Source organism: Nostoc sp. PA-18-2419 (genome assembly GCF_005869855.1).
Classification (GTDB): domain Bacteria; phylum Cyanobacteriota; class Cyanobacteriia; order Cyanobacteriales; family Nostocaceae; genus Nostoc.
On sequence record NZ_SZNH01000026.1, the window covers coordinates 57,672 to 102,761 of the forward strand.

44 protein-coding genes and 6 pseudogenes (1 of these 50 cut by a window edge) are annotated in these 45,090 nt (G+C 43.4%); 32 read left to right on the forward strand and 18 right to left on the reverse strand.

Annotated elements, in window-relative coordinates:
* The 9 genes and pseudogenes from FCR06_RS22860 to FCR06_RS22900 all read left to right on the forward strand — a co-directional run.
* Positions 1-5,230, forward strand: partial view of an AAA family ATPase gene (locus FCR06_RS22860; RefSeq protein WP_223280249.1) — the 3' portion only. Its footprint begins 839 nt before the window's first position; the window shows 5,230 of its 6,069 coding nt (coding positions 840-6,069); its start codon lies off the left edge, out of view; the stop codon is at positions 5,228-5,230.
* A gap of 8 nt (positions 5,231-5,238) precedes the next feature.
* Positions 5,239-5,868 carry a response regulator gene (locus FCR06_RS22865; RefSeq protein ID WP_138503812.1) on the forward strand — a complete coding sequence of 210 codons (630 nt, stop codon included), beginning with the start codon at positions 5,239-5,241 and terminating at the stop codon, positions 5,866-5,868.
* Between the two features lie 206 nt (positions 5,869-6,074).
* Positions 6,075-6,632 carry a DsbA family protein gene (locus FCR06_RS22870; RefSeq protein ID WP_138503814.1) on the forward strand — a complete coding sequence of 186 codons (558 nt, stop codon included), beginning with the start codon at positions 6,075-6,077 and terminating at the stop codon, positions 6,630-6,632.
* A gap of 114 nt (positions 6,633-6,746) precedes the next feature.
* The gene (locus FCR06_RS22875) at positions 6,747-7,559 is read left to right on the forward strand and encodes an alpha/beta fold hydrolase (RefSeq protein WP_223280250.1); all 813 of its coding nucleotides are present in this window, start codon (positions 6,747-6,749) and stop codon (positions 7,557-7,559) included.
* Positions 7,560-7,714: 155 nt separating this feature from the next.
* Entirely contained in the window at positions 7,715-7,921 is a 207-nt protein-coding gene (locus FCR06_RS34875) for a GMC family oxidoreductase N-terminal domain-containing protein (protein WP_223280256.1), read from the forward strand.
* Positions 7,867-8,145 (forward strand): annotated as a pseudogene (locus FCR06_RS22885) (GMC oxidoreductase); the annotation flags it as partial. The gene FCR06_RS34875 and the pseudogene FCR06_RS22885, both read left to right, overlap by 55 nt.
* Positions 8,146-8,226: 81 nt before the next feature.
* Positions 8,227-8,658 carry a cupin domain-containing protein gene (locus FCR06_RS22890; protein WP_138503818.1) on the forward strand — a complete coding sequence of 144 codons (432 nt, stop codon included), beginning with the start codon at positions 8,227-8,229 and terminating at the stop codon, positions 8,656-8,658.
* Between the two features lie 124 nt (positions 8,659-8,782).
* Entirely contained in the window at positions 8,783-8,968 is a 186-nt protein-coding gene (locus tag FCR06_RS33765) for a hypothetical protein (protein WP_223280251.1), read from the forward strand.
* A gap of 80 nt (positions 8,969-9,048) precedes the next feature.
* Complete coding sequence (locus FCR06_RS22900) at positions 9,049-9,483, forward strand: ester cyclase (protein ID WP_138503820.1); 435 nt, start codon at positions 9,049-9,051, stop codon at positions 9,481-9,483.
* A 74-nt stretch (positions 9,484-9,557) separates the two neighbouring features.
* Here FCR06_RS22900 and FCR06_RS22905 read toward each other — a convergent pair.
* A pseudogene (locus FCR06_RS22905) lies at positions 9,558-9,728 on the reverse strand (IS1 family transposase); the annotation flags it as partial.
* A 178-nt stretch (positions 9,729-9,906) separates the two neighbouring features.
* Between FCR06_RS22905 and FCR06_RS22910 the strand changes: the two are divergent.
* From FCR06_RS22910 to FCR06_RS22970, 14 genes are all read left to right on the forward strand, one after another.
* Positions 9,907-10,656 (forward strand): SDR family oxidoreductase, encoded by a 750-nt coding sequence (locus FCR06_RS22910; RefSeq protein ID WP_138503821.1) that lies wholly within the window; start codon positions 9,907-9,909, stop codon positions 10,654-10,656.
* A 121-nt stretch (positions 10,657-10,777) separates the two neighbouring features.
* On the forward strand, positions 10,778-11,155 hold the full coding sequence (locus FCR06_RS33770) for an MOSC domain-containing protein (RefSeq protein ID WP_223280252.1): 378 nt from the start codon (positions 10,778-10,780) through the stop codon (positions 11,153-11,155).
* Between the two features lie 5 nt (positions 11,156-11,160).
* Complete coding sequence (locus FCR06_RS33775; protein ID WP_223280253.1) at positions 11,161-11,325, forward strand: 3-alpha domain-containing protein; 165 nt, start codon at positions 11,161-11,163, stop codon at positions 11,323-11,325.
* Positions 11,326-11,382: 57 nt separating this feature from the next.
* Positions 11,383-12,255, forward strand: coding sequence for an alpha/beta fold hydrolase (locus tag FCR06_RS22920; protein WP_138503823.1), 873 nt, complete (start codon positions 11,383-11,385; stop codon positions 12,253-12,255).
* Between the two features lie 63 nt (positions 12,256-12,318).
* Positions 12,319-12,450: a hypothetical protein gene (locus FCR06_RS34380; protein WP_262984705.1), complete on the forward strand. Its 132-nt coding sequence runs from the start codon at positions 12,319-12,321 to the stop codon at positions 12,448-12,450.
* Between the two features lie 134 nt (positions 12,451-12,584).
* Positions 12,585-13,580, forward strand: coding sequence for an alpha/beta hydrolase (locus FCR06_RS22925; RefSeq protein ID WP_138503825.1), 996 nt, complete (start codon positions 12,585-12,587; stop codon positions 13,578-13,580).
* Between the two features lie 272 nt (positions 13,581-13,852).
* Positions 13,853-14,377, forward strand: a complete 525-nt coding sequence (locus FCR06_RS22930) for a cytochrome P460 family protein (RefSeq protein WP_138503826.1) — start codon at positions 13,853-13,855, stop codon at positions 14,375-14,377.
* 155 nt (positions 14,378-14,532) lie between these two features.
* The gene (locus FCR06_RS22935; RefSeq protein ID WP_138503828.1) at positions 14,533-15,585 is read left to right on the forward strand and encodes an alpha/beta fold hydrolase; all 1,053 of its coding nucleotides are present in this window, start codon (positions 14,533-14,535) and stop codon (positions 15,583-15,585) included.
* Between the two features lie 165 nt (positions 15,586-15,750).
* Complete coding sequence (locus tag FCR06_RS22940; RefSeq protein ID WP_138503831.1) at positions 15,751-16,143, forward strand: DUF6130 family protein; 393 nt, start codon at positions 15,751-15,753, stop codon at positions 16,141-16,143.
* Between the two features lie 259 nt (positions 16,144-16,402).
* Positions 16,403-16,882 (forward strand): DUF1348 family protein, encoded by a 480-nt coding sequence (locus FCR06_RS22945; RefSeq protein WP_138503835.1) that lies wholly within the window; start codon positions 16,403-16,405, stop codon positions 16,880-16,882.
* 547 nt (positions 16,883-17,429) lie between these two features.
* Complete coding sequence (locus FCR06_RS22955) at positions 17,430-18,380, forward strand: L-lactate dehydrogenase (protein ID WP_138503836.1); 951 nt, start codon at positions 17,430-17,432, stop codon at positions 18,378-18,380.
* Positions 18,381-18,493: 113 nt separating this feature from the next.
* Positions 18,494-18,634 carry a hypothetical protein gene (locus FCR06_RS32920; RefSeq protein ID WP_189523538.1) on the forward strand — a complete coding sequence of 47 codons (141 nt, stop codon included), beginning with the start codon at positions 18,494-18,496 and terminating at the stop codon, positions 18,632-18,634.
* Positions 18,635-18,742: 108 nt separating this feature from the next.
* On the forward strand, positions 18,743-19,108 hold the full coding sequence (locus tag FCR06_RS22965) for a hypothetical protein (RefSeq protein ID WP_138503838.1): 366 nt from the start codon (positions 18,743-18,745) through the stop codon (positions 19,106-19,108).
* 161 nt (positions 19,109-19,269) lie between these two features.
* Positions 19,270-20,709, forward strand: a complete 1,440-nt coding sequence (locus FCR06_RS22970) for a mercuric reductase (protein WP_138503840.1) — start codon at positions 19,270-19,272, stop codon at positions 20,707-20,709.
* Positions 20,710-20,897: 188 nt separating this feature from the next.
* Here FCR06_RS22970 and FCR06_RS22975 read toward each other — a convergent pair whose 3' ends face one another.
* The gene (locus tag FCR06_RS22975) at positions 20,898-21,143 is read right to left on the reverse strand and encodes a hypothetical protein (protein WP_138503841.1); all 246 of its coding nucleotides are present in this window, start codon (positions 21,141-21,143) and stop codon (positions 20,898-20,900) included.
* Between the two features lie 396 nt (positions 21,144-21,539).
* Between FCR06_RS22975 and FCR06_RS22980 the strand changes: the two genes are divergently transcribed.
* The 4 genes from FCR06_RS22980 to FCR06_RS22995 all read left to right on the forward strand — a co-directional run bounded on the left by FCR06_RS22980 (position 21,540) and on the right by FCR06_RS22995 (position 24,883).
* On the forward strand, positions 21,540-22,487 hold the full coding sequence (locus tag FCR06_RS22980) for a zinc-binding dehydrogenase (protein WP_138503842.1): 948 nt from the start codon (positions 21,540-21,542) through the stop codon (positions 22,485-22,487).
* 97 nt (positions 22,488-22,584) lie between these two features.
* Positions 22,585-22,971: an inorganic pyrophosphatase gene (locus tag FCR06_RS22985; protein WP_138503843.1), complete on the forward strand. Its 387-nt coding sequence runs from the start codon at positions 22,585-22,587 to the stop codon at positions 22,969-22,971.
* 43 nt (positions 22,972-23,014) lie between these two features.
* Positions 23,015-23,815 carry an SDR family oxidoreductase gene (locus FCR06_RS22990; protein WP_138503845.1) on the forward strand — a complete coding sequence of 267 codons (801 nt, stop codon included), beginning with the start codon at positions 23,015-23,017 and terminating at the stop codon, positions 23,813-23,815.
* A 150-nt stretch (positions 23,816-23,965) separates the two neighbouring features.
* Positions 23,966-24,883, forward strand: a complete 918-nt coding sequence (locus FCR06_RS22995; protein ID WP_138503851.1) for a TauD/TfdA dioxygenase family protein — start codon at positions 23,966-23,968, stop codon at positions 24,881-24,883.
* A gap of 573 nt (positions 24,884-25,456) precedes the next feature.
* On the opposite strand, the gene FCR06_RS23000 is transcribed toward FCR06_RS22995, so the two are convergent.
* The 5 genes and pseudogenes from FCR06_RS23000 to FCR06_RS23015 all read right to left on the reverse strand — a co-directional run bounded on the left by FCR06_RS23000 (position 25,457) and on the right by FCR06_RS23015 (position 31,014).
* Positions 25,457-25,921 carry a CYTH domain-containing protein gene (locus tag FCR06_RS23000; RefSeq protein ID WP_138503853.1) on the reverse strand — a complete coding sequence of 155 codons (465 nt, stop codon included), beginning with the start codon at positions 25,919-25,921 and terminating at the stop codon, positions 25,457-25,459.
* A gap of 344 nt (positions 25,922-26,265) precedes the next feature.
* Positions 26,266-26,547: pseudogene (locus FCR06_RS34880) on the reverse strand (IS1 family transposase); the annotation flags it as partial.
* Between the two features lie 111 nt (positions 26,548-26,658).
* Positions 26,659-27,107, reverse strand: a pseudogene (locus FCR06_RS34885) (IS1 family transposase); the annotation flags it as partial.
* Positions 27,108-27,187: 80 nt separating this feature from the next.
* A complete protein-coding gene (locus FCR06_RS23010) occupies positions 27,188-29,404 on the reverse strand; it encodes an NHLP family bacteriocin export ABC transporter peptidase/permease/ATPase subunit (RefSeq protein ID WP_138503855.1) in 2,217 nt (738 codons plus the stop codon).
* A 155-nt stretch (positions 29,405-29,559) separates the two neighbouring features.
* Positions 29,560-31,014, reverse strand: coding sequence for an NHLP bacteriocin system secretion protein (locus FCR06_RS23015; RefSeq protein ID WP_138503857.1), 1,455 nt, complete (start codon positions 31,012-31,014; stop codon positions 29,560-29,562).
* Positions 31,015-31,548: 534 nt separating this feature from the next.
* On the opposite strand from FCR06_RS23015, the gene FCR06_RS23020 reads away from it, so the two are divergent.
* From FCR06_RS23020 to FCR06_RS23035, 3 genes and pseudogenes are all read left to right on the forward strand, one after another.
* Positions 31,549-31,851: a Nif11-like leader peptide family natural product precursor gene (locus FCR06_RS23020; RefSeq protein ID WP_138503859.1), complete on the forward strand. Its 303-nt coding sequence runs from the start codon at positions 31,549-31,551 to the stop codon at positions 31,849-31,851.
* Positions 31,852-32,427: 576 nt separating this feature from the next.
* Entirely contained in the window at positions 32,428-35,826 is a 3,399-nt protein-coding gene (locus FCR06_RS23030) for a type 2 lanthipeptide synthetase LanM family protein (RefSeq protein ID WP_223280254.1), read from the forward strand.
* A 212-nt stretch (positions 35,827-36,038) separates the two neighbouring features.
* Positions 36,039-36,585 (forward strand): annotated as a pseudogene (locus FCR06_RS23035) (hypothetical protein).
* Between the two features lie 173 nt (positions 36,586-36,758).
* Here the strand turns inward: FCR06_RS23035 and FCR06_RS23040 are convergent.
* Positions 36,759-37,796: a peptidoglycan-binding domain-containing protein gene (locus FCR06_RS23040; RefSeq protein WP_138503864.1), complete on the reverse strand. Its 1,038-nt coding sequence runs from the start codon at positions 37,794-37,796 to the stop codon at positions 36,759-36,761.
* Positions 37,797-37,991: 195 nt separating this feature from the next.
* On the opposite strand from FCR06_RS23040, the gene FCR06_RS23045 reads away from it, so the two are divergent.
* Positions 37,992-38,546: a DUF4232 domain-containing protein gene (locus FCR06_RS23045; RefSeq protein ID WP_138503865.1), complete on the forward strand. Its 555-nt coding sequence runs from the start codon at positions 37,992-37,994 to the stop codon at positions 38,544-38,546.
* A 364-nt stretch (positions 38,547-38,910) separates the two neighbouring features.
* Here FCR06_RS23045 and FCR06_RS23050 read toward each other — a convergent pair whose 3' ends face one another.
* From FCR06_RS23050 to arfB, 4 genes are all read right to left on the reverse strand, one after another.
* Complete coding sequence (locus FCR06_RS23050; RefSeq protein WP_138503867.1) at positions 38,911-39,114, reverse strand: hypothetical protein; 204 nt, start codon at positions 39,112-39,114, stop codon at positions 38,911-38,913.
* Positions 39,115-39,126: 12 nt separating this feature from the next.
* Positions 39,127-39,972 carry a tyrosine-type recombinase/integrase gene (locus FCR06_RS23055; protein ID WP_138503869.1) on the reverse strand — a complete coding sequence of 282 codons (846 nt, stop codon included), beginning with the start codon at positions 39,970-39,972 and terminating at the stop codon, positions 39,127-39,129.
* 58 nt (positions 39,973-40,030) lie between these two features.
* Positions 40,031-40,546: a hypothetical protein gene (locus tag FCR06_RS23060; protein ID WP_138503871.1), complete on the reverse strand. Its 516-nt coding sequence runs from the start codon at positions 40,544-40,546 to the stop codon at positions 40,031-40,033.
* Between the two features lie 127 nt (positions 40,547-40,673).
* Entirely contained in the window at positions 40,674-41,087 is a 414-nt protein-coding gene (gene arfB / locus FCR06_RS23065) for an alternative ribosome rescue aminoacyl-tRNA hydrolase ArfB (protein WP_138503873.1), read from the reverse strand.
* Between the two features lie 59 nt (positions 41,088-41,146).
* Here arfB and FCR06_RS34385 point away from each other — a divergent pair, with 59 nt between their 5' ends.
* Positions 41,147-41,281 (forward strand): hypothetical protein, encoded by a 135-nt coding sequence (locus FCR06_RS34385; RefSeq protein ID WP_262984706.1) that lies wholly within the window; start codon positions 41,147-41,149, stop codon positions 41,279-41,281.
* Here the strand turns inward: FCR06_RS34385 and FCR06_RS23070 are convergent.
* The 6 genes and pseudogenes from FCR06_RS23070 to FCR06_RS23090 form a co-directional block, all read right to left on the reverse strand.
* The gene (locus FCR06_RS23070; RefSeq protein WP_138503875.1) at positions 41,267-41,659 is read right to left on the reverse strand and encodes an MAPEG family protein; all 393 of its coding nucleotides are present in this window, start codon (positions 41,657-41,659) and stop codon (positions 41,267-41,269) included. The two genes, FCR06_RS34385 and FCR06_RS23070, sit on opposite strands and share 15 nt — an antisense overlap.
* Before the next feature lie 133 nt (positions 41,660-41,792).
* Complete coding sequence (locus tag FCR06_RS33780; RefSeq protein ID WP_223280255.1) at positions 41,793-41,948, reverse strand: hypothetical protein; 156 nt, start codon at positions 41,946-41,948, stop codon at positions 41,793-41,795.
* A gap of 98 nt (positions 41,949-42,046) precedes the next feature.
* Positions 42,047-42,199 (reverse strand): hypothetical protein, encoded by a 153-nt coding sequence (locus FCR06_RS32925; protein ID WP_189523541.1) that lies wholly within the window; start codon positions 42,197-42,199, stop codon positions 42,047-42,049.
* A 20-nt stretch (positions 42,200-42,219) separates the two neighbouring features.
* A complete protein-coding gene (locus tag FCR06_RS23080; RefSeq protein ID WP_138503879.1) occupies positions 42,220-42,681 on the reverse strand; it encodes a hypothetical protein in 462 nt (153 codons plus the stop codon).
* Positions 42,682-42,958: 277 nt separating this feature from the next.
* Positions 42,959-43,381, reverse strand: coding sequence for a hypothetical protein (locus FCR06_RS23085; protein ID WP_138503881.1), 423 nt, complete (start codon positions 43,379-43,381; stop codon positions 42,959-42,961).
* Positions 43,382-43,804: 423 nt separating this feature from the next.
* Positions 43,805-44,987: pseudogene (locus FCR06_RS23090) on the reverse strand (ISAzo13 family transposase).
* Positions 44,988-45,090: the final 103 nt, after the last annotated feature.

Sequence of the window (45,090 nt, forward strand, 5' to 3'; positions counted from 1 at the left end):
TTCATCACCAATTAACAGTGCAATTCCTAAAGATATTTCAGACATTGTGATGAAATTGATGGCGAAAAATGCAGAAGATCGCTATCAAAGTGCCTGGGGCATCAAAGCAGATTTAGAACGTTGTGCAGCCCAACTTACACAAACAGGGCAAATTGGCAGTATCCAACTGGGTCTACAAGATGTTTGCGATCGCTTTCACATTCCCCAAAAGTTGTATGGACGAGAAGCAGAGATTGCAGTATTATTAGCAGCATTTGAGAGAGTAGCAGGAATAGGAAATAAAAAAAATGCTCAATGCAATATTGAGATGATGTTGGTGTCTGGTTATGCTGGCATCGGTAAATCAGCTTTAGTACAGGAACTCTACAAACCGATCACAGCAAAGCGCGGTTATTTCACGTCGGGTAAGTTTGAGCAATTTGGGCGCAATGTTCCCTACAGCGCGATTGTGGATGCTCTACGAAAACTGGTTCAACAATTGCTAAGTGAACCTGAGGAGCAACTGCAACAATGGCGATCGCGCTTGCTTACAGCTTTACGAAGTAATGGACAACTGATCATTGATGTCATTCCAGAAGTTGAGTGGATCATTGGCAAGCAACCACCCGTAGCAGAAGTTGGAGCAAGTGAGGCACAAAATCGGTTTAACCTTGTCTTTCAGAAGTTCATTCGAGCCTGCTGTTGTGTTGAGCATCCTCTGGTGATCTTTCTAGATGATTTGCAATGGGTAGACTCTGCTACGCTTAAGCTCATTGAGTTAATTATGAGCGACCGTGGCATACAAGCCCTGCTTTTAATTGGAGCTTATCGCGATCGCGAAGTCACTCAAACACATTCGTTGATTGCAACCTTAGAGAAGCTAAAGCAGGAAACTGTTACTATTAGTCAGATAATGTTAGCTCCGCTAGAACTAGGGGCGGTGACTCAACTGATTGCTGAAACCTTGCACACGCATACTGAGTCGATTGCCCCTTTAGCAGAACTGATATGGCGGAAAGCGAACGGCAATCCCTACTTCACTAATCAATTTATCAAAGCGCTGTACATTGAAGGTCTCATCGTCTTCGACATTAATCAACAACGCTGGCAATGGGACATTACTCATATTAATGCCAAAAATATTACCGACAATGTAGTGGAGTTAATCATCGGAAAGCTGAAACAATTTCCAAAGCAAACTCAACAGATTTTATCCTTAGCTGCTTGTGTTGGTGCTGAGTTTGATTTAGCGACACTCTCAGTCATCTGTGAACGATCAGTAGTTGAAATTTTTGCAGAACTCGTAACCGTAATTCAGTCAGAGTTGCTTGTAGTAACCTCAGAGTTAGATGAGAATCTGCTAATTCAGAATTACAAGTTTTCGCACGATCGCGTTCAGCAAGCAGCTTACGATCTAATTGATCAGTCAAATAAACAAATAGTTCATCTTCAAATTGGTCGCAATTTGCTTAAACAAGCGTTGGCAGCTTGTCTATCAGATCGACTGTTTGAAATTGTGGATCATCTCAATCATGGAATTGAACTGATTACTAATCAAGCAGAACGAGATGAAATTGCCAAATTGAACTTGATAGCAGGGCAGAAAGCAAAAGCAGCGATCGCTTATGGTACGGCACAAAACTATTTGGCGATGGGTAGAGCATGGCTGGCAGATTCTAGCTGGCAAACCAACTATGACCTGGCTTTAGAGTTATATACTGAAACAACGGAAGTCGCATATTTGTGTGGTGAGTTTGAAAATGTAGAACATTGGGCAGAGGCTGTTTTGCCGGACGCTAAAACAATTCTTGATCGCGTAAAAGTTTACGAAGTCAAAATTCAGGCTTATATCGCACAGGGTCAGCCATTAAAGGCAATCAATACAGCATTACAGGTTTTGCCACAATTTGGGATTCATTTGCCCGAACAACCAAGCCAGTCGGATATTCAGCTTGAACTAGACGCAATCTCACACATCTTGAGTGACAAATTGATCGAAGACTTGACTTATTTGCCAGAAATGAGTGAGCAGGATAAGTTAGTGGCGATGCGAATTCTATCTAGAATTACGATTTCGTCCTGGATTGCTGCTCCCGATCTGATGGTGCTACTGGTAGCTAAACAGGTCTGCTTATCAATAAAGCATGGGAATACCCTTGTGTCTCCCTTTGCGTATGCCAACTTTGGACTAATCCTTTGTGGAAAGGTCGGAGATATTGAGACGGGCTACGAATTTGGACAGCTCGCTTTAAGGCTATTGTCACACTCCAATACTCATTCACTTAGCACTAGAACATTGCTGATTGTGAATTCTTTCATCATTCATTGGAAAGAGCATCTTAGAAACACGTTTCAGCCATTTCTAAAAGCATACCACAATGGATTAGAAACCGGAGATTTGGAGTTTGTCGCCTATACTGCACACGCTTATTGCTTCAATTTCTATGCAGTCGGAAATGAACTCATAGAAGTTGAGCGCGAGATGAGAATATACAATGAGGCAATCGGTCAGATTAAACAGGAAACAGCGCTGACCTGGAATCAAATATTCCACCAGGTAGTCGCAAATTTGATGGGCTGCTCAGACCATCCAATCCATCTTGCTGGTGAATTTTATAATGAGGAAAATAGATTACCACAACATGAAGTAGCAAATGATGGAACTGCGATTTTTGATGTCTATGCTAATAAACTTTTCCTCTGCTACCTCTTTTGTGAGTACGCTCAGGCGGTCGAGAATGCAATGATAGCAGAGCGCTATTTGACTCAAATAGTTGGTACAGCTTTTGTTCCCTTCTACTACCTCTATGCTGCTTTGGCAAGACTTGCCATATACCCTGACAGGGTTGAGGTACAAGCAGAAATTCTAGAAAAAATTGCTGTTAGTCAGGAGAAAATGAAGCAATGGGCGCAATATGCACCCATGAATCATTTGCATAAATATCATCTCATACAAGCAGAGAGGGCGAGAGTTTCAGGTCAGTTGCTTGAGGCAGAGGATTTCTACGAACAAGCTATTCAAGGAGCGAAAGAAAATGGCTATTTGCGAGAAGAAGCCTTAGCCTACGAGTTAGCTGCTAAATTTTATCTGGGTCGTGGTAGAGAAAAGTTTGCCCAGCTTTATATGAGAGAAGCGCACTACTGCTATAAACGCTGGGGAGCCACAGCAAAGGTTAAAGATTTAGAAACTCGTTATCCTCAGTTCTTTCCTCAGTCATCCGGTATGGCTGATACAACAAGCTTTAAAGCATCTAAAACGACCTCAAATACCTTACATGTGGCTTTCGATTTAGCAACAATCATGAAAGCATCACAAGCAATTTCTAGTGAGATTGAACTAGATCAGTTGCTTCACTCATTGATGCGGATCTTAATCGAGAACGCTGGCGCACAAACCGGATATCTGATTTTAGAAAATTCAGGAGAATGGATAATTGAGGCTGCTTGTGAACTCCATGAGGGTGAGCAGGTTTGTGCTACACAAGTGTTGCAATCGATGCTAATGGTAAATCGTTTACCCGAATCAATTATTCAGTATGTTATTCGGACTCATGAATCCGTCATCTTAAATGATGCAGCTCATGAAGGTAATTTTGTTCATGATTCATATATTCAGCACCACGAAATCAGATCGCTGCTGTGTTTGCCACTATTAAACCAAAGTAAGCTTGTCGGTGTATTGTATCTAGAAAATCAATTAGCAACTGGGGCATTTACACCTGAGCGATCGCAACTTCTGAATCTTCTATCTACTCAAGCAGCGATCGCGATTGAAAATGCCAAGCTCTACTCAAACCTACAAAAGAGTGAAAGTAGAATAGCTCAATTTCTAGAAGCAGTTCCGGTAGCCATTGCAGTATTAGATGCAAGGGGGCACCCTTATTACGCCAATCAACGCAGAATTCAGCTAGTGGGCAAAGGTGTCGATCCTGCAATAACACCAGAGCGGTTTGCAGAGGTTTATCAGTTTTATCGGGCGGGAACAAATGAAATATATCCAAGTGACCAACTGCCAATTGTCCGTGCATTAAGTGGTGAGCGCATCACGGTTGATGACATGGAAATTCGCCGAAACGACAAAAATATTCCAATTGAAGCATGGGGAACTCCAGTTTTTGACGAGCAGGGTGACGTGGCTTATGCAATCGTAGCTTTTCAAGACATTACAGAGCGCAGACGAGCAGAGAAAGTGTTAACCGAATACAACCTTACCCTGGAACTTCAGGTGGCAGAACGAACGGCAGCTTTACAGCAAAGCGAAGCAGAGCTGCGTAACCGAGAACAGGAATTACGACTGATTGCCAATGCTCTACCAGTTCTGATCAGCTATGTAGATGCCAATCGGTGTTATCAATTCATCAACCGTACCTATGAGGTTTGGTTTAACCGTAGCCGCAATGAAATYCTGGGCAACCCTGTTCGTCAACTTTTTGGTGAGGCAGTTTATCAACGGCTTGAACCGTACATTAACCAAGTGTTTGAAGGGCAAACTGTATCTATAGAAGCAGAAATCCCTTTTCCGCTTGGTAAGCGGTGCATCAGCGCGACCTTGATTCCTGATTTCGATGACAATGCTCAAGTCAGAGGCTTCTACAGTCTGCTCGCAGACATTAGCGATCGCAAACTCGCTGAAGCAGCCTCCATTCTGGAAGAACGCAACCGGATGGCGCGGGAAATTCATGATACACTGGCTCAATCCTTCACAGGTATTCTGCTTCAGGTTGGAGCAGCAACACAAGTACTGGCGGATGACCCAGAAGCAACCCAAGTACATCTAGAAATGATTGAGGAACTAGCACGCGCTGGGCTGGCAGGGGCACGGCGATCCGTATCAGCACTCCGTCCGCGGCTATTAGAAGAAGGTAATTTAGAGAGTGCCCTGCATCGTATTGTAGCTCAAATGCGATCAACGACCGACACGGCTGTGATTTGCGAAACTCAGGGTACAGCCTATTCCTTACCAACCGAAGTAGAGAATAACTTACTCAGAATTGGGCAGGAAGCATTAACTAATGCCATTAAATACGCTTGTGCCAGTGAAATTCGGGTTGAGTTAGTGTACAACGAGACACAGTGTATCTTACGGGTTAAAGACGGTGGAAGAGGTTTTGGAGTGGGTAGCATTCCTCTGAGCGGTGGGTTTGGCTTATTAGGAATGAGCGAACGGGCAGAGCACATTGGCGCACAACTATCGATTCAAAGCCAACCGGGACACGGGACAGAAATTATTGTCACTATTGATCGAAGGTGAGAGTTACGATGAATCAATCTACTACGATCCGTATTCTGATCGTTGACGACCATGCCATAGTCAGAAAGGGTCTAGCAACCATCATTAACCGCGATCCAGAAATGACAGCGATCGCTCAAGCTGAAAATGGACAGCAGGCGCTCGACGCGTTTCGAGAATACCAACCCGATGTCACGCTAATGGATTTACGAATGCCCAAAATGGGAGGTGTTGAAGCTATTATGGCGATTTGTGCTGAATTTAAGCAAGCTCGGATTGCGGTACTTACGACCTACGATGGCGATGAAGACATCTATCGCGGCTTGCAGGCGGGCGCTCAAGGCTATCTGCTTAAGGATGCTAAACCTGGCGAACTTTTGAATGCGATTCGCGCGATTCATAATGGTCAGAAATATATTCCGCCAGAAGTGGGCGCAAAATTATTGCAGCGAATGAGCAATCCAGAACTCAGTGAACGAGAGTTGGAAGTCCTGCGTTTGATGGCACAAGGAATGGGTAATCAGGAAATTGGGACTGCTTTGAGTATTGGTGAAAGCACTGTCAAATCGCATGTGAATCGCATTTTGAGCAAACTGGGAGTAAGCGATCGCACACAAGCTGTGATTACTGCTGTCAAGCGTGGGATTGTCAATTTGTAAGCTGTACTAAAGCTGGTATCCAAATTCCAACTTTAGTTGGAGATAACCTTCCACTGTCAGATGGACAGGTTTATCCATCACTCGATTGTACAAAAATGTCAACCCAGAGTGGACGACAAGAAAGGGTCAATTGTCTATATTGAATCCATAGCAATGTCAGCGCAGTTGGGTTGTGAGGCTTAAGTTTGCTTAATACAAACCGAAAGATGACTTACAACCGTAATAATCGTTCTCTATTCGTTCCGCCTTCAACCCAGGATCATATCCAAGGTGTACTGAATGCTGCTGTAGTATTCGTCATGTATGGAGATTATGAATGTTTTCAAAGTGCCAATGTCTATCGACTGATTAAAGTTGCTCTACAGCAATTGCAGGTTTCGTTTGGAGAAAATAATTTAGGTTTTATCTTCCGTCATCTTCCTCAGGTACAGATTCATCCACATGCTCAACGAGCAGCGGAAGCCGCAAAAGCCGCTGCGGCTCAAGGGCAGTTTTGGCGAATGCATGAAATGCTATTTATCCATCAACAGGAGTTGGGAAATGGCTATTTAGTGGAGTATGCCAATCGTTTAGGACTTGATATTTCTCAATTTTTGCAGGATTTATCCAAGGGCGCGTATGTCAATCGGATCAATGCGGATATCGAAGGTGGACTGCGAAGTGGAGTGGATGCTGCACCCGCTTTGTTTATTAATGGAATTCGCTATCTTGATCGCTGGACTGTTGAGCAGATAATAGCAGCCATTGTTGCTGCAAATGATTAAGGTTTTTGGTGCTTATCTTAATAAGTATTTCAGCGGAGAGTATTTCATAACTTCTATACGAACAACAAGAATCAGAGAATTCAGCAATTTAGCAAGAATACAAAGGCGATCGCAATGATAGTTTTTACATGGAAAAAAGTTCAAAAATTGTTGCTGTGGTTATTTGCATTAAGTGTTGTCGTTGGCATATCAATGCATCCAACATCAGCCACCTCCAGGGAATTACCTCAAGCCTCCAACTCTAAACCTGCGATCATTCTGGTTCATGGGGCTTTTGCTGACGGTACATCATGGCAACACGTTATTCCATTGTTAGAGCAGGATGGCTACAGAGTAACCGCTGTGCAGATTCCGCTCACCTCGCTTGCTGATGATGTGGCAACAACGAAGCGGGTGATTGACAATCAAAAAGGTTCCGTTGTTTTGGTTGGACATTCTTATGGTGGAAATGTAATTACGGGTGCGGCGGCTAGCAATCCACAAGTGAAAGCTCTAGTTTATGTTAATGCTTTCGCCCCAGATGTCGGAGAAAAAACGAGTGATTTGAACAAAAAGTACGCAGCAGCCCCGATTAGCAAGGCGATCGCACCTGATGCTGAAAACTTTCTCTATATAGATCGCAGTAAGTTTCACGAATTTTTTGCCCAAGATGTATCAAATGCTGAGGCCCGAGTGATGGCAGCAACCCAAAAGCCGATCGCCAGCGCTGCGTTTGAGCAATCATTGAATGAAATCGCCTGGAAAACGATTCCTTCCTGGTTTATCGTGACTCAAAGCGATCGTGCTATCAACCCTGAACTTCAACGATTTATGGCTAAACGGATTAATGCTAAGACAACCGAAGTTAACTCCAGTCATGTTCCTTTTATCTCTCATCCAAAAGAGGTTGCCAAAGTGATTAAAGCAGCAAGCACTGCTGTGAAGTAATCCCAATTTTAAGAGAAGCAATGAATAACTAACAGTGTTTGTGCGATCGCTCTTTAAATCAGTTCATTCTTGACTTCATTTATCCATTGTAGATAACAGAGGAAGAGAACTTCATGACTAATTATGACTACATTGTAATCTAGATTAATTTCATGATGTATATCCGAAGCAATCCTCAAGACTATGATCGCTGGCAGGAATTAGGAAATCCCGGTTGGTCGTACCAGGATGTATTGCCCTATTTCAAAAAATCGGAGCACTCCTCACGAGGCGGGTCAGAATTTCACGGGGTTGATCAGGAGAAGGTTACATTCGGGACATTTGCAGCACTGTATGGCATCCGGTTGGCACTTGCAAAATAGGCATTGACTCAATGGCAGTCGTCGATTCTCAGCTATGAGTACATGGAATTTAAGGTCTTCGTGTTGTTGATGCATCAATCATGCCAACAATCACTACAGGGAATACAAATGCACCCGCTATCATGATTGCTGAGAAGGCAGCAGATTTAATTAAAGCGGAGCGTACCTCGCAAAGTGTTCCCAACAAGCTTAATGTTCAAAATTTGTCACACTTGTCTATCTAGAAACGGCATGAACGCCTGCTTTATCTGAGCCGCAAGCTTGAGCGTTCATAACACAATCTATTCATTAGAAGGAGTACTTCTATGACAAAATCATTCTGGCTTCTTAATAACTACCTTACTATCGTCGCCGATCACACCACAACTGACGGTAAATATGACCTGATTGAGGGCTATTTCCCTCCTGGTGCACAGACTCCACCCCATCGCCATACACGCTATTCAGAACAACTTTATGTGTTGGAAGGAGAGTTCACTGTCTGGGTTAGTAAAAATAAGGTTGTACTAGGCCCAGGTGAAAGTGCCTTCATTCCGATGGGCACACCCCATGTTGTTGCTGCACTCAGCGATCAACCAGCTCGCGGGTTAGTCGTTGCTTCACCCAGTGCCTTTGCTCAACTAATTGAAGCAACAGGGACGCTAAACCAAGATGAGGCACCTGACATGGAATTGTTCACTCGTATCTCTACCGAAATTGGCGACGAAATTCTGGGTGCACCTGGAGATCTCCCTTAGAGATTAGAACGCCCACAGGAGTTACCACAATGAGAAAACTAGAAGGAAAAATTGCGCTGAGCACGGTTGGAACCAGCGGCATTGGCTTGCTACTGCCAAGCAGTTTGTCGCTGAAGGTGCTTATGTGTTTATCACAGGTCGTTGCCAAGCCGAGTTGAATGCTGCTGTAGAAGCCATTGGTAAAAATGTTAGGGCTGTGCAGAGCGATGTTTCTAGTCTGGCAGACCTTGATCGCCTGTTCGCCACCGATGTCATGGCATCACTTATCCATCAAGCATTTCTATCAGACAAAATGAGTCCAAATGTCTAGTCTTGTCACAACTGGATTACCCTTTGTACGACGAACTATGCTATGTTGCCAGGCTGGATATTAACGAAGGAGGAACTGAAATGGCCACAAACAATGAACAAGCAATTCGCCACCTCTACCACGTGGCAGAAGCTGAGTACGAGGATCTGAAGGATTTTGTTGCCTGTTTCACAGCAGACGGAGAATTTGTCGATATGTCATCGGGCATCACCTTTCGCGGCCCAGACGAGTTGTGGAAGCCAGTCGCTGTGATGTCGAAGGCTTTTCCCGATATGCATCGGGAAATCCACCACCTGCACGTCGTGGGTGATGTTGTCATAGTCGAGCTGACGTTGCAGGGAACGCACACTGGGACACTTAACTTGCCTATCGGTACCATCCCCGCCTCAGGCAAGACGATGCACGCGCCCTGCTGCGATATATTTCGGCTCGTAAACGGGAAAGTCAAGTTGTTCGATTGTTACAACGAAATGTCAGTCATCTTGGCTGAGCTCGGCGTGCTATCAAATCTGTAGGGCGCGTTGGTGCCTTGATAGGCGTCGGTTGTGCTTCAGAAAAACGTGGGGTAAGAAACCAAATCATCCCAAGACTAGCGATGAGTGGCTAATCCTGCCCGTTGAGCTGCTGTCTTTTGTAATCTTGAATGGCACCAAATCCAGTTGAAATAACTGACGACTAATCGGGCTGTCATCATCGTCTGACCCCACCGTTTGCCAAACTTATTTTGGCGTCGATGCCACAGCCCGGTTTGTTGTTTCAGTTAGCGTAGCATAACGCATCCTACAAAATTCAATGTTATTTAATTCTCATTTCTAAGTGCAGATATAGCGTGTCTCAGTTGTATTCCTTACACCACACACCCTGCCCGACCGTACTGCACTCAACAGAAAATCTTCAATGATTCACACAAACCCAAAATTCCCATGAGGTCTAATCCTATGAAAAAACTAGAAGGAAAAGTCGCTCTTGTTACTGGCGGCAACAGTGGTATCGGTCTTGCCACTGCCAAACAGTTTGTTGCTGAAGGAGCCTATGTCTACATCACGGGTCGTCGTCAAGTCGAACTGGATGCTGCTGTAGAAGCCATTGGTAAAAATGTTACGGCTGTGCAAAGCGATGTTTCTAATCTGGCAGACCTCGATCGCCTGTTTGCCACCATCAAGCAAGAGCAAGGACACCTCGATATCATCTTCGCCAATGCTGGCAGTGGACAAATTGCCCCACTTGGAGCAATCACAGAGGAAGACTTTGACAAAACATTTAATGTAAACGTCAAAGGTTTGCTGTTCACCGTACAAAAGGCACTACCACTGTTGCCAGAGGGCGCTTCCATTATCCTGAATGCTTCGACTACTAGTATAAAGGGTACGCCAGCTTTCAGTGTTTACAGCGCTACCAAAGCCGCCGTGAGATCATTTGCTCGAAATTGGATACTCGACCTCAGAGAACGCAAAATCCGAGTGAATGCCATTAGTCCTGGTGTGGTTCCAACTCCTGGTTACGATCTTTTGGGACTGAATGATCAGCAGTTGCAAGAATTCGTGGATACCCAAGCCAGCGTTATCCCACTGGGACGAGTCGGCACACCCGATGAAATTGCCAAAGCCGTTGTCTTTCTGGCTTCAGGCGACAGCAGTTTTGTTAACGGCATTGAGTTGTTTGTCGATGGCGGTATGGCACAGATTTGAAGTCCAAAAGGAGTTAAAGATGAAGCTGATCTCTGTTAATGTCGGACTGCCGCGTGAAGTACCAGGGTAAGGAAAAGCCGTCCGCACTGGAATTTTCAAAGAGCCAGTTAATGCCAGAGTGATGGTGCGCGAACTTAATTTAGATGGCGCTCGCCAAGCCGATCTCACCGTTCATGGTGGAGTTGACAAAGCCGTATACGTCTATCCTTTTGAGCATTATGACTACTGGCGAAGGGAATTGCCTGACACAGAGCTAACACTCGGTATCTTTGGTGAAAATTTCACAGTCACAGGATTGAAAGAAGAAGATCTGAACATTGGCGATCACTTTAAAATCGGCAGTGTGGAACTAATGGTGACTCAACCGCGCTTACCCTGTTACAAACTAGGGATTCGCTTTGGGCGATCGGATATGGTGAAACGATTTCTCGCCAGTCGCCGCACCGGATTTTACTTTCGGGTTTTGCAAGAGGCGAAGTTAGAGTCGGGGACACTTTAGAGTTGATGAGCCGGGATGACAACAATATTACTGTTGCTAATATCATTCAGCTTTATGTTCGTGAGCAGAACAATCCAGAGTTACTGCATCGTGCAACTCAACTAAAAGCTTTACCCGAAAGCTGGTGGGACTACTTTCAGGAGCAGATCCGTCGTCAGGATGTGAGATAGCTCAACTTGTCGTAAAACGCCATCATGTCACTTTTATCACTTACAAGCAGTAATCCCATGACTACATATCGCACAGTTTTGATCGATGGCTTAGATATCTTCTACCGTGAAGCGGGTTCTCCTGACAATCCAACGATTCTGCTATTGCACGGCTTTCCAACTTCCTCTCATATGTTCCGCAATCTCATACCTGCCCTTGCTGATAAATTCCATCTCATTGCTCCTGACTACCCTGGCTACGGCAACAGTTCGATGCCTACAGTAAATGAGTTTGATTACACCTTTGATCGCTTGGCTGAGATTGTGGAGAAATTCATTGCTGCGCTCAATCTTAAAAAGTACAGCCTTTATGTGATGGATTATGGTGCACCGATTGGCTATCGAATTGCGGCTAAATATCCAGAACGAGTACAATCTCTGATTGTTCAAAATGGCAATGCTTACGAGGAAGGTCTGCGCGAATTTTGGGAACCTATCAAAGCATACTGGCAAGAGCGATCGCCTGAGAATGCTGAAAAGCTCAAATACCTTTTCACTCTAGAAGCAACTAAGTGGCAATATACTAACGGTGTTCGTAATCTGGAAGCAATTAGTCCCGATACCTGGACGGTGGATCAACATTTCCTCGATCGTCCCGGAAACGAAGAAATTCAACTGGCGCTGTTTTATAGCTATGGCAGCAATCCACCGCTGTATCCCCAATGGCAGGAGTACTTTCGCCAGTATCAACCCCCTACCCTGATTGTTTGGGGCAAGAACGACTACATCTTTCCTGCTGACGGTGCTTATCCCTACCAGCACGATTTGAAAGACGTTGAGTTGCATCTACTCGACACTGGACATTTTGCTCTGGAAGAGGATGGGGATGCGATCGCCGACCATATCCGTCACTTTATCACCAGTCGCGTTAGAGAAGAGTCGAGGGTGTAAAAGTGCAGGTTTTTCAACCCAAAAATTACAGAGCCTACGCTTATAAACCCGACTGAAAAAACCTTGAGTTTCATTTTTTTTGATACTCAGCACTTTGCTCTGGAAGAAGATGGGGATGCGATCGCAGACTATATTCGTCGCTTTCTGACCACTAACGTTGTAGAGAATACCAAGCTAACCACCAATAATAAATAGTTTTGGCTGGGAAAAGATGTCGATAAGAGTAATTGTAGAATGACAATTACTACTTATCAAGCAGCAGTGTTAAATCAATTAACTTAACAGTCCCATCTCAACAGATTGTTTACAATTCATTAAAGGAGAATGTCATGGTTTCTCAAGCAAACTCGCAAGCAGCAAAAATTCTGGAAGTTGCGGACGATCCACGTCTTTCCAAAGGAACGAAGGAATTTTTGAAAGAGCTAAATTCACCGGGTGTGGCACTGGAGAAACTCACTCCAGTCGATGCACGTCAAGTTCTTGTGGATGCACAGGCTTCCGTTTCAGTAGACCTTTCAGGCATTGAAGAGTCTGAAAAGACAATTACTGCTGATGGTTATTCAATTACCCTCAATATTGTAAGACCTGAAGGGGTCAAGGGCACATTACCTGTTTTCATCTTTATTCATGGTGGTGGTTGGGTGCTGGGTGATTACCCGACACACAAGCGCATGGTTCGCAATCTGGTTGTGCTTTCAGGGTTTGCAGGTGTCTTCGTAAACTACACTCGCACGCCAGATGCTCAGTACCCACAAGCAATCAATGAGATTTTTGCTGCGACCAAATGGGTTGCCGAGCATGGTGAGGAGATTGGCGTAGATGGCAAGAATCTGGCAGTCGTTGGCAACAGTGTTGGTGGAAATATGACAGCGGTCACTACTTTGAAGGCCAAAGAAAACGGAGGACCACACATCAAGCTACAAATCATGATGTGGCCGATCGTCGATGCGGATTTTGAAACGAATTCTTATCATCAATTTGGCGACAAGCGGTTCCTAACCGTACCCACGATGAAGTGGATGTATGACATGTACATCGCTGACCCAGAAAAGCGCAAAGACATCTATGCCTCCCCCCTACAGGCAACGGTTGAGCAACTGAAAGGCTTGCCGCCAGCGTTAATTGTGATTGCAGAGAGCGATATTTTGCATGACGAAGGTACAGCGTATGCACGTAAGTTGGATGAAGCTGGGGTAGCGGTGACAGCGGTGCAGTACAACGGCATGATTCATGACTTTGGACTGCTCAATGGTTTAGCTGATCTGCCAGAAGTCCGTTCTCTGTTTGTTCAAGCTGCCGCTGAATTGAAGAAACATCTGCAATAGGCTGCAAAGAGGGAAAGATGCGGTGAGGCAGTCGCAGTCCTGGCGGTTTCCGTCGGTTGCGTTAGCGAAGCGGTAGCGAGTCTTCTCCTGTCGGAGATGCTACGCGAACGAACGTCACTGCCGAACCCGTTCGCTCTTAGCGTTCCCGAAGGGTAGGGTGACGCAAAGAGCTAAAAAATTGAGTAAGAGTCTTTGCGTCTGCCCTATCTTTAGATTTTCTTGTCATTCTCGATGAGGTAATTTCAATAGCGCATAATATTTGGAGGCACTGTATGAGACGGATCGCTTTATTGGTGGTTGTAGTTGTAATGGTGGCTAACCTGGTTGTTTGCACGCTTCCCCCATCTCCACCCGCTGATGGACAGACCGCCCCGGTCTTCGGAGACAAAATCCCCCCTGGATACCGCGACTGGAAACTGATCTCCGTAGCCCGCGAAAAAGGTGACCTCAACGATATACGCGCCAAATTGGGCAACGACGTAGCGATCAAGGCATACCGGGAAGGGAAACTTCCCTTCCCAGACGGTACAATCATTGCCCGACTCGCCTGGAGTTACGTCCCATTGGAGGAAAGCAAAGAAGCCTTTGGCCGTCTCCAATCTTACGTAGCTGGACCACCCACCAAGGGAGGGGTTCAGTTTATGATCAAGGACTCAAGAAAATACGCCTCGACGGGCGGCTGGGGATTCGCTCAATTTAACGACGGCAAACCCACCAACGTGGCCGTCAACAGCTGCTTTTCCTGCCACGTGGTCGTCAAAGCTCGCGACTTTGTCTTTACACGTTACGCGCCTTGAAGCCTGAAGGTGTGTTAGCCAACGTCGTGAGTTTCAGTAGGTTTTGTGACACCGAGATGTTAAGTACATCCGAAGATAACCCAGGCTTAGGGAAACAACTGTCTGTAAAATTGTTGTTGCACATCAAGATAGACTCGTTAGATTTGGGTTAACAAATGTCTGAAAGAATCAACTATCATCGCCGCCGCTTTTTGGGCGCTACGGCAGTAACTATTGCTACCGCCCAGTTAGTCAGATTCGGTTCTGCAAACGCGCAATCTAACAAACCAAAACCAGCAGTTCTGCCCACAATTAAACCAGGGACGAACACATCCCTCGGACCACACAGACAAATCGATGCTGGTGTCCTGAATGTTGGATACGCTGAAGTTGGTTCTGCAACTGGTCGTCCGGTGATCCTCTTGCACGGCTGGCCCTATGACATTCATAGCTATGTCGATGTCGCGCCTTTGCTGGCATCAGCAGGTTACCGGGCGATCGTCCCGTATCTGCGCGGCTATGGCACGACGCGCTTTCTTTCAAGTGAAACAGTCCGAAATGGTCAGCAGTCGGCGCTCGCGGTCGATATCATCGCTTTGATGGATGTGCTCAAAATCGAGAAGGCGATCCTCGCTGGTTACGATTGGGGCGCACGGACGGCTGACATTATCGCAGCGCACTGGCCCGAACGCTGCAAGGCGCTTGTCTCGGTGAGCGGTTATCTAATCGGCAGCCAGGAATCCGGCAAGATGCCGTTGCCGCCGAAGGCTGAGCTTCAATGGTGGTACCAATATTATTTTGCTACGGAACGTGGCCGCGTAGGCTACGACAAATACCGACACGATTTTGCCAAGCTCATTTGGCAGATTGCATCGCCAAAGTGGGACTTCGATGATGCCACGTTCGAGCGCAGCGCCGCGTCCTTCAACAACCCAGATCACGTCAGCATCGTCATCCATAACTACCGCTGGCGACTCGGATTGGCTGAAGGCGAACCGAAATATGACGCTTTGGAAAAGCGGCTCGCCGAAGCCCCGGTTATCACCGTGCCCACAATCACGCTTGAAGGTGATGCCAATGGAGCACCGCATCCAGATGCTTCATCCTATGCCAAAAAATTCTCTGGTAAGTACACACACCGACTCATCAAAGGCGGTATCGGTCACAATTTGCCCCAAGAAGCCCCGCAGAGCTTTGCCCAAGCTATTGTTGAAGTCGATGATTATTAGTTCATGCACGACTTGTTGCAATCGAGGAAGATATTAAAGCATTTGCATTTGCGGTCTGGAAATTCGCATCGAAGAAACGTTGATCGCTTCTTCAAAGCTATGACTCTGCACTTGTTCACCTGCAAACGGATAGTTATATAAACCACTTTCAGATACTTATCCGCTATGAACAGCCACACACCGAGCGCTAGGGACATTATCGGACCATCACCGTTGATTGTGATCGCAAACGAAGCACCACCCAAGCTGATTGTCGATCCACCGCTTCTTGAACCGCTAGCACAGGGACGCGTCTTTATTCAGTACCGGACGGAGAATTTGCGTGTGTTGCCAGTGTTTGGCAAAGGTGCCCTCGACGTATCGCCGCGCATTGGGCATATCCACATTACCGTTGACGACGCGCCATGGCACTTTGTTGATGCCAGTGGCGAAACGATTATCCTGGTCGGACTCGAACCTGGCGCGCACAAGGTGCTGATCGAACTAGCTGACCCCACACACAAGGTCATTACTAGCGAAACTGTGACATTCACGGTTCCCCATCTTAAGAAATCATGAAAAAACTAGATAAAAAAATCGCAATTGTGACGGGGGCATCTGGGGAAACGCTGCACATCGCGGATGGTATTCATTGAACCGTATCAAACAGCTTTTGAGGTCATTCGGTCGGCACTTACAGCAGAATTCAGAACCCAGAAGTAAAACAGGATTCATACCTGGCTTTGGGACTTAGTTTATGTACTTCACCTTCCTTAAAATCTGTTGTAATTTTAATCCAACTATGCTAAGACGATGGCGATTCTACCGTATACATATTATGAACAACCTTGAAAATCCTCGATTACCCCTGCCGCCTTTCGATAATGAATCCGCTATCCAAAAAGTCCGAATCGCAGAGGATGCTTGGAACACACGTAACCCTGAACTAGTATCACTCGCTTACACCTCAGATAGCAATTGGCGCAACCGCTCAGAATTTTTATCTGGTCGTGAAGCGATCGTCCAGTTCTTAACACGTAAGTGGCTTAAAGAATTGGAATACCGTCTGATCAAAGAGCTTTGGGCTTTTCAAGACAACCGAATTGCTGTGCGGTTTGCTTACGAATGGCATGATGATGCTGGCAATTGGTTTCGCTCTTACGGCAATGAAAATTGGGAGTTTGACGAACGCGGATTCATGCGATGGCGTATTGCCAGCATCAACGACCTGCCAATTCACCAGAGCGATCGCAAATACCACTGGATACTAGGTCGTCGTCCTGATGATCATCCCGGATTGTCAGACCTCAATCTTTGAAAAGCCCAACGACTATATCACCCAAGGCGAATGTATCTAAATTATACTTACTCACCACTGAGGTTAAAAATCAACGAAAAAATCACCATTTCTCGTTTGACTTGTTTTCCAACCCTCAAAGCGATCACTAAAATATTTGTCAATAAGCTAACGTTAATGAGATTATTTTTGAGTCTATTGAGAATATAACAGTCTTATTGACATGATGCGGCCGCCCTGCTATATCACCCAGTTTTTATCCTACAAGAAGTCCACTGCTATGAATGCAAACAACGGTGAGGATTAACCAAGGGTTGGCATATCCTTCATCATCACGAGCTAATAAAGTACATTCAACCCTTGTTCGTTTTAAAACAAGTGACTCGACCAGTCAATGACTGACCAACTTGTGGTACAAGAGTATTTAAAGGCTGCAAATTAAAAAGTTGTTCACAAAGATAATCCACTATTTGAAACGAAGTCATCGCTTCAATAATCTTGACTCAAAAGGATTAGTTTTAGAGTGAACACTAACCCATTGTGTTAGTTACAAAAAAGTAGATATAGCATGATTAGTAAAACATCTAAAGTCGGTATTATTGGTGCAGGTAATGTAGGTGCAGACGTTGCAAATGCTTTAGTCCTACTCGGGAAATGTGTAAGGGTTGTCCTTTTTGACCGAACCTTATCAAAAGCTGAGGGGCAAGCATGGGATATTGAAGACAGCATTCCCCTACTTAAAGAGATGGAGATAATACCATCAAATCAGTATGAAGATCTAGCTGATTCAGATATCATTATTGTGACTGTTGGAGTGCAGCAAAAACAAGGACAGACGCGATTAGATACATTGAGCGACAATGCAGAGATTATACGTTCGACAATCAAAGAATTGGATCGAGTTGCACCGAATTCAATCGTACTTATCGTTAGCAATCCAGTGGATGTACTCACGCGGATTGCAATCGCTACTTCCACCAGAGCAGAAAACCTAATTTTCGGTTCGGGAACGGTTCTTGATACTGCTAGACTGAGATATCAACTTGGAAAGCGACTAAATATTGCCAAACAAGACGTTCATGCTTATGTGATTGGAGAGCATGGAGACAGTGAATTTGTCGTTTGGTCTAGTGCATTTATTGGGGGAATTCCGTTAACTGAATTTCCCATACCACAAGGAACAACGTTAGAACAAATTCAGCAAGAGTACGCACAGTTAACTCGTAAACGAGGCTATAACATTTTTGAACGCAAAGGAAATACAAGCTATGGTATATCAATAGTAGTTTGTCAGTTAGTTGATACCATCCTGCGAGATGAAAAGCAGATATTTCCAGTATCGGTCAGAGCAGATTCTAACTATGGAGTTGGCAGTGAAGTTGTTCTTGGACTTCCATGTATCATTGGCTCAACAGGTATTGAGCGCCAACTGCTGTTATCAAGAAATGCTGATGAACAACGCTTATTAGAAGAATCAGCCACCAAACTCAATAAAGCCCATAATTCTTTGCATAGTTAAAATAGACTCGTATTATATCACCTTTAAGCATTACGATTACTGGCAAGGTGAATTGCCTGGTACAGATCTCTTATTATGCATATTTAGTGAAAATTATTTATCCTTACTAAGGAGTGAGTCATGGGTTTAGTCGCGTAGGTAGTTCGGCTGATCGCAAAGAAGTCGCAGAATTAGCACGCGATCGCACATTGGCGTTTTGGAAACAGCGTCATCAAGGATGCAACAGCTGCTCCTCGACATCCGAAACTGGGTGACGGCTATAAGGCAGCACTGATCAACTTTGGGTATATCGCCAACGCTGTCTACAGATGAAATTGTAGCAGCAATAAAATAATGTCAAACTTGTTAATTTTACAACACTTATGAAAACATCCGCGTTACTTCTTACTCTGCCAATCAGTATCTTAGCTAATTTTTCCTTACCTGCTTCTGCTGATTCTACTGCTGGCATCATCCTAAGTACGAAATGCCGGGGTGGCTACAACGTAAATATTTGGCAGAATCATACTTCAGGTGAACTGCTTTATCGCGCCACTAGTCCCAACGGTAATTTAAGTTTGGGCAAAGGAACTAGCCAAGCGACAGAAGGTGTTCGAGTGTATAAGTTTCAAAATGGAATTTATCAATACTGGGTGTGGGATGGCACGTTAGATAATCCGCAGTCTGGAACTTTAGAGGTGTATAAAAACAACCGTATCTTGATGAAGCAAGCTTGTAAAAAAAGTTGAATCTTCTAGGGGGTGTTATGCACTTTTTGTCAACCCAGCTAGGGCAAGCATCTTGAGTTACGCTCGTCAAATACATTATCGCTAAAACCCTCTTAGTTAGTTTTTTCTGAAATTCATAACACCTTCTAAAAATCGTATTCACCCGATCAAACTCAAAGGACATGGAAGTGAACGCTCAACACTATGACGACATTATTATCGGTGGCGGGAAAGCGGGTAAAACACTTGCACCAGCGTTAGTCGCTGACGGACGTAAAACCGCTCTGGTTGAACGTAGTTTAAATATGATTGGTGGCGGGTGCATTAATATTGCCTGCATTCCTACTAAAACTATGGTGGCAAGTGCCAATGTTGCAAACACAGTGCGAAATAGTGCCGCTTATGGTGTTAAAGCTAATACACCTATCGTCGATTTAGCAGAGGTGATTCAACGAAAACGAGCGGTTGTGCAATCTGCACGTGAAGTGAACTTGCACAATTTAGAAACGGCTCTGAATAACAACTTGCTCATTGGCGAAGCAAGGTTTGTTGCTCCCAAAACAATTGAAGTGACGACAGCTGAGGGGAACACTCGCATACTTACCGCCGAACGATTGTTTGTTAATACAGGCACACGACCGTTAATTCCATCTTTACCCGGACTCACAGAAGCAGGATTTTTGACAAGTGAGTCGATTATGGAATTAGAACATCTGCCCGAACACCTGATTGTTCTCGGTAGTGGCTATATTGGTTTAGAGTTTGCCCAGATGTTTCGGCGCTTTGGCTCTCGGGTTACTGTCATTGGGCAAAGTGAGCAAATCCTGTCACAGCAAGATCCAGATATAGCGATCGCAGTTCAAACATTGCTGGAACAAGATGGTATTGAATTCTTGCTGAAGGCGAAGGTGTTGAAGGTCGTTCGCGTTGGCGGAGCCTCTCGCACAGAAGCGTCTCCTTTGGAGAATCGCACTGGTAATCAAACCATCCTGCAAATCCAAGTTGGCGCTCGTGAAATCAACATCCAGGGGTCGCATTTGCTCGTCGCCGTTGGTCGTGCGCCCAATAGCGAGAGCTTAAATTTAGCTGCTGCTGGTGTGGCAACCGATACACGCGGATTTATTCAAGTTAACGATCGCTTAGAGACGAACATTCCGGGGATTTGGGCGTTAGGCGACATCAAGGGCGGCCCGCAATACACTCATATATCGCTTGATGATTATCGCATTATCAAAGCTAATTTAATTGATCGGGGCAACCGTAGTACACAGGATCGATTAGTTCCATCTTGTCTATTCATCGATCCAGAACTGGCTCAAGTGGGTTTGACTGAAACTGAAGCACAGCAACAAGGATATGCTATCCGCGTGGCGAAGGTGGATGCGTCAGCCGTTCCGAGAGCGAAAACACTCGGTCAAACCGATGGACTTTTGAAGGCGATCGTCGATACAGATACAGGTCGTATTCTAGGGTGTTCCCTGTTGTGTCATGAAGCAGGTGAAGTGATTTCAACGGTACAGATGGTGATGCAAGCTCAGATGCCCTACACCATTCTGCGGGATGGTATTTTGACTCATCCCACGATGACCGAAGGGTTAAATATATTGTTTTCCAAGTTGTAAACAGACCATCCGTGAGATTCTAAAGAAGAGTGCATTTTGTCAATTCTGAGATTGAGCCTTTCTTACTTAACCAAATAGTTTGCGGATGTTCCAAGCTTGTAAGTTTTTCAGTTTTTGAGAAGCTAGTCGGGTAGCTTTGGCATCAGAGGCTTTTAGTGCCTCAATCTCAATGGTTTGTCGTTCAAGCTCTAATCGGAAATTAAACCATTGTCCGAGTTCGGTGGCAAACTGTTCAAAGGCAATTGTTGCTGTAGCGTTTGCACCTTCGAGGTAAATTGGGGTTGAGACTTCCCCACAGCACGAGCATTAATGATTTCAAGTAACTTTCGCCTACTCTGCTGAAAGTTTTCTGAAGCTAGCTCTTGTGCTAAATATTTTGAGTATAAACCTGGAGCGATCGCGCTCGATTGATTGAGAATGGATAAAAAACTCACAAAAAACGCCGAAACTAAAAATATCTCAGAAAAATAAAGGTCTCGGCTGTCTTGGAAAATTATGATCTGAGTTTCCTTCGGATCAGACTTTCGCTATGTCTACCATTGTATCTCGCCTGGATACCAACTAAGCTTACAGCACAGCAACAGATGTAGGTCTTGATGATACAAATTTTTTCGCAAAATGCTTGATTATTATAGTTTTTTATGATACTTTTTATCTACACATTAAAACTACGGTAATTCGATAAACTTGCCGTATTTAAGAGAAATGATTAACCTAGTTACAGGGATTTAAAGTAAAGAAAGAATAGGTAACTTATGAAGTTGATCTATTACAGGCACTAAATTGTCAAACAACGATCTAGAAATTAATCTCTAAGCCAGGGTAACCTTATGAGCAAAATACGTGCTGTAATTGTTGACCCCAATGTGCCAGGGCGTTTGGCACTAAGTGAAGTGACTGCACCACAGCCTGCTTCAGATGAAGCTTTAGTACGGGTAGCGGCGATTTCTTTAAATCGGGGAGAGGTGAAACGTTCAACCAGTGCTGAGGCTGGTTGGCAGCCTGGTTGGGACTTAGCTGGTGTAATAGAAACTCCTGCCATTGATGGGTCGGGGCCTGCCCAAGGAGCGCGTGTAGTTGGCTTGCGTCGCAGCGGTGCTTGGGCAGAACTTGTGTCTGTTCCCACCAACGCTCTAGCAGAATTACCGCCATCAGTATCCTTTGCTGAAGCTGCCACGTTGCCTGTAGCGGGTTTAACTGCGTACCATGCCTTGCTAAAAGGCGGCTCACTTTTAGGTAGACCCGTTCTAGTGACGGGTGCATCAGGAGGTGTTGGTTACTTTGCGATTCAATTGGCACGACTCTCAGGGGCGCAAGTCGTGGCACACATTCGCCAAGCTGGGTATGAGACTTTAGTTAAAGAAGCAGGGGCACAATCAGTAGTGATTGGCGAAGACCCGTCAGGCGCAAAGGAATATGGTCCTTATCATCTAATTGTAGAGTCAGTAGGTGGCAAAACTTTGGGTATAGCTCTTGGTTTACTGGCTCAGGATGGAAAAACTGTGCTGTATGGAGTATCTGGGGGATCTGAAGTAACATTCGATGCTGCTCAATTTTTCGGGACTGGTAGCGTAAGCTTGTATGGTTTACGTCTGTTCGATGAACTGAGATTTGAATCAGCAGCAATCGGTCTAAAACGGCTTTTGAGTTTAGTAGAAGCAGGTCAATTGCGTCCTCACATTGATTTAGAAGCTTCTTGGATAGAAATAGCTGATGTAGCCCAAAAACTACTTGACAGGAGTTTTCCTGGCAAAGCGGTATTGCACATTTCAGAATAATTCGTAATTCGTAATTCGTAATTCGTAATTAATTCTTTTTTCATGCACCTAAATTTATTGTTTGGAGTGGCTTAATTTCAGGTTTGGGGTAATAGTTATGAATTACGAATTAGCAATTGCGAATGACGCTGACTTCTGGTTGAAACTAGACCAACTTGTAGCTGCTAGTAACCTCAAGATAGATCGTCCAAAAGGGACATCACATCCACGTTATCCATCTTTTATTTATCCACTGGACTATGGATACTTGAAAGATACCCGAGCAGGAGATCAAGCTGATATAGATGTATGGACAGGAAGCTTGTCTAGTAGAAAAGTCACCGCCCTCATTTGTAGTGTTGACTTGGAAAAACGGGATACAGAAATCAAGATACTTCTAGGCTGTACATCCCAGGAAAGCCAAATCATCTTAAATATCCACAATACAGGTTCTCAATCAGCAATATTATTGGTTCGCGCTAAGGTGGATGCAATTGGGAGATAGCTGGCTTGTGAAAAAGAAATTACATTTTTGAGTGTAACTTTGTATGAGCTTAGAACTAAAACTATCTGGTAAAGCAGCGATTGTCACAGGAGGAAGTGCGGGGATTGGCTTAGCGATCGCCAAAGCCCTCTATAGTGAAGGTGTGAATGTGGCGATTGCAGCTCGTAATTCAGAACGACTAGAAAATGCAGTCAGTGCAATTCAGTCCCTACCTACTCCGGGGGCGAAAGTCATCTCTATCAATGCCAACTTGACTCAGGCAACAGATGTTGAGAAAGTTGTCTCAACAACTCTGACACAGTTTGGTCAGATTGATATTTTGATTAATAACGCTGGTTCAGCCCGTGCAGGCTCGTTCCTCGAACTAGGCGATGACGTATTATTGGATGCTTGGAACTTAAAACTATTGGGCTACATTCGCTTGGTAAGAGCCGTTGTACCCCATCAAAAAAATCGAGGTGATGGACGTATCGTCAATATCATTGGTGGTGCAGGGCGAACACCTCGTCCTGGCTTTGTTCCAGGTGGTACGACTAATGCCGCCTTAATCAACTTTACTAGAGGAATTTCTAAAGAGTTAGCCCAATACAATATCCGAATTAACGCCATTTCACCTGGTGCTACCGCTACAGAACGAGCCGAACGCTTAGCAGAACAAAATGCCCAAGCCCGTGGCATCACCGTAGAACAAGCCAAGGCAGAAACTATTCAAAGTATTCCTTTAAAAAGAATTGCTCAGCCAGAAGAAATCGCATCCTTGGCTCTATTTTTAGTTTCTGACCTTGCTGCTTCAATTACAGGAGCAGAAATTCTTGTTGATGGTGGGTCTACCCCTGGTGTTTAACGCATGGAGGTAGTGGGGAAATGGGGGAAATACAAAGGTGAGGAGAAAGTAATTCTTCTTTTCCCCATGTTGCTATCCCCTTATCCCCCTATCATCTTCCCCATGCCTAATGCACATTCACTTTAATAACTTTTCAGGAGAAACAAATACATGAGTTCCCAATACTTTGACATCAAACCAGTTGCCGGACGCATCGGTGCTGAAATCTTAAATGTTGATTTGAGTACTGACCTCAGCGACGAAATTACCAGTGATATCCGCAAAACATTAGTTCAATACAAAGTAATTTTTTTCCGTGGTCAACAGCGACTTGATGCTAACGGACAGGTAGCTTTCGCTCGCCGCTTTGGTGAAGTCACTACCGCTCACCCCACTGTACCTCCACTTCCAGACCATCCAGAAGTCTTAGATTTGAATTACGGCAAAACCAGTTCCCGCGCTAATAGTTGGCACACTGATGTAACATTTGTAGACCGTCCTCCACTTGGCTCTATCTTGCGATCGCTTGTGATTCCGCCGACAGGAGGCGATACAATTTGGGCAAACTCGGTAACTGCATACCAGGATTTACCAATTCATCTACGTAATATTGCAAATGAACTCTGGGCAGTACATAGCAACGCCTTTGATTATGCAACTGGATTTGACCTTCCTGAAGATGTGAAAGCTTACCGAGCTGTTTTCAGCTCAACGGTATATGAGACGCTTCACCCAGTAGTACGCGTTCATCCTGAATCTGGGGAACGTGGGTTATTTATTGGTGGCTTTGTTCGCCAGTTCCGTGGTTTATCAACCACTGAATCAGATGATATTTTACGACTGTTGCAAGCTTACATAACACGTCCGGAAAATACAGTTCGTTGGCGTTGGCAAGTTGGTGATGTAGCATTCTGGGATAACCGCGCTACTCAGCATTACGCAGTCGCTGATTACGGCGACCAACCCCGCCACGTTCAGCGAGTAACAATTGTCGGCGATATTCCAGTTGGCATTGATGGCAAACAAAGTCAAGCCATTAAGGGTGACTCTTCTGCATACAACCGACGCGAGGTAGTTGCAGCAATTTAAAAGTTAGAAACTATAAACATTTTACAAAATACTTGATAGAGATAAGTAGCTCAACCTAATTAAATGTCAAATGTAATTACGAGCAAACGCACTCAAGCGTACCAGTTCTCTATGAGACGCTACGCCAAGCGCCTCGAATAGAAGTAATCGCAAAGATTCCATCTTACGTTTTTCAATGTTGACCTACTTATTGAGTAGGGGCGTATAACTTACGTCCCTACAGATGATATAGCAGGAGGCAGTTCGCGTAGCGTGTCGAAGACAAGGCAGCTATGCTGTTCTTGCTGGAGGTAAAACATTACTATTCCTAGCATCCAGGCTTGTCATTATATTATGTCCTAACCTTTAAYTCGCTTGCTATATCATGTTYGGCTAATCAGTTGTSATATGTCSGAAGCGAGTGCAACAAAGTGGAACCAAACAATCACATGGTGTGTGCGATTGCTTCACTCRGTTTGCAATAACAAGTATTCACCCGAATATAATATGATTCATATGTTGCAAATATTTTTGTGAATGCTATCAGAGTAGAAACTTTCTTGCAAATTTAGTATTAAGCCAATATTTCAATAATTACCATTGTAAAAAAGGGTGTTTTACTAAATTGCTGTTGAAATATCTGGAATCATGAGAAACTTCTTGTCCAATCCAGGTTGGTAGTTCGATTTGTTGATTTTCATCGCTGAGTTCAACTTCTGCTATAATTAGCCCTTTGTTAACACCTTCAAACTCATCTATTTCCCAAATCAAATCGCCCCATTCTATCTTATATCTGATTTTTTCTATAAATGGACGTTCGCACAATGTTTCAAGCATTTGTTGAGCATCTTTAATAGGAATAGGATACTCAAACTCTAATCTTGAATATTGAATAGTAGGGCCTTTAATTGTCAAATAACCTTTTTCTCCTACTATACGTACACGTACAGTCGCTTTATCTTGTGTAGGAATGTATCCTTGACGATAGACATTACCTTCAGCTAATCCTCTCCAACTATCTCCGATCGCTAAATATTTACGCTCTATTTCTTTCGCCATTTTACTAAATCCCTAATCCCCAGTCGCTTTTACTTCCAAACTTCGGTTAAATCAAAGAGAAACCCAGGCAAAACATTTTACCCTAACAAAGTTACAGAATTATCCAATACTTATACGCCTGGAGAAAGTATATAAAGTTTTACTTTTTTTTGGTCATTTAACCAACCTAAACAAGCTTCATTCTCTAATTACTATCTCATTTTGGCTTGAAGTAACTCCAGGTTGTCATTTTGGGAATGTAATTTCAACACAAAATTATATCTGCGGTGACTTCCAAGGTGCAGAGTAATTGCAACCCAGTTTGCTAACCCTGTGGGCGTTGCATAATATAGGGATGAATTAATTTATATAGGTACAATTTGATACTTCAAATAATGAAGTAATAATTTAATTGAGTGTCTCAGCATTTGTTCTGATTTGGAATAGCATAAAGTTTTTCTGTGAAGGCGTGCAAGATAATGACGTAATCGGGTATTTTCATTTTCTACTCGCGTCATATATGTTTTACTCACAATTTGATCTCCATTGGGTATAAAACTAGGGTAAACTTTCCAGCCATCGGTCACATAAAAATAGCTTTCCCACTGTTTCACAATTTCCCATAATGGCTCAAATGTTTCCGCACTGGTTGGGTATAAAACTAGGGTAAACTTTCCAGCCATCGGTCACATAAAAATAGCTTTCCCACTGTTTCACAATTTCCCATAATGGCTCAAATGTTTCCGCACTGGTTGTCGTCCTAAGACCCAGGCTAAAATACCTTGAGTAAAGTGATTTACTGCTGTCCACAGCCAGATTTTGTTTTGTCTTGAAAAGTTTGCTCAACGGGGGGAACCCCCGCACGCAACTTTTCGCTTTTTGAACCTATAAATGTCTCTAATTCATCTAGTTCTCCAACTTCTGGTATAGCATCTTCTTCTGGTACGTSTGGCAGCTTTTCTCCTATTTGTTTTACCCAAGAAATTATAGTAGTATGATGTACACCTTTAACCCGTTCAATCCCACGAAAACCCATACCATTAAGATACATTTTTAAACATTCTTGTTTAAGTTTCTCTGAGTATCCTTTTGGCGGATCGTACACATCAATAAATTGGCGCTCGCAGTTATTACAGATGTGATTTTGTTTACCTCTCCGTTTTCCATTCTTTCTAATTTCCGTAGACTCACAGTATGGACATTGCACAGTAGATGACCTCAATTCATCCCTCTATTATGCAACACCAGTAATATTTCGCCAAGGTATCTGTATCTCGGCAGGCCCCCTTATTCAAGAGATTGACTATGTGTTGCGTCCTCAATAGCCTCACCTTCAGACTGAATTAATTTTGAATAGGCTCCTTTTTGCTGCCACAATTCATCATGAGTTCCTCGTTGCACTACCTTACCTCGTTCTAGAACAATAATTTCATCACAGTCTCGAATTGTGCTCAATCGGTGAGCCACGATAATGCAAGTGCATCCTCGACGTTTGAGGTTCTGGTCAATAATTAGCTCTGTTTCCGCATCAAGAGCGCTAGTTGCTTCATCTAAGATCAAAATGGAGGGATTATTCACCAAAGCCCTGGCAATTTCTAAGCGCTGTCGCTGACCTCCACTCAGATTGACTGCTCCTTCCAGAAGTTGACTATCGTAACCATTGGGCATTGCAACTATGAGGTCATGGATTGCAGCATCTTTACAGGCTTGCACTAGGTCATGGTCTGTTACTGTAGTATCCCAAAGTGTAACATTATCTCGCACTGACCCTGAGAATAGAAAGATTTCTTGTTCCACTATCGCCACGGAACTAGTTAGAACAAGGCGAGGAATCTCAGAGCGGAGCTTGCCGTCAAAGATAATTTCTCCTGATAACGGTTGGTAAAGTCCAGAAACCAGCTTAACAATTGTGGATTTGCCAGAACCACTTCCACCTACTAAAGCCACTCGTTGTACAGGTTTGATCGAGAGGCTAAAGTTAGCAATCAAGGGTGATTCAGTAGAATTATACCCAAAAGTTATGTTATGCAACTCCACATATCCTTGTAATTTTGATATGGATGAAGCTTCAGATGATTCATTCTTCAGTTGAGGATCTATTGGATTAGCTAAGACATCATCTAGGCGATTGATATTACCCCCTAATTCCTGTAATTGTTGCCCTAGGCTTACCAAGCTATCAATAGGTTGGAGGAAAGTTTGCATAAGTAGCTGAAAAGCCACTAATCTGCCAAGGCTGAGATGCCCTCGAATTATTAGGATCCCACCAATGATCAGGACTGCCATGTTTGCTAGACTGGATAGGAAGGAAGGCAACACTCCCAAAGCTTGATTTGTAGTCCCTAGTTTTTGCATACTATTGGTAGCTTTAGCGTAGTAACCTGCCCAGCGACTAAAGAAGTCTGGCTCCAATCCCGAGGCTTTTATGGTTTCGATACTCTGAAGACCACTGATCGCCACGCCAGCAACTTTTCCGTAATCCTGGATCAAGATCGTATTAGCATCTGTCCGCTGACGGGATACCCACTGTAAAACTGATAAGTTAATGGCAGCAAAAAACACTGCAATTGCAGTTAGGGTTGGAGAATAAGTTAGCATAACTAGGCAATAAATGACCATTGTGGTAGCATCTATGGTAGTTGTTGCTAATTTGCCTGAGAGGGTATCCGCTACTGTATCATTGAGAGTAACGCGATTACTAATTTCTCCGGCAAAACGTTGTGCATAGAATCCAAGGGGCAGGCGCAAGACGTGCCAGAGAAATTGACTTGACATTCCCACCTCTAGTTTGACCTTCAAGCGGCGAAGATAGCGCAACTGTACTTCTTTGAGTAACAAAATCAGCACTGCTGTCAACCCAATTCCCCAGAGCATAGGAAGCAGCCAAGTTTCCCGATTTTGCACTAAGACTTGGTCGATAAATTGTCCGGTGAACACTGGCAAGGCTAGTCTAGGAATTGCTAGAAATAATCCTGCTAAGAAACAGGCAAACAGTGAACTAAAAGACCCTTGTAACCGTTGAGACAAACTTAATCTCAGACTAATTTTTTTTCCGCCTTTTTGGAAGGTGGGACCTGGTTCTATAATTAGCACTACGCCCGTATAGCCATCATCAAATTCCTGTAGGGAGATACTGCGGCGGCCAGTGGCAGGATCGCACAGATAAACTCGGTCTTTTTTGAATCCTTCCACCACCAAAAAATGATTAAAGTTCCAGAACACGATATAGGGTGGGGTAAGTTCTTTGAGGTCTTGTAGCTCTTTCCTGTAGCCCTCCGCCTTGAAGCCATAGTTCATGGCAGCTGTGACCATATTGGAAGCTTTGCTGCCATCACGAGAAACGCCGCAGGCTTGGCGAAGTTCAGTTAATGGCACTATCCGCCCGTAGAAACCCATAATAATAGCCAAAGCGGCGGCACCACATTCAACTGCTTCCATCTGTAGGACAGTGGGAGTTTTGACCAATTTACCTTGACGTTTGAGTAATTTTTTTAAGCTCCACATATAGGCATCCTTATAACTAAGTCTCAATGGGCAAAGAGCACGCAACGTGGGATGAAATATCTCTTATTTCTCCCCTCTCCTTACAAGGTGGACTAATGGAGTTATCTCTCATCTGTAACCTATTTCAAAGCAGTTAATCGGTTAGAGGATAGCAACTACTCAAGCCCTGTAATGTCTCTTAGTAAAGGAATGACAAATGTTATTGGGGCACGGTTCTCCAATACTACTAAAGTTGTGGTAGTTATGCCAGCAGATACCTTAGATTGTGGTCCTTTCCCCGAAGACCACTCATAGCCGCTGAAATTAGTTGGATTGGCTTGCAGTTCAGTTCTGACCTCTATCACTCGCTCCCCAGCGATCAAAGTTTGTGCTAAGTTTGCATTCCCAACAGCTACTGTTACTTGTGGTAAAGTAACAGGGAAAGGCGAGACCTTGGAAACTTTAGCAATAATTCCACCGAACTCCTCCCGCTTCACTGTAGTAGGGCTAATCTGTACTTTCATCCCCGGTTTAATTTGCTTGCCGTCATTGATGGTGAAATAGGTTAAAGCCTGTAGATCGTGACTTATATAGGAACCGTCTGTGATTGTTCGATTAATAGTCCCTATACTGTTTCCTAAATTAACTAGATCTCCAACAACTTTATCGATTGACAAAATTGTACCTGTATGCTGACTAATGATTTGACTTTGTTCATCTAACTGTTGCTTCATCTGAGCAATATTTTGTTTAAGCTTCTCAATCTGTTGTTGTTGGCTATAAAAGTATTGTTTAGATTTTAAAGTCAGTGCTGCTTCTTGATTGTCCAGCCCTACCAATTGGGCTTTGAGGTCAATAAATTTATTATCGTTTTCTAAATTTTGTTGCTCTATCTGAGCTTTTTGGACTTCTAACTGTTTGAATTGAGTTTTGAGGCTAGCAATTTGGTCAATATTTTGTATATATTGCTGTTCTGCCTGCAACAAGGTGTCTTGTGAAATTACCCCTTGTTTACTTAACTTTCGACGCACCTCTAGAGTTTGCTTGAATGTCTTATCAAGTGCCTGAACCATCTGTAATTGTTCCTGGTAGCTCTGCTGCTGATCCTGGATGGCTTGCAGATTTTTTTGAGTAATGATATTCGCAACAGTTCGGTTTTGTTGAAGTTGAGCCTGGTAACTCTGTCGCTGTATTTTGAGTTGCGTTTGCTCCAGTTGCATCTGCTGATTCTGAATTTTGTTTTCAGTTTGAAACTGAGCTTGTAGTGCTGTGAGTTGGTGGCCTTGCTGTTGAAGTTGTTTTTGGAGATCAGACTGGTCGATAAGCGCTATAACTTGTCCTTTTTTAACAAAATCTCCACTTTGCACTTTAATAGATATTAAAGTTCCTGAAGCGTTTGACTGTAACGCTGTTACTCCACGTATATAAACTAATACTCCTTGTCCTGTAACAGAGATTGGGATACGACCAAAAATACTCCAACTTAGAACTCCTCCTACCAGGATGCCTAAAGTACTAAGCCACCACCAACTCTTGGGGCTAACCACCCGCATCAGTTGGTCTAGTTTTTCTGGAGAAGATAACCGTTCAAGGGATTTTTGTCTAAAGAGTCTATTGTTAGTGTTAGACATTAGTTAATTATAAGTTGGCTATAATATTACACGAGTTAGACAAACTAAAAAACAATACGTATAAAAATATCAAATTCTATCGCATCAATTCTGTAAATCCGACGTTCATCTCTGGCCCTCTTCTAAAAACCAGATTTTCTCAGGGTTGAGGAAGTTTATGATAATTTTATTTTAGAAGATATTTTCTATACAGCTTGATATTAGATTAATATTGTATAGATAAAAGCAGGATTTAAGTTAACAAATCAGGTTTTATCTTTACTTATTTTTAGATTTATCTTTACTTATTTTTAGATTTCAATTGACCATTTACTGCTAATTTGATTTTAAGAATACATCAGTAAGTAGTTTCAATAATAAGTTATTAGACTTGCTCACTACAGAGAAAATACTGTTTGTAAAATTAGCGCTCATAATCTTTCAGATTTTTTCGCTGACTATACAATCAATCCTGTTATTAAGTGATAGGTCTACTGAATTTTTGTTAATTGACAGCTCTACTGAATTCTTAGTTGATAAAAAAGGAGATGGATCATGTCTAAAGAAAACGTAGTGGAGTTTTACAAAGCAGTGGTTGCAGATGAGGCAACACAACAGCAACTTAGAAATGCAGACACCACAGAAGCCTTTATAAATACTACGCTTGAGCTAGGACAACAAAAGGGTTATAGCTTTAGCAGACAAGAGGTAGAAGAGGTTGTTAGAGAAAATACAGGTCCTGGTTCTCCGCGGTTATCTGCGGCAGAACTTGAAGCGGTATCGGGAGGTACCGGAGTTGGCTGCTCAAATTGGTCAAGTAGTAAAATTAGTTTGTGTTCTACTTGTCTAATGTGCTAAAACCCGTAATTAATTGAGAGGGTGCTTGTAAAGTCTTGCTCAAAAGGCTTTTATTTACACAGTCATGATGCAGCTGATGCTCAAACACTTTGCTGCTTATAGAGCAATCTTTATAAGCACCTTTAGTACTAAGTTGTATTCAACTGGTGTTCGCAGGCTTTATGTTGATAGCAATATTTAGCCGAAGTAACACAAGAAATGAATTTACTGCTTTGCGACTCAGATGGCTCGCCCCGATTTGTCGCAAATGTGGTCAGCCGGGTTGGTCTTACCCTGGCTATGACGATGGCTAGAACAGTTTCCCGATTCCCAAAATTCACAAATGGTTTAGCTAGATTAAGTACGTCAACGCTTTTGAAGCTGGAAGTCATTGTTTGATAGAGGCTCAAGTAGCAAGCACGAAGTTTATTGAGCGATTACCCTATGCTGAATAAAGTTGAAAAGTGTCTTTTTGAAACCACGTTAAGGTCACTCATTCCAAAAAGCCGTTCGTCCTCAGAATTTTAGATAAAGCTGTATGTTAGCTTGTGATATTCCCTATTGAAAGTCATGATTAAGCTGGAGTAGGTTTGAAATTTGAACCGTAGTTTTAAATGCTTGCAAGTGATGGCTATACCAATGATGCAATGTAATTTAGCGCAGATAGCTGCTGAAGCTAGTTTTCTGTTTGAACGTTTCGATGAGCAATTGTTTCAGGTTGATACTACCCAACTGAATGAACAGCAAACTAGCGATCGCTTAGCTCATTGGTGTCAGGTTGTTACCCAAGGGGACTGGGAAAAATTTCAGCAGCGGCTAGAATGGGATGGGCTGGATCTGGATAGAGTACGTTCAGTACTAGGAACAGTACGTTTTTTAGATAGTCAAATTCTGCCAACTTGGACGCAAACCTTAAAAGCAATTATTCAAACTACCTCAAATTTAGCCATTGAGTATAAACTTCAAGACTTTAGCAACATCCCTATCGACCCCGAAAATCCATTGCCGTTTGAAGGCGTGCTGTTGCCTATTGTGTTAGTGGCGCGGCAAAAATTATTTACTCATTTAAACTCTAGCTCATCATCCACGGATGAGACACCCTTGAGATTGCTGCATGACGAAGCTTACCTAAATTTAGAACGTAGCCTGCTTCAGAAGCTAGTAAAGTTAAGCGTGAAAACCCTGGAATTTGAATTTTCTCATTCTCGCCCTCTTGGAAACAGCTTGTTGAGCGCAATTGCAGGAGAGCAACTAAATACTAGTAGCAAAGTTTACTATAGCGCATTTGTAGAAAATCTGTTACAGGACGGTTTACTAGCTTTGTTCCAGAAGTATCCAGTGCTGGCTAGGTTAATCGCAACAACCATTGATTTCTGGGTGGAAGCGACAGCAGAGTTTCTACAGCGCCTCAAAACTGATTTGCCCCAAATTCAGCAAGTATTTTCTCACTCACAACAGCCACAGCTAGCCAATCTAGTCCCCACAACTGAGCTTGGCAAAGTATTAGAAATCGAGGCAGCTCTATCCGATTCCCACAATGAACACCGTTGCGTAATTGCCCTAACCTTTGAATCAGGATTGAAACTGGTGTACAAACCCAGGGACTTAGGCTTAGAAATGGTTTATAACCAGCTTTTAGACTGGTGTAATCGGCAGGGGCTGCCTTTAGCGTTGCAAGTCCTAAAGGTGCTTAATTACCAAGATTACGGTTGGATGGAATATGTAGAGCACCTACCCTGTGCAGATGAGGCAGCGGCACAGCGATTTTATCAGCGGGCAGGGATGTTATTATGCTTAACAAATGCTCTTGGCGGGACAGACTTTCACTTTGAGAATTTAATTGCCAGTGGTGAACAGCCGATGCTGATCGATCTAGAAACGCTGACAGAACTTCGGGTCAAACCCATGTCCGACTCCTGGGAAACAGCAGCAGCGGAGACAATTGCCAACCAACAGATATGGGATTCAGTCCTGCGTACAGGTTTGTTGCCCCTTTGGGAATTCAGCCCTAATCGCCGCCTTGCTTATGATATCAGCGCACTAGGTAGTGTTGACTCCGATGAATTCCCTGCATTGGAGTGGCGATGGAAGTCTGTGAATACGGATAATATGTACCAAGGGTATGAGGCAGCTAGAACACCTATCCAGCTAAATGTGGCAATTTTGAAAGGAGTAGCCCTGTCGCCTAATAACTACCTTGACGAATTAGTGATCGGATTTGAGCAAATGTATCGTTTACTGGTAGAGCAGCGCCAAGCCCTACTAGCAACTACTGGTCCTTTAGTGGCACTTAAAGCACAGCAAGTGCGGTTTGTTTTCCGTAGTACGAAGATTTATTGGGTAGTTGTACAAAACAGCCTTGCCCCTGAATTCTTGAGGAATGGGGTTGATTGGAGCATTGAATTAGACATTCTCAGTTTGGCTTTTCTCACAGCTCAAAACCAGCCTTATGCTTGGCCGATTTTGCAATTTGAACTAAGGGCAATGGAGCAGTTAGATGTTCCTTACTTTCGAGTTTCCGCAGACAAGGATACCCTCCCCCTTGGGCTAGAGCCGCCCATTCACCAGTATTTCCGGGAGCCGAGTTACAGTCAAGTCTTGACTCGCTTAAAAACACTTGATGAGAAAGATCTTACTCAGCAAGTAGCGTTCATTCGGGGAGCTTTCTATGCTAAATTGGCGCAAACTCCTGGTATGCAGCAGACGTTAGAATCCGATACTTCAACGCTCAAAGATGCCGATGTATCTCAAATTAGTCTTTTGAGCAGTGAACATTTGCTTGAGAAGTCGCAAGCCATCGCCCAGGAAATTCAGGAGCAGGCGATTTGGGCATCTGATGGGAGTGTCAGTTGGGTTGGTTTAGGCTTTGTTCCCACTGCTGAATGTTTTCAACTACAGAGCCTAAGTTTAAATCTTTATGATGGCAAATGCGGCATTGCTCTATTTCTAGCAATGTTGGATTATGTCAGCGGTAGCAGCCATTACCGTGACTTAGCTTTGGGAGCATTACACTCCCTGAGACAAATATTGCAGACATCCGATCGGGGATTAGTGCAAAGATTTGCTAGAGAGATGGGAATTGGTGGCGCTACGGGTTTGGGTTCGCTCATCTATGCTCTTGTCAAAATCAGCAAGTGTCTTCAGGAGGCAAAACTTTTAGAAGATGCCCACGGATCTGCTAATCTAATTACCCCTGAACTAATCGCTGCTGACCAACAGTATGACGTAATGCTTGGGTCAGCAGGAGCAATTTTAGGGCTTTTGGCACTTTATGGTGAGACAGGTGCGCCAGCAGTTTTAGAGCAAGCGTTAGCCTGCGCTCAGCATTTGCTCGATCATCGCATCAGCGTTGATGGTGCTCCCAGAGCTTGGAGAAACTCGATGACATCTCAGCCGTTAACAGGTTTTTCTCATGGGGCGGCGGGCATTGCCTATGCTCTGCTACGGCTATATGCAGTGACACATAATCAAGTATATTTAGAGGCAGCTGCTGAGGCGATCGCTTATGAACGTCATGTCTTCTCTACAGTAGTCCACAACTGGCCCGACTTTCGTTCTGTTACTGCACTAAATAATCAACCTGGCTTTGTGGTCAGTTGGTGTCATGGTGCTCCTGGAATCGGCTTGGCTCGGTTGGGCGGTTTGTCAATTTTACAGACCAAGGAAATCGCTCAAGATTTGGAAGTAGCATTGCAGACTACCCAAAAGTTTAGCTGGCAGGGTGTTGACCATATCTGTTGCGGTAACTTTGGTCGGATAGAAGTGTTGTTAGTGGCTGCTCAAAAATTATCGCGCCCCCAGTTACAAAAGGCTGCTCAACAACAAGCTGCTTGGGTGGTGGCAAGAGCAGCACAAACGGGTACATATCAATTATTTGCCAACTTGCCCGGCCATGTCTTCAGTCCTAATTTCTTCCAAGGAACCGCTGGCATTGGTTATCAATTACTGCGTTTAGCTCACCCAGAAACTGTACCTTCGGTGCTGCTATGGGAGTAAATGTGGTTGTATCGCAAAAATTCTCAGATTGGGGGTTCTGTCGCAAAGATTTTTAAGTGACAAACGAACTGGTTTCATTCGTAGATTATTACTCCACTATCTAAAATTCTGGGATGTTCCAGTTTTGCAATGATTTATCCCTCTTGTGTGACTTTCCGAGTATTCTGAATAAAAGGATTAAAAGAAAAAACTCTCTTCAGGTAGGCAGGGCAATGGATGTAGAATTAGAAATTCTCAAACATTTGGCTTTCTTATGCTCACCCAACAGTTGCCATGATTGATGAATATTGTACAGAGTATAAAGACCTGTTCAAAGAGGTAAGAAATTATGAGTGCTTTAAATATTTACATTTGGGGATAATATCAACGATAAAAAGAAAATCGTTACCAGAAATAGCGAAGGTGGTAAGTATAAACTCAGCCCAGTCATTACATTGAGAGGTGGTGGGAGATTATTTTTTGTGTTTACACGATGATTGTTTGAATTCTCCAGCTTTGTTAGCCTTAAATCAATCTCGTCAAATTGAGACTGAGGGGCAAAGAACTAGCTATATTGCTTTTTCTAATCATCAACAATGGAATCATGAATGTGGATGGAAGAATGTTTTAAATAATCTGCGTCTAATTGTCCAACCACTCTTACTATTTTAGTTGATTTATCCCTGGCTCGATATTTTTCCTAATTCACAGTTATTAGTGGGATTCAATCATTTAATTACTGCTATGAATCAATTTAAACCCTGTTATGTTTCTGGATGATTTAGCTCCTGAACTACTTACTTTCTCCGGAAAGTGACACAAGAGGGATATATTGGTATCTTTGCGTAACTCACATCTTGGAAATGGGTTTACTGGAAATGATAGAAAGCCCTCAGTAAATCACTGAAGGCTTTATCATTAGCGCTCACTCTATTTCTTCAGCAATATCTTCGTTACGACGGAGGTAAAATAAGTCGCTGAAGAAATAACTCCGGATTATCTAGAAACGGATTAATTTGGTTGAAATCATAAGTACCACCATTTATGTCTCCAATATACTGACGCAGCAAAACCTTACAAGGAACTGCGGTTGCAGATTTCGCTTTCTCTCGGTTCCAAGGGCTAATTTGCGGTTGATTGTCATAAATAGCGACCCATAAACCATGACATTGGGCACCTTGTTTCATTGCTGCACTAAGATTTTGTTTTGAAGTCGGGTCTTGTTTAGCACTTGTATAAACACAAGGAAGTAATTTCACCTTACTACTGGCGTTGACAACAGCGTTTGACCAACCCAGGTAAAACTCTTTGGACAACGAGGGCTGACTATCTATCCCCTCAACATCTAAGAAGAAATAAAAACCATCCCCCTGTGAAGCAAGGTAATCTTCGTCGAAAGTGTCTAAAACGTCTTTTGCATGGCTAGTGCCTATATCCATTCCATCAAGGTATGTACCATCGACTTTATTGGTTTGTCTAGAAATTGGTAATACTCGAACGATCGCATCATGTAATGGTTTATTTTCAAACTTATGAAGGTATTCTCCCCAATTTGTATTACCTTGGAAATACCGCCCCCAAAAACGGGGAGATGCCCCCATGAGTTTGGCGGCTTCTTGAATCATGGTAGATGAGTCTACCTTATCCAAGGTGTCAACACCAGCGATTCCAGTTAAACTCAATGAACCTGGCCACTCAGCTTGCCATCCAAATAATTTTTGATGATTATCCAGGGCAGTCCACGTACTTGCATCAACAATACCATTTCCTGTCAAACCGAGATTTTGCTGAAATCGATTGACTTGTGCCAATGTAAGAGGGCCAAAATCTCCATCAAGGTCTAATGGGCCATAGCCGCAGCCATTTAACGCATCTTGAAGAAATACAGTCCACTCGCTGTTGCTGTCTTGTTTTAGGACTGGGCGATCGCTAGGTTTTGGCTTTTCTAGATTATTCATGTGTTCACTTAGCTCTTGAGTAAGAGTTCTCATGTAAACATCAATTCCTTTGTAGGTAATTCCGGATTTTTGCCCCCTCAAGGTAGTAGTTAGTAACTCCAGTGACGATGAAACGGACTGCTGACTCTGTTAACTTTGAATCTCTTTTCCAAGCTCAAACAGAACTTTCATTAAGTCAGTACAGTCTCAACAGGTATAGTTGCTAATTAAAAAGAATACAGAAGTAATATGACATTAAATAGTTTTTGTCACTCAACACGCGCATCTGTCGTCTGTGCGCTCTTGGCCATCACCACCCTGGTGACTGGCGGTGCGACTACTGCTCAATCCAGCCCTCAACCGAGTATCGTCTCAAATCTGAACCAGTGCAAAATCAGTCAGTTATCGGTTCACCGAGTGAATTCTGACGCTGCTATGGGTCATATCGGGGTGAGCTACGCCTTCACTAATATTTCGTCATCGCCCTGCACTCTATACGGCTATCCTGGGTTTGTGCCGCTAGATGCCAAGGGTCAGCCACTTCAAGGGGTCAAGACCACCTGGGAACAGAGGAATTACCTGCATCATGCTCAACGGCATCAATTAACTCTAGCTCCCGGCGCTCAAGCCTCATTTGAAGTTGTCTACAACCACATCAGCTCCGATGGCCAATCCTGCTCAGAGTCAGCCAAGGTTGAAATTACGCCCCCCAATACCCACGACCACTTCTCCCTTACTGAACATCTCAGCCCTTGCCGAGAAATTTCTGTTACCCCTGTAGAGGCTGGCATTATCCAGAACTAATACTGGTATTTCTAATCCATCAGCAGCTATCAACTCTATTTCAAAAATAATTCATCCTCTTTGAATTGGGGGAGCGATCGCCCTGAATCCTCTTTGAAAAAGTTCTAATTTTCTGGAACTTTCAATCTAGGCGGTGTAGTCCTAAGAAAGAAAAGCGACTTATAAATAACTTCTATAAATAGCCCTTGGGGAATATAACCCCATCAAAAGCCCAAGTCTCATACCTGGGTTTTTTGGTTTTGAGGCAATGCAAAAAGCGGGCTGTGACGCTCGTTGGCATGATTGCGTCTCACGAATGGGAGAAGACTCGGTTTAGCTTCTCTACAAGATACTACTCGCGTTCGCTATTGCTGAGGCTTTGACGTTATTCTTCATCATTGCCGTATGTCACGCAAGGACTGTCAATTATGAGTGCTGGCTCAAATGAATTGCAGAAAATGACGCTAGAACAATTCACTCCAAATTCGTCAGGGTGAATGCACTCTATGGCTCCTTCTATTAAGGCATGGAAAGCACAATCATTGCAGATAGTCTGACATGGTGGTTGACACTCAATTGAATCTGACATCACCTCTGACTCCTACTCATCATCATCTGGCAAATATAAAGCGCTGCTATCAGTCGGCCTAGCGTGTAAGTACATCTCAGTAATCGCTACCGAACTATGCCCCAATGTTTTTTGCAACAGGTGTATCGGCGCTCCTCTATCTAAACTATGGGAAGCGTGGCTGTGTCTGAGCCAGTGGGGTGATACATTAGCTTCAATGTCAGCACGTTTGGCAGCATTTCGCACTATATGAAATACCATCGACCGACAAAGATGACCCCCCTTAGCTGAAACAAACGCAGGGTCATCTTTACTCCCGTTACCCTTTAAAGAGATAATGTCCCGCCAAATGCCAGCACCCACTAATACAGTTCTAGTTTTCTCGCCCTTACCGAATACTGTAATTTGTCCACCATCGCCACGACTTTTAAGGTCGCGCCACTTTAAGCCGCACAATTCACTTACCCGCAAACCTGCAAAATAAAGTAAACGGATGATAGTGCGATCGCGTCCATTAGTAGTGGAATTTATCAGTAAATGCACTTCCTCTTGAGTTAAAATTCGCTCTGCCAATCGGTTCTTTGCCTTGGGTGACTTGACTAATACTCCTAAGTTAGCTGATATTACCCCAAGCTGTTTAGCAAAGGAAAACAAGCTTTTTACTGCCCCCACAGCCACCCGCTTAGAATTATCAGAACTACTTAGTGTCATCACCCACAGTTGAATATCCATGAGGGTGCAATCCGAGAGGGGCTTATTGGCATGAGAAAAAAACCGCTCGGCATGACGGCGGTAGCCATCAACGGTGTTTTTGCTCTTGCCGTGTAGCCAAAGGTCAGTGAGTTCAGCGTTAGTGAGGGTAGAGGAACTATTCAACATTGCCTATTCTTATGTTGAATGCTCTTTCATTAAACCCCAAGTTAGGGGACAGTTGAGATTATTTCACGGGATGGTAAAGCCCATCTTTGGAGTCGTACTGCCAAGCTACCTTACTAGGGTCACGGTCTTGACACCACCTCACAAAATCTTGAGCATTGAGGCTTTGTTGCTTAGAGCGTAAATTGTCAGCACTTGTACCAAGCCTCCAAGCCAAATCTTCCTCTTTATGCGGCTTCAGTTGGGGACTTTGCCCCGAATGATAGTTTGAGTATGCAGACCTGGGCTTTCGTGCTGTGTTTTGGTTGCGTTGCAGCATCATCATTGCCCCTTCTAATTGAGCAAGTCTGGTAGTTATAGCTTCTAGTTTCGCTTCAAACTTCTCTTCCAAACTGCTTTCTATTTGGTGTAGACGAGTTTCTACATCAGTTTCTACACCATTCACAGCACCCAGGACGTGATGGAGTCCTTGAATAACTAAATTGGTGGCGGTGGTGTTGCGCTCTTTGGCTGCGGCTCTAAGTGCTTCGGCTAAAGGCTTAGGCAGTTTGAAGTTGATTGATTCCCGGTCTGCCATTTCTACACTGTTTATATACGCAGGTATAGACAGTTTACCGTGCTTTCAAGCATTCGCGTAAGCGCGTCTCGTAGAGAGGAAACTTGAGCAATAGAGCGTAGGCTTTTTGAACCGCAGGCATCGCATTTTAATCAATGACTTGCCTTCTGGCAGACTTAATTTGTCCTCGCTTAGTTTTACTGTCAAGACGTTTTTTTTGAGAACTGCGAGTTGGTTTGGTGGGTTTGCGTATTTGGGGCAATACAACTGCGTTAAGTATGAGTTGCTTGAGTCTATGCATTGCTTCTTCGCGGTTTTTCTCTTGAGTGCGGTGTTCTTGAGCCTTGATGACAATAACTCCCTCTTGGGTAATGCGTCGGTCGTTTAGCTTCAAAAGCTGTTCTTTATAGAAAGCGGGTAGTGATGAAGCTTCAATATCAAAACGCAAATGGATGGCAGTAGCAACTTTATTGACATTTTGACCCCCTGCACCTTGAGAACGAATCGCACTAATTTCGAGTTCGCTATCGGGGATGATAATTTTATGAGAAATTTGCAGCATAACTTATATATAGCTTACTCAGTGCGAGCGCACCTGTCCTCTAAGAAAATTGCTCCTTCGTGACAGACGCGCTTAGCGATCGCTCCCCTATTTTTCTTAGAGGAAATTTGAGCAATAGAGCGATCGCCGGAAGCGTTAGCAAAGCTTATCGTAGATATCGCCAAATCATTGCAAATAATTTATGGCTGCACTAAAGACAGGATGATGCCAACGAGCGAACCCAAAACTAGCACTATACTGCTAAAAGAACTGATGACAAAGCCAATCATCCGCTTGGAGGCAGCCTGATAGTATCCCCAAGCGTAGGCAATTCGACCCACAAGCCAGATAGCACCAACAAGCGCCCCCCACAATGGGCTGACGTAGAAAGAAAATAACCATAAAGCAGCCAAGAAGAAAACCATTTGCTCGCTTGTATTTTGCTGAACGCGTAGCGCTCGTTCAAAGCAGGGATCTCCTGTCATTTGAGGAGGTGGTACTTCATATTTGGCTCTGGCTCGACCAACATTAATTGTGATGACCAAGTACAGCAGCAGTGTCAGAGCAGTTATAAGACTAGTCCAGGGCAACATATCTTGCATCCTCAAGTACCAAAAAAGTATAGTTCTTTGGGTTCATAATTAAGCGTAGTTTACCGCCGCAGGCATCGCTCACAAGAATTTTCTTAGAGGAAAAACAGCGTAGTTTACCGCCGTAGGCATCGCCCTATACAGTATCATCCATCCAACCGCACTCTGAGTTTTGACAATCCCAATGCACCCGCGCCGTCCAGTAGCGGTCAAACTCATATCCACACTGGGGACACTTGCCAGTAAACATAGGATGGGTATCTAGCAGTTCTAGCTGTTGCAGTTGCGTCAATTGCTGCTGTGGTTGCAGTATTAATTCACCGTTGTAATAACTGGCCCCCTCCGATTGCCATAGCTCCTCTGCTTGAGCGTTAGGGTCAAGTCGGAAGTCTATGCAAGTGTTACCGTTAACCCCAGCCGGATGTATGGCACAGATGATGTGGGGGTCATGGGAGTAGAACTGGCAGTGATAGGCACTGGGGAATTTTCATAGTACCAGTGTACTGCTTTGAAGCAAGCGATCGCTGTTCTGTGGCAGTGCATTTACCAGATCGCCCATGAAATTATTCGTGAACTGGATTGAGTTGGGTTCCATAATCAATGGTCACACCACTTGAAGCTCGGCGATTATTGGCTTGTTTATTGTCTTTTGCAACTTGAGAACGGGTTTGTGGTGTGACACAAACATAGTCATTAGGAACGGCTTCGCGCCAAACGTAGCCTTGACGACAAGTGAAAGAACCATAGGGGCCTCCACCAGGCTGAATACGATTAGCAACTTGACTATTGTCTTTTGCAGCTTGAGAACGGGTTCGTGGTGTGACGCAAACATGGTCATTAGGAACGGCTTCGCGCCAAACATAGCCTTGACGACAAGTATCTGGCCCATAAGGTAGTCCTTGCGCTTGAGCAGAATGACTAAACATGAGTGTTAGAGAAGTAGAACTAAGCACGACGGCCAAAGTAGTTCCAGTTAACAAGGTAGTCGTCGAAAATAAAGATGCAGAAAGTTTGTGAATGTACATTGCGTGTTTTTCCTGCCTTGATGGCAAATAATTTGAGATAAACACCAATACATTGACTTATAGTTTGGTGTTGAAAATTTTATGCAATCTGCCCATCATCCACCGAGAAATTACAACAGCGAACGCTCCAAAAGTCGATTTCGTCTCTACAAGACACTACTCGCGTTCACTTGAACCCAGGTTCTGACTTTTGCCGTTAAGTCCCTTTAATAAACTACTAAACGGAATTTCTCACAAGTAAGAAATTTGGGCTATTTATATACTTACCTTGAGAGCTTTAACGTTTAAAGCTTTCGATTGAAGAATAGTTTTGCCGTCCACTATTATCTGTAAATTCGGTGAAGCTTTGTAAAGAGAGTGCATTTCTACCTTTAAGATCCAAAGTCAGAAGAGTTTGAGCAAATTCTGGATTGTAGCTAGCAGTCCCATAGCGGGTGTTTGGGTTTTGTACATTACTGCTATAGGTTATTAGGCTGGTTTTCCCCCATTTGCAGTCAGTAGGATGGCATTTACCAAATGCTTCAATGTTTAATTTATTGCCACCTGCTGAAGTGATCACTAAACGAGTAACACCACTTGTATTTGAATTAGTATTGACCCAAGTACCAATAAAGTCAGCAGGTGCAGCTAGAGCAGGACTAATTAAAGCGGTAGCTAAAGATGTACTAGACAGGGCAAGCACCAAAGAATTTTTCAACATATAATTGACAGTTTAAATTTGGTATTGTCACTATGTTCCTAAGTGAAGCTACAGTAGTTTAGAGGGAAGTTACGGAAATTTTTGGCGGGATTTATTATGAAGTTTTTCTATGAATTGACTTTTAGCTAGGCTAAAAAATTTCTCGCTAACTGTTTGATTGCTTGATACTGATTTTCATAAGTAACGTCATACAGGTAAGGGACTTCCAGAGAATAAATTATGCCAAAAAAATAAAAGACAGTATCTTTCTAAGAATGATAATCATTATGAGTGGGAGAAAGGGGTTGCCACCGGCAACCCCTTTCTCCCACTCAATTAGTCATAAATAATATTATCTATTCACCTATTGTTTTGGAAAGGGGAAAATGGTGATGATTTAATATAGCTTAAAATTTGATAATTGCTTTTACCGAAAGTAAATATTTAAGTTTGACTACAACAGATATCAATAAACCAATTACCCAAGTTCGGATAAATTGCATGGGTAGAATTAGTTAAGCGTTCGATTCGTTTTTCAATTTGAGACATAGCTTTTTTTGTTAACTTTACCCCAGTCTCATAGATTTCATTCACTAATTTAACCACAGGATGTTTATCTTTCCATTTCATAGTCATAGCAAAATTTAAAGCTGTCTCTACTTCATCTAAAATGCTGCCATTCCAATGATTTTCTAATACTGCCCATGTTCTTTCAATTGGGTTATATTTGCTATAGTAAGCTAAACGTATATTCAGTTGATGCTTTTGAGCAAATTCAACTATACGTTTCATGAACTGAGTACGCCGAGAGTTATTCTCTGGCCCGTTATCTTGATTAAGAACTAATGTTTGAACTTGAGAAAAACGATGTTTTTCGGTTAACCAAAAATCCTCTAATATATCAATAATAAAATCACTCGTTACTTTCGATTCTGTGAAATATAAAAAAAGCTCATCAAGTTCGGCAATAAATATACCATAAGGAGTTACACTGGTTTTCGGGTGAAAATCGTGGTCAAAAGTTTCTGTTTTGACTCTATTTCTACCACCTCGATCAAATGCGCCAATGTTTACACGAGCCTTGGCATCTAGACTTCAGCGTAAAATACTTGGGTCAGAGTCAGCATTTTGATTAACAATTTCTAATTCCTCAAAGATTGCTTCGGTTTCTGGGATTTTTTTTGAGGTAAAACTTTCTTCACTCGTCTAGTGGTGTAACCTAAATCATTTAATTTGACTCGAATCGTTTCGGAACTAGGTAAAACTCATCACTATAACCGTACTTGTCTATGAGTTGCTTTCTCACTTCGACAGCACTCAATCGAGTATACAATCTTCTACTTTTAAAACTCGGGTCAGTCTGGCTTTGAGAATCGACTAAATTTTTTATGTCTTTTAAAAGATTGGATAAATGTACTTCTGCTTTATAACGTCCTTTACCTGAATAATTATCAACACAAGTAATACCAGTTGTTAATTCTTTTATTCCTTTACGAATCGTGTCTCGATTCCATGCCAATTCTCTATGTGCTAACCTTTGCCCTCCAAAACCTAATTTCACAACTGTCTGTGCCATAAATTTACGTTTAGCTGCACCTTTTAGTTGAAATGCAGTTTCAATTAACAACTTTTTCTAGGAATCAGTTAATACTATAGACACAGGCACCTTTTGCCAGACTCAGAAACAAGCCTCATGATCCAAATTACTACAAAAGGGGGGCGAAGGGCTG

What these genes read in the sequence shown, in the direction of transcription:
- FCR06_RS23060 (WP_138503871.1), bottom strand. Translation starts at nt 40,546, where the DNA reads ATGGCAGACCGGGAATCAATCAACTTCAAACTGCCTAAGCCTTTAGCC.
- FCR06_RS23085 (WP_138503881.1), bottom strand. Translation starts at nt 43,381, where the DNA reads ATGTTGAAAAATTCTTTGGTGCTTGCCCTGTCTAGTACATCTTTAGCT.
- FCR06_RS22995 (WP_138503851.1), top strand. Translation starts at nt 23,966, where the DNA reads ATGAGTTCCCAATACTTTGACATCAAACCAGTTGCCGGACGCATCGGT.
- FCR06_RS23050 (WP_138503867.1), bottom strand. Translation starts at nt 39,114, where the DNA reads ATGTCAGATTCAATTGAGTGTCAACCACCATGTCAGACTATCTGCAAT.
- FCR06_RS23015 (WP_138503857.1), bottom strand. Translation starts at nt 31,014, where the DNA reads ATGTCTAACACTAACAATAGACTCTTTAGACAAAAATCCCTTGAACGG.
- FCR06_RS22985 (WP_138503843.1), top strand. Translation starts at nt 22,585, where the DNA reads ATGAATTACGAATTAGCAATTGCGAATGACGCTGACTTCTGGTTGAAA.
- FCR06_RS32925 (WP_189523541.1), bottom strand. Translation starts at nt 42,199, where the DNA reads ATGCACTGCCACAGAACAGCGATCGCTTGCTTCAAAGCAGTACACTGG.
- FCR06_RS33770 (WP_223280252.1), top strand. Translation starts at nt 10,778, where the DNA reads ATGGTGCGCGAACTTAATTTAGATGGCGCTCGCCAAGCCGATCTCACC.
- FCR06_RS22890 (WP_138503818.1), top strand. Translation starts at nt 8,227, where the DNA reads ATGACAAAATCATTCTGGCTTCTTAATAACTACCTTACTATCGTCGCC.
- FCR06_RS22935 (WP_138503828.1), top strand. Translation starts at nt 14,533, where the DNA reads ATGTCTGAAAGAATCAACTATCATCGCCGCCGCTTTTTGGGCGCTACG.
- FCR06_RS23080 (WP_138503879.1), bottom strand. Translation starts at nt 42,681, where the DNA reads ATGTACATTCACAAACTTTCTGCATCTTTATTTTCGACGACTACCTTG.
- FCR06_RS23010 (WP_138503855.1), bottom strand. Translation starts at nt 29,404, where the DNA reads ATGTGGAGCTTAAAAAAATTACTCAAACGTCAAGGTAAATTGGTCAAA.
- FCR06_RS23020 (WP_138503859.1), top strand. Translation starts at nt 31,549, where the DNA reads ATGTCTAAAGAAAACGTAGTGGAGTTTTACAAAGCAGTGGTTGCAGAT.
- FCR06_RS22990 (WP_138503845.1), top strand. Translation starts at nt 23,015, where the DNA reads ATGAGCTTAGAACTAAAACTATCTGGTAAAGCAGCGATTGTCACAGGA.
- FCR06_RS34875 (WP_223280256.1), top strand. Translation starts at nt 7,715, where the DNA reads ATGTATATCCGAAGCAATCCTCAAGACTATGATCGCTGGCAGGAATTA.
- FCR06_RS22955 (WP_138503836.1), top strand. Translation starts at nt 17,430, where the DNA reads ATGATTAGTAAAACATCTAAAGTCGGTATTATTGGTGCAGGTAATGTA.
- FCR06_RS23000 (WP_138503853.1), bottom strand. Translation starts at nt 25,921, where the DNA reads ATGGCGAAAGAAATAGAGCGTAAATATTTAGCGATCGGAGATAGTTGG.
- FCR06_RS23045 (WP_138503865.1), top strand. Translation starts at nt 37,992, where the DNA reads ATGACATTAAATAGTTTTTGTCACTCAACACGCGCATCTGTCGTCTGT.
- FCR06_RS22920 (WP_138503823.1), top strand. Translation starts at nt 11,383, where the DNA reads ATGACTACATATCGCACAGTTTTGATCGATGGCTTAGATATCTTCTAC.
- FCR06_RS33775 (WP_223280253.1), top strand. Translation starts at nt 11,161, where the DNA reads ATGAGCCGGGATGACAACAATATTACTGTTGCTAATATCATTCAGCTT.
- FCR06_RS22910 (WP_138503821.1), top strand. Translation starts at nt 9,907, where the DNA reads ATGAAAAAACTAGAAGGAAAAGTCGCTCTTGTTACTGGCGGCAACAGT.
- FCR06_RS22930 (WP_138503826.1), top strand. Translation starts at nt 13,853, where the DNA reads ATGAGACGGATCGCTTTATTGGTGGTTGTAGTTGTAATGGTGGCTAAC.
- arfB (WP_138503873.1), bottom strand. Translation starts at nt 41,087, where the DNA reads ATGCTGCAAATTTCTCATAAAATTATCATCCCCGATAGCGAACTCGAA.
- FCR06_RS22940 (WP_138503831.1), top strand. Translation starts at nt 15,751, where the DNA reads ATGAACAGCCACACACCGAGCGCTAGGGACATTATCGGACCATCACCG.
- FCR06_RS22970 (WP_138503840.1), top strand. Translation starts at nt 19,270, where the DNA reads ATGGAAGTGAACGCTCAACACTATGACGACATTATTATCGGTGGCGGG.
- FCR06_RS23040 (WP_138503864.1), bottom strand. Translation starts at nt 37,796, where the DNA reads ATGAGAACTCTTACTCAAGAGCTAAGTGAACACATGAATAATCTAGAA.
- FCR06_RS22870 (WP_138503814.1), top strand. Translation starts at nt 6,075, where the DNA reads ATGACTTACAACCGTAATAATCGTTCTCTATTCGTTCCGCCTTCAACC.
- FCR06_RS22945 (WP_138503835.1), top strand. Translation starts at nt 16,403, where the DNA reads ATGAACAACCTTGAAAATCCTCGATTACCCCTGCCGCCTTTCGATAAT.
- FCR06_RS22900 (WP_138503820.1), top strand. Translation starts at nt 9,049, where the DNA reads ATGGCCACAAACAATGAACAAGCAATTCGCCACCTCTACCACGTGGCA.
- FCR06_RS22925 (WP_138503825.1), top strand. Translation starts at nt 12,585, where the DNA reads ATGGTTTCTCAAGCAAACTCGCAAGCAGCAAAAATTCTGGAAGTTGCG.
- FCR06_RS22875 (WP_223280250.1), top strand. Translation starts at nt 6,747, where the DNA reads ATGATAGTTTTTACATGGAAAAAAGTTCAAAAATTGTTGCTGTGGTTA.
- FCR06_RS23070 (WP_138503875.1), bottom strand. Translation starts at nt 41,659, where the DNA reads ATGTTGCCCTGGACTAGTCTTATAACTGCTCTGACACTGCTGCTGTAC.
- FCR06_RS22980 (WP_138503842.1), top strand. Translation starts at nt 21,540, where the DNA reads ATGAGCAAAATACGTGCTGTAATTGTTGACCCCAATGTGCCAGGGCGT.
- FCR06_RS22865 (WP_138503812.1), top strand. Translation starts at nt 5,239, where the DNA reads ATGAATCAATCTACTACGATCCGTATTCTGATCGTTGACGACCATGCC.
- FCR06_RS22965 (WP_138503838.1), top strand. Translation starts at nt 18,743, where the DNA reads ATGAAAACATCCGCGTTACTTCTTACTCTGCCAATCAGTATCTTAGCT.
- FCR06_RS23055 (WP_138503869.1), bottom strand. Translation starts at nt 39,972, where the DNA reads ATGTTGAATAGTTCCTCTACCCTCACTAACGCTGAACTCACTGACCTT.